We start from the raw sequence: 55,165 nt of genomic DNA, 5'->3' as shown, positions 1-55,165 counted from the left end.
CTGGCGACCGTCGAGGCGGCGGTGAAGGGCGGTGCCACCATCGTACAGCTGCGCGATCCCGACGCCCATGGCCGCGCGCTGGTGGAGCAGGCCCGCGCGCTGAAGGCGCTTCTGGCTCCGCTCGCCATCCCGCTCATCATCAACGACCGGGTGGATGTGGCGGTGGCGGCGGATGCCGATGGCGTGCACCTCGGCCAGGACGATATGACCCCCGCCGACGCCCGCGCCCTTCTGGGGCCGGAGCGCATCCTCGGTCTCTCCGTGGGCAATCCGGCGGAATTCGCCGCCTCCAACATCGGCGTCGTGGATTATCTCGGCGTCGGCCCGGTGAAGGCCACTGGTACCAAGAAGGACGCCGGCGCCGCCATCGGCGCGTCCGGTGTCACGGCGGTGCGGGCGCTCACCCGCCTGCCCATCGTCGGCATCGGCGGCATCGACGGCACGCTCGCCGCCGAGGTCATCCGCGCCGGAGCGGACGGGGTGGCGGTGGTGTCCGCCATCTGCGCCGCCCCCGATCCCGAACTTGCTGCGCGCGCGCTTCTTTCGGCCGTCACGGCCGCGCGCTGACGCATTCCATCCCGCTCCGGGGCTGCCACGGCCTCGGGACGGTTCCCGCCTGCGGCGACGCCACGCGCTTCAGGCTTCACACGAGGAGACCCGACATCATGTCGTCCCCTGCCCTGAAGACTGCCCCGGCCGCGGGTATCGAAATCGCCGGCGCGCTCGGCCCCCGCTTCGACGAAATCCTGACCCCCGAGGCGCTGGCCTTCGTTGCCGACCTGCATCGCGCCTTCAACCCCACCCGCAAGGCCCTGCTGGCCCGCCGCGCCGAGCGGCAGGTGAAGTTCGACGCCGGCGAGCTGCCCGACTTCCTGCCCGAGACGAAGGCTGTCCGTGACGGCGACTGGACCATCGCCGACCTGCCCGCCGACCTTCTCGACCGCCGCGTCGAGATCACCGGGCCGGTGGACCGCAAGATGATCGTCAACGCGCTGAACTCCGGCGCCAAGGTGTTCATGGCGGACTTCGAGGATGCCTCCTCCCCGGTGTGGGAGAACATGATCGAGGGCCAGATCAATTTGAAGGACCGCTGGGCCGGCGCCATCGACTTCGTCGACGCCAACAACGGCAAGTCCTACAAGCTCGGCGCCAATCCGGCCGTGCTCATCATCCGCCCGCGCGGCTGGCACCTGCCGGAAGCCCATGTGCTGGTGGACGGCGAGGAAGTCTCCGGATCGCTGTTCGACTTCGGCCTCTACGTCTTCCACAACGCCAAGGCGGCGCTGGCGCAGGGCTCCGGCCCCTATTTCTATCTGCCGAAGACCGAGAGCCATCTCGAAGCCCGGCTATGGAACGAGGTGTTCGTCGCCGCCCAGAAGGCGCTCGGCCTGCCGGTGGGCACCATCAAGGCCACCGTCCTCATCGAGACGCTGCCCGCGGTGTTCGAGATGGACGAGATCCTGTTCGAGATGAAGGACCACATCGCCGGCCTCAATCTCGGCCGCTGGGACTACATCTTCTCCTTCATCAAGCGCCTCGGGAAGAACGACCGCTTCCTCACCCCCGACCGCAGCCGCATGGTGATGAGCGAGGCCTTCCTGAAGGCCTACGGCATCCTCCTCGTGCGCACCTGCCACCGCCGCAACGCCTTCGCCATGGGCGGCATGGCCGCGCAGATCCCGGTGAAGGGCGATGCGGAAGCCAATGCCGCGGCCTTCGCCAAGGTGAAGGCGGACAAGGAGCGCGAGGCCAATTCCGGCTGCGACGGCACCTGGGTGGCCCATCCGGACCTCGTGCCGGTGGCCATGGAAGTGTTCAACCGTCTGATGCCCGCCGCCAACCAGCGCGACGCCAAGCCCAGCGACGTTCCGGTGGGCCGCGACGACCTGCTGGAAGTGCATCAGGGCACCCGCTCGGAAGCCGGCCTGCGCGAGAACATCCGCGTCGGCGTGCAGTATATCGAGGCGTGGCTGCGCGGCCGCGGCGCGGTGCCGCTCTACAACCTCATGGAGGATGCGGCCACCGCCGAGATCAGCCGCGCCCAGGTGTGGCAGTGGATCCACCTCGGCGCGACGCTGGACGATGGCCGGCCGGTGACGCCCGAGCTGTTCCGCGACCTGCTGGACGACGAGATGTCGAACCTGCGCTCGGTGCTCGGCCCGGACGTCTACGACGCCGGCCGCTTCCCCGAGGCCATCAAGCTGTTCTCCGACATGACGCTGGCCGACAGCTTCGAGGAATTCCTCACGCTGCCCGCCTACCGCCTGATCGCGTGATCGGCTGAGGGTGCCCTCCGCGCCCAGAGGCTTAAGCAGGCCTCCCCACCTACCCCAACGTCATGCCCGGCCTTGTGCCGGGCATCCACGTCGGGCCGACGGGACGATCACCGCCGTCATCGCCCGCCTCGTGCGGGCGATCCACTTCGCGGCCAGAGGCGTGCCGGGAGAGACGTACAGCCGGACGAGCTGCGGGGTGGATCCCCCGGACGAGCCGGGGGATGACCGCCCACGCAATGGTTCTGTCTCCGCTGGCCGCCCCTGCGGCCGCATGTCCCTTTTCGGCGCCCATCGCAGCGCAGCGTCGCGCAAGCCGCCGCACCGCGCCTTCCCGCGCAAAACCCGTCCCGCATCGCAGCAACGATTCCTGCCACGCGGGAAACGGCAGGGCTTGCGCCGGAAGTCCACATGATTAAACAATCCCCCCATTGACTTGCGTGCGGGGAAACAACCGCGGCGTTCCTTGAGCTTCCTCTGAAGCTTAGGGGCGAAGCCACCCGCTTATGTTTCCCTTGGCACGGAGCTGACCCATGGCGGAATCCGCCTCTATTCCCCCCATCCTCCACATCGTCACGCCGCTCGCGCATGTGAGCCCGTTCGACGTGAACATGGCGGCCGACGCCGGCTATCTCACCATCGCGCAATATTCGCGGGTGAAGCTGGAGGAGGTCCGCGACCTGACGCAGGACATGATGTTCTCGCGTGCCCCGCAGGCGGCGCCGCGCACCGGCCTGTTCATCGGCGGCAAGGATGCGGCGCTGGCCTTCGACATGGCGGCCGAGGCGAAGGCCTCCATCTTCCCGCCCTTCGAGATTTCCATCTTCCCCGATCCGGCCGGCTCCTTCACCACCGCTGCCGCCATGATCGCCAAGGTGGAGCAGGCGCTGGTGAAGGTCCGTCCGGACGGCCTCAAGGGCGCGAAGGTGCAGATCTACGGCGCCACCGGCGTGGTCGGCTCGGTGGCGGCGGTGATCGCCGCCAATGCCGGGGCCGATGTGACCCTCGTCAGCCATCGCGAGGTCGCTGCGGTGGAAGAGAAGGCCAAGGACATCAAGACCCGCTTCGGCCTCGACGTCTCCTGCACCGCCGCCGTCACGGATGCGGACAAGGCGGCGCTGGTGCCCTCCGCCGAGGTCATCCTCGCCACCGGAAAGGCGGGCGTGCAGATCCTCAACGAGGCCCACCTTCAGGCCGCGAAGAACCTCATCGTGGCGGCAGACGTGAACGCCGTGCCCCCCGCCGGCATCGCCGGCATCGGCGCCCACGATGCGGCGGCGCAATTGCCCCACGGCATCGGCATCGGCGCGCTCGCCATCGGCAATCTCAAGTATGCGGTCCAGCACACCCTGCTCAAGCGCATGTGCGAGACCACGACCCCGCTCTTCATCGACCTTCCGGTGGTGTTCGAGCTGGCGAGAACCCTGGACGCCTGAGCCATGCGCACGATCCTTTCTTCTCCCCGCCGGCTCCGCGCCTGCTGCGCGGGGACCGCCGCCGTTTGCCCCGCGCGAGAGGTGCGGCCATGACCTCATCCCAGAGCACCCCATCGCAAGCCCTCACCGCTGACCCCGCCCCCCTTCCCGGCGGCATCAGCCTCGCCCATCAGGTCGCGCCCCTCGTGGAGGCGCTGGTGGCCGACGCCACGCAGCTGCGGCTCGCCGTGTCCACCGGTCCGCTCGGCTGCCGCATCGTCGATGCCGGCATTTCCGTGCCCGGCTCGCTGGAGGCGGGACGCCGCATCGCCGAGATCTGCCTCGGCGGCCTTGGCAAGGTGGCCCTCGTGCCCGGCGGGCGCTTCTCGCCCTTCGACACGCTGGTGAGCGTCACCACCACCGATCCCGTCACCGCGTGCCTCGCCAGCCAGTATGCCGGCTGGAGCCTGTCGCACGGCGACTTCTTCGCGCTGGGCTCCGGCCCCGGCCGGGCCATGGCGGCGGTGGAGCCGCTGTTCGCGGAACTGGGCTGCCGCGACCATGGCGATCATGTCGCCCTGGTGCTGGAGACCGGCGTAACTCCGCCCGCCGAGGTGGTGCAGGAAGTGGCGAGCCGCTGCGGCGTCGCGCCCACGGCCGTCACCTTCATCCTCACCCCCACCTCGTCGCTCGCCGGCACGGTGCAGATCGTCGCCCGTGTGCTGGAGGTGGCGCTGCACAAGGCGCACGCGCTCCACTTCCCGCTGGAGCACATCGTCGACGGCATCGGCTCCGCCCCCGTGGCGCCGCCCTCGCCGGATTTCCTCACCGCCATGGGCCGCACCAACGATGCGGTGCTCTATGGCGGCGACGTGCAGCTCTTCGTGCGCGGATCGTCCGAGGCCGCGCAGGACCTCGCCAAGCGCCTGCCGTCGCTGGCCTCCCGCGACTATGGCCGGCCCTTCGCCGAGATTTTCGCGGGCTATGACTGCGACTTCTACAAGGTGGACCCGCTGCTGTTCTCGCCGGCCCGCGTCACCGTGACGGCCATGGAGCAGGGCACGAGCTTCACCGCCGGTGGCTTCGACGCCAACCTCATCGCCCGCTCCTTCGGGGTGTGAGGTGGCCGGCTTCGTGATCTTTGCCGAGCGGGTGGACTGGCACACCCGCTCGCTGGTGGCTGCCCTGAAGGCGCGGGGGGTGAAGCCCCGCATCGTCTCCCTGCGCGCCTGCGGCTTCGCCGTGGGCGAGACGGCACACGGCCTGCTGCTCCCCGGCTTCGGCGACGATCTGCCGGACGCCTGCTTCGTGCGCTCGGTGCCCGCCGGCACGCTGGAGCAGGTCACCCACCGGCTCGGCGTCCTGCACGCCCTCGCCGCTTTGGGGGTGCGGGTGATGAACGATGCCCGCGCCATCGAGCGCTGCGTGGACAAGAGCGCCACCACCTTCCTCCTCGCCCATGCCGGCCTGCCGACCCCGCGCACCCTCGTGCTGGAAGACGCCGCCACCGCCCGCATGCTGGTCGATTCCGCACCCGGCGACAGCGTGCTGAAGCCGCTGTTCGGCGCGCAGGGTCGGGGGCTGGAGCGCATTCGCCCCAAGGGCGCGCTGCCTGAGCCGGAGGCGGTGGGCGGGGTCTATTATCTGCAGGATTTCGTGGCCGCCCCGGCGCAGGGCGGGCCGGACGCGATTCACGAGGATTTCCGCGTGTTCGTGGTGGGCGGCCGGGCCGAGGCGGCCATGGCACGCCGCGCCAAGGGCTGGATCACCAACATCCACCAGGGCGCCACCGGCGCCGAGGTGGCGGCCGAGGGGCTTCTGGCGGATTATGCGGTACGCGCCGCGGCCGCCGTGGGCGCGACCTATGCCGGCGTCGATCTCATCCGCGATGCGGAGGGGCGGCTGAAGGTGCTGGAGGTGAATTCCATGCCCGCCTGGCACGGCCTGTTCGACGCCACCGGCCGCAACATGGCCGAGCCGCTGGCCGCCTGCCTCGTGGGCGAGCGGGTGAGCGCCTGAGCGGCGCCGGAGATCCTCATGCGCGTTCTGGTGCTGGAATATGTGACCGCGGGCGGGATGCGGCGCGAGACGCTGCCGCCGAGCCTCGCCGCCGAGGCCGCGCTGATCCGCGACGCCATGCTGGCCGATCTCGCCGCGCTGCCCTCCCCGCCGGACATCCTCACGACCTGCGACGAGCGCCTGCCCCTGGCGGGTGCGATCCCCGTGGGGCTCGACACCAGCGCCTGGGTGCTGTGGCGCCAGCTGGCGGACGACGCGGATTTGATTTGGCCGGTGGCGCCCGAGACCGGCGGCATCCTCGCCGATCTGGTGCGCATGCTGGCGGCCAGCGGCAAGCCGGTGCTCGCCTCCACCCCCGAGGCCATCCTCATCGCTACCAGCAAGCTGGAAACCGCCCGCCGCCTGGCATTGGCCGGCGTGACGCACATCCCGACCTATCCTCTGGCCGACGCGCCCGAGATTCCCGGCCCCCGCATCACCAAGCCCGACGACGGCGCCGGCTGCGACGCCACCTTCCTCTGGCCCGCCGGCGTACCCGCTGCGCCGGACGAGACGGCGGGCGTGGTGATCCAGCCTTATGTGGCGGGGGAGGCGGCGAGCCTCACCGTTTTGGTCGTAGCCGGCGAAGCCCGCCTGCTCTGCGTGAACCGCCAGCACATCGCCGTGCGCGACGGCCGCCTCGCCCTCTCCGGCCTCACCGTGGGCGCGCATGCAGACGACGGCCGGCTGGCCGAACTGGCCCGGCAGGTGGTCGCCGCCTGCCCCGGTCTCGAGGGCTTCATCGGCATCGACCTCATCCTGACCGAGGCGGGACCGGTGGTGGTGGAGATCAACCCTCGCCTCACCACAGCCTATGCCGGCCTCGGGCGCGCGCTGGGCCGCAACCCCGCCACCCTCCTCCCCGTCTTCCCCGCGACGGGGGGAGCAGCGGCGGTGCCTCCGACGACCGTGGAGCTCGCCCTCGCATGAGCGACCTCCTCATCGGGTGGGACGTGGGCGGCGCCCACCTCAAGCGGGCGGTCCTGGAACCGGATGGCACGCTGGTATCCGTCCACCTGGCGCCCTGCGCCCTGTGGCAGGGACTCGACCGGCTGCGGACGGCGATGGCGGCCATGCCTCCCGCCTCGGGTCACTCGGTGGTGACCATGACCGGGGAACTCGTCGACCTGTGGCCTGACAGGGCAACCGGCGTCATCGATATCGCCACCGAACTGGGGGTGCTACTGGGGCCTGACACCCGCATTTATGCGGGCCGAGCCGGGTTTGTCAGCCTGTCCGAGGCCCATCTGAATACCGCTGACATCGCGTCCGCCAACTGGCACGCCACGGCGGCCGCGCTGGCGGCCATCGCGGGCGACGGCATCCTCGCCGACATCGGGTCGACCACCACCGACCTCATTCCATTTGCCGGCTCGCAACTTTGCTTTCGCGGCTATTCGGATGCTGCCCGGCTGGAAGCGGCGGAGCTGGTCTATTCCGGAGCGGCTCGCACGCCGGTAATGGCGCTGGCGCAGGCGCTGCCCTTTCGCGGGCGAATGGTGCCGCTCATGGCGGAGTATTTCGCCACCACGGCCGACGTGCATCGGCTGACCGGCGAGCTGCCCGATGGAGCCGATCTCCACCCTGCGGCCGATGGCGGCGAAAAGACCTGCGAAGCCAGTGCGCGCAGGCTTTTGCGCATGGTGGGACGGGATCTCGGACCCGCGACGATGGAGGAGGCGAAGGCCCTGGCGGCGGCCGCCGCGGAGGTGCAGATGCACCATCTCCACATGGCCCTGGCGAAAATCGTATCCGCCGGCGGCGTCGCCCCGGACGCGCCGCTGATCGGCGCAGGGGTGGGCCGATTCCTGGTGGGCCGGCTGGCCCAGAGGGTGGGGCGCCCCTACCGCCACGCCGGCCTGCTGCTGGCAGGCGACACCCGCCTCGCGGGGCTTGCCGCCGATTGCGCCCCGGCCGTGGCCGTGGCGCGCCTCGCATTCAATTAGCCGGCTATCGCATCACTTGCTGCCGTCGGGCTTGAACTGGGCGAGATAGGCGATGAGATCGGCGCGCTCCTGCTCGCTCTTGACCCCCGCAAACGCCATTTTCCCCTTCGGCGCCAGATGCTTGGGATTCTCGATATAGTCGTTCAAGGTGGCGTCGTCCCACACCTTTCCGGCAGCGGCGCCGTCCTTGATGTCCTGGGAATAGGCATAGCCCTCGAAATGGGCCCACTTGGCGCCGACGATGCCATTCAGCGGAGGCCCAACCTTCACCTTGGCATCGGGGCCAATGGCATGGCAGGCCATACATTTCTTGAAAACAGTCTCGCCCTTGGCCACGTCCGGATCGGCATAGGCCGAGCCCGTGGCGGCGGCGAGCAGGACGGCGGAAACGAACAGCGCGCGCATCAGGCGTTCCTCTCTGGTTTTAAGTTGATTATTTGCCGGCTTAGGTCAGGACGAGAATCTCACCCTCACCGCCGGCCAGCCGATTGCCCACCAGACGCACCGCGCGCCCGGACAGACGCCCCCCGAACAGTGCCGCCAGTTCCGGCACCCGCCGGGCCAGCAGCTTCAAGGCGATGAAATCCTGCGGCCCCGCCTCCGCAAATCCCGGCGCCAACGCCTCCGGTGCTGTGGACACAAGGATGGAGCCGCGTTTCATGCCACGTCCGGCACCGGGGCCCAGCCGTCCCGCCACGGCAAGTGTGCCGGCTAAGAGACCATCCGCCGCGCCCGCGCCGGCATCGCCGCCCACCAGGATCAGCCCGCCGCGCAACCGCGCCCCGAGGCCTTCCCCGACCGTCCCGCCAATGGAGACCACGCCGCCGCGCATGCCCTGCCGCTCGCCCGGCCTCGGTCCGCCCACATGGTTGCCGGCATTGCCGAAAACCTCGATCCGGCCGCCGGTCAGGCCAGCCGCCAGTGCGTCGCCCGCATCGCCGGTTATGACGAGCCGCCCACCGCTCATGCCCGCCCCAGCGGCGACGCCGACGCTGCCCTCCACGCGCACCTCGCCCGTGGCAAGGCCGGCGCCCACGAAATCGAGCCGCGCGTCGCCGGTGATGACGACGGCTTCGTCCGTTCCGGCAGCGACCTCAAACAGATCGCCGATCCGGGCGACGCCCGCGCCGAAGGGAACGGTGCGAGCGGCCACATCCGCTGCGCTCGCGCCTTCAAACGCCCCGGGAAGAAGGCTCGATGCGTCCACCCGCGCGGTGAGAGGAGCCTTCAATGTCAGGCGGAAGCCACTCATCGTCCCGCCTCCTGCGCCGTGCCGGCAACCGGCGCCATCAGTTGATGCAGCTTGAAATGGAAGGGCCCGAGGTTGCCGCCGTAATTGCCGGCATCCACCGCCACCACCCCGCCGGCGGCCCCGAGACCGCAGACTGCCGTGATGCCCGCGCGCATGCTCTCCGCCACCTCGCCCTCGCTGAGACCGTCGATGACGATCTCGAGCACGCTCTCGACATCAGCCGGCAAAGCCGTCTTGGCGATGCCCCGCAGCGTCGGGCAGTAGGCGTCATTGGAAGAGGCAATCAGGCCAGCATATTTGGAGCCGACCTTGGAGCCAGAGCGCACCACACCGCCCGGGAAGGGCATGATGGCGCCGCGCACTTGCCCCATGGCCGCCACCGCGGCCTCCGCCGCGGCCAGCGCCGCCGGGCGCGAGCGGGCGAGAATAAGGAAGTTGCCGCCGCCCACCGCAGCGGTGGTGGAGCCAACAATCTCGTCGCAGACGAACTCGCCTTCCATCACCGGGATGCGCCAAATCCTGCTGCCGCCGAGGTTTTTTGACATCTGGTGGCCGTCGCCGAAATAGCGCAGCGCTTTTCCGAGCGCGACCGCCGAGCCGCCCTCAAGACCGGAGTAGAGCGCGGAGGTGGGCGAGGTGAGCACGCATTGCCCGGCCCGGAGCGGCACGATCTTCTTCAGGTCCTTGAGGGACATGGCGAAGATGAGCACGGCATAGCCCGGACGCCCGTCCGGCGTCTCGGCGGCGGGAATTTCCCGCTCGATAGCCGCCTCACAACCGCAACCGATGACCGAGGTCGCGAACCCGGTGAGGCTCGCCGCCGCGGTATGTGCCCAGCGCGGCGTATCGGCGGTGATGATGAGCCGGGTTCCCGCCATGGGAAACGCCTCGGCAAAGCTGTCGCGGATCTCGACGCCGTTGATGATGAGGGAGGCTGGTGCGCTCACGGCTTCAGCTCCACGATCTCGGGGCCCTGGCCGCCGCGGATTTCGCTGTCGGCGATCTGGTAATGGCTGGATTTGAGGCCCACCGCCTCGTCAAACCAGCGCTCCAGCCTCTTGTCCATCAAGGGGTCGGACGGGGGATGCACCGCATAGGTGCGCCCTTCGGTGAGGGCAACGATCTCGCCGTTCACCACCACCACCTCACCATCCTTCATCACGAGGCGCGGGTGGGCGAACATGGCCTCGCGGTCGGCTTGGTCCTCGTAAAGCACCACATCCGCCCGGGCGCCGGGGCCGAGATGGCCACGGTCCTTAAGGCCCAGGGTCCGCGCGGGCGCGGCGCGGGTGACGACGGCGATCTCCTCGAGGGTGTACTCGCGGGAGATGCTTTCGAGCCGGGTATGGGCCCGCGCTGCCTTGTGGATCTGCCGCAGGTGATGGTCGCGGAACGGCTTGTCCATCAACAGGCGGATGAGGTGCGGGTAGGAGGTGAAGGGACCGCCATTGGGGTGGTCCGTGGTGAGATAGACCCGCCAGGGATCCTCGATGAGCAGGAACAACTCCAGCCCGATGGCCCATTGCAGCGCGTTGACGAAGGACGTGTCGCGATAGTTGAACGGCACCACCCCGCAAGCCGCGTCCATCTCGATGTCCATGCCGATCCACTTCTTGGGATCGGCGATGGAGTGGTTGCGGTATTGCGACATGAGGTCGGCCGAGGCGGTCACCGTCTGGCCGAACATGATCTGCCCCACGTCCACCGAGATATGCGGCATGGCGTTCACCGCCTCCGCGATCTCGGCCGCGCCGGAGGAGAAGTGCCGGTCGCCCTCGGTGCCGTAGGAATGGAACTGGATGTGGGTGAGGTGGAGGGGGAAGCCCTCCGTCGCGCCCATAGTGGCGAGCGTGGTCTTCACGTTGCCGGGAATGCCGAGGTTGCAGCCATGCAGGTGGATCGGGTGGGGCACGCCCAGCTCCGTCACCGCCCGCTGCAGCGTGTTGAGAATGCGCCGCGGCGTGAGGCCGTAGAAGGGCCCGGCCTCGTCCAGATCGAGATTGCGGCCGTTGAACTTGAAGGCGTTGATGCCGCCGGGATTGACGATCTTGATGGCGCAGCTCTGGGTCGCCTTGAGCATCCAGGCGACGTAATCGTTCACCGCCTGCTGGCCTTCTCCCTGGGCGATCAGCCGCAGCAGGAAGTCGTCGTTGCCGAGCACCAGGAAGCCGCCGGTGTCGATGTTCGGGATGTCCGCCATCTCGAGATGCGCGTGGCGGGCGTTGGCGCCCACCACGGCCGGCTCGAACACCGCCGTGTAGCCCATCTGCGAATAGCGGCAGCCCGTGGCGTGGGTGGTCGGCGCCGCGCGCCCGCCGCCGCAGCCGCAGAAATCGCCGAACGGCTCGGGGAAGAGGGCGCGGTCCTCGTTCATGAGGAGGCGGCCAAGGTTGACCTTGCCGCCCGCGATGTGGCTGTGCAGGTCGATGCCGCCGGCGAGCACGATGCAGCCGGAGGCGTTCACCATCTCCTCGCTGCCGCCCGGCCCCGGATCGGCGACGATGCGGCCGTCCTCGACCACCACGTCACGCACCTGGTCGATGACGCCGTTGGCGGGATCGAAGACCCGCCCGCCGGTGACGCGCGTTCTCATGCGCTCCTCCCGAGATGGGCGAGGATGGCGGAGGCCGCCTCGGCGACACTGGGAAGCTCGGCGGGGCGCAGCCCCTGGAGCGGCAGGCAGACGACGGAATCCATGCGGAAGACATGCCCCGGATGATCGACGCCGGGGGTGCCGACGGGGATGAACACGTCCGGCTCGCGGGCAAACGACGTGTCGGGATGGGCGAGGACGATGATCGGGCCGGCGCTGAAGTCCGGCGGCGGATCGGGCCTGAAAGCGCTCGTGTGGAGCAGAAGGTCTGCGTCCTTCAAGGCGGCAGCCGTGGCGTAGAGGTCGGGCGCATGGCGGGACGTGCCGGCGCCGATCACGGTGCGCAGGGGATAGCCGAAGCGCCACAAAGCGAGCTGGTGGGCGCCGGTCACGTTGTCGCGTCCGCCCAGCGGCAACACCGCGGCGCGGGTGGTCGGCGACAGCAGGTCCACGGCTTCGGCGGCAGCGCCGGCGACAGCGGCCGCATCCGAAGCGGGCAGGGTCGCGGCATTCCAGGTGAAGACGCTGTAGCGCGCTGCGCGCAGCAGGTCCGCGAGTTCGGCCAGCGAGGCGCCGGCCGTGCCCGGCAGCACCTGCAGGGCGCCGATATCGCGGCCCGCCAAAGCCGACGCCAGCATCGCGGCGGCGGTCGCGACCTGTTCGGGCGGCAGGACGATTTCGCTCAGCTCATGGCCGGCGAGAACCTTGCGGGAGGCCTCCGAGAACGGCGCACCGATCATCACCACGCGCCGGCCGGATGGCGCGAACAGGGGCGCGGCGTCGCCGCCCTCGCCGTTGCGCACGGGCATGATGCGCTCGAACAGGCGGCCGAAGCTCTGGGCGGGATCGTCGCCGAACACCACCAGCAGATCGCAGCGGTTCCTCACCTCGGCGAGCGTCGCCGCGATCCAGCCCCGACGGGCGAGGCGATCGAGATTGGCGAAAAGCCCACCCGACGCGGAATGGTCGATGCTCGCGCCCGTCGCCATGGCGATATCGTAGAGCCGCCGGTGCCCTTCGAGATCGGCCCCGAGGCCGGAGAAGACGGAAGAGCGCGCGACCTTCAGATGGCCGGCCGCCGCTGCGGCCGCCTCGGCAAGGCTCGCGGGCGTGCCATTGATGCGGGGAGGAGGCGGAGGCGCATCGCCGCGGGCCAGCAGACGGGCGGCATCGGCGCAGGCCTTGCGCGGCGTCACCACACGGCCGGCGACGGCCACCTCGATGTCGTCGCAGCCCAGGCCGCAAAAGCCGCACACCACGTCGCGCACGATGCGGGAGGCACCGGCTTCGGTCGTTTCACCCGATGACATGAGACTCACCCCTGCGCGGAAGAGAGGCCGCGCGGCAAGGCCGGCAGACAAAGGGCGCGCGGCGGCGCGGAGCCGGCTCCGGAACGTGGGACAATTGGGGAGAGAATAGAACTCAAGCGGTAACTGGCCATGGCTTTGCCTTGGGATTGACGGACCCAATCAAGACGCCGCGGCGGTTGCCCGCTTGTCGTTGCAGTGCGCTTCGGAAAAATCCGTGCGCCATGCGTCTGTTCTTGGCGGGGAAGCTAACACAGCGAAGCGGGGCCGAAAACCCGTCACATGTGCGGCGCCTGCGAGAATGATTTGTGCGACGCGAAATGCTCTACTTGAAACAGGTGATTTCAGCTTCCGCCTGCGCCCGGCGAAGCTCCGCAATCGTGTCGTCGTATTGAGGTGTATTGCGGAAGATGTTCGCCGCCTGCCCCACGCCTTGCCGCATGGAGAGGATCGTCTCCGCCGCGACATAGTGATCATAGGGCAGGATCGAGGCGAGGGTGTCCACGGAGCAGGAACACCGCGCCATGGTCTCCCGGGTCTGGCCGTTGGCCGCCATGCAGCCGAACACGTAATCGACCCGCGCGGAGGTGGGATAGTCGTTGTCGCTGGCCGTCGCCGCCACCGCCGCCCCGCCGAGGGCAAGCAGCACGGCGCCGGCCTCAATGGCTCGTCGGATCATAGGCGATGCTCTCCTCCCACAGGGTGCCGCCCGGCGCGTCGGCCTTGATGGCCATGCGCACGATCTGGCCCGGCACGTCCGGCGACACTTCGAACGAATAGGCGAGGGTATCGAGCCCCCGCATCCGCACCGCATTGGGATCGCCCTTGAACGGCGTCACCGTGACGCGCCACCCCTTCACCGTCTGCCCGCCCACGGTGAGGTCTGCAGCGGCGACCGTAGCCGCGTCGCGCAGCGCGGTGCGGATCGCGGTCTTGAAATAGCGCGGATTGCCCTTGAGCCGGCCGGACAGGTCCCCGAGGTGATTCTCAAGGAACAGCAGCAGCATGGGGTTGGTGGTCACGCCCTCGAACGGGCCGGCGGCGTGGTGGCGCTCGGGCGTGAAGAAATCGACCTTCACGTCACGGGCATCGCCCCCGCTCGCGCTCGCCTCGATCATCAGCACCACGCGATCCTCGAAGCTGGCGCCGAGTTCAGGGTCGGCCACCTTGCGGGCATATCGATAGGTCAGCGTCTGGCCCGGCTTGGTATTGGCCAGCTGCGGATCCTCGAACAGCAGCGTCGCCGCATCGGGAGCGGCCTGCTGGGAGGCGGCCTGCGCCTCGGCCCCGCTCGCCGCCTGGGGCATGACGAGGGCGCCGCCGGAGAACAGGGCCGCCATGAGGACGAGCCAGAGGCCCAACGCGCGACGCAGGCTCACGATGCGGCTCCTTCGGACGCCTTTTCCGGCGCTCCGCCGATGGTGCGATAGAGATAGTCCGGCGCGACCGCGGCAGCCTCCTCCGTCGCCAGCGCCTCGACGCGGGCGTGGAAGGGCGAGAGCGAGCAGGCGGGGTCGGTCGCCGCCGCGTCCCCCGCCAGCGCCATGGCCTGGCAGCGGCAGCCGCCGAAATCCATGTCGCGCCGGTCGCAGCTGCGGCACGGCTCGCGCATCCAGTCGGTGCCGCGGAAGGCGTTGAAGGCCGGCGAAGACCGCCAGATGTCCCCCAGCGCGCGATCGCGAACGGACCAGAATTCGAGGTTCGGGATGCTCTCCGCCGCATGGCAGGGCAGCACCCGGCCCGTGGGGGTGACATTCAGCGTGCGCCGCCCCCAGCCGCCGGAACAGGGCTTGGGATAGCGGGCGTAATAATCCGGGATCACCATGTCGATGACGAGGATGCCCTCAAGGCGCCGCCGCGCCTCCTCGACCAGCGCCACCGAGCGATCCACGTCCGGCCGCGCCGGCATCAGCGCGGCCCGATTCACATAGGCCCAGCCATAATACTGGGTGTGCGCCACCTCCAGCCGGCGGGCCTTCAGCGCCACGGCGAGGGCGATGATGTCCTCCACCTCGTGGATGTTGCCGCGATGGATGACGGCATTGAGCGTCAGCGGCAGACCGAGGTCCGTGACCTTGCGGGCGAATTCCAGCTTTGCCGCATGGCCGCCCTTGTAGCCGCCGATGCGGTCGCCGGTCTCGGCGCTCGCGCCCTGCACGGAAAGCTGCACATGGTCGAGCCCGGCCTCCGACAGCGCGTCGATCATGCCCGAGGCGCGGCCGATGCCGGAGGTGATGAGATTGGTGTAGAGCCCCTCCGCCGCGCAGTGGGCGGTCAGCTCCACGAGGTCCGGGCGCGCGGTCGGTTCGCCGCCGGAGAGGTGGACATGGAGGATGCCCAGCGCCGCCGCCTCGCTCAGCACCCGCTTCCACGTGGCGGTGTCGAGTTCCGCCTCGCGGCGCTCCAGCTCCAGTGGGTTCGAGCAATAGGGGCAGCGCAGCGGGCAGCGGTGGGTCAGCTCGGCGAGGATGCCGATGGGATGGCCGACCGGAGGCGCCGCCGCCGGGCGGGGGGCCTCGCGCACAGCGGCGCGGATATCGCTCGCGATCTCGCTCATATCTCGATCACCCGGCGCGCGATGAGGCCACCGATCATGTCCTTGACGTCATCGGCAATGACTTCGCGCTGCTCATCGTAGCGGGCGGCCAGGGCGTCCACGATCTCCGCGCAGGTGCGCTTCCCGTCCACCAGCTCAAGAACGGCGGCGGCGGTCTCGTCGATGTCGAACGCCCGCTCCGGCGCCAGAAGCACATGACGGGACCGCACCTGATCGTATTTGAGCTTCACGCCGCGGGGCAGGCGCGGAACGTCGGTTTCCTCGGCGCGCATCTCATTCCCCAACGATGGCAACGCCCGGCCGCCACGCGCCCGGCGCGGGCCAGCCCGGCGCCACATAGGCGAGATAGAGCGCGTCGAGCTGCGCCCACAGCACCTCGGTCTTGAAGGTGAGGGCGCGGATCACGGCGCGTTGCTCGGCGGCCGTGCGGGCGTGCTCCTTCACGTATTCGAGGGCGAAGTCCGCATCCTTCGGCGCCTGGTCGAGGCGGCGGCGGAAATAGGCGACGACTTTCTCGTTGATGAAGTCGTAGTGCTCCAGCATCCCCGAGATGCGCTCGGCATGGATGCCCGGCGCGAACAGCTCGGTGAGCGAGGAGGCGACCGCCTCCAGCAGCGTGTTCTCGGCGACGAAGCGCACGTAGGCCTCCACCGCGAACTTGGTGGCCGGCAGCGCGCCTTCCTTGGAGACCACGTAATCGCGGTCGAGGCCGAGGCCGTCAGTCAGCACCAGCCAGCGCTCGATGCCGCCCGAATCCTCGCCGAAGCCGTCATGGTCGGTGATGCGGTGCAGCCATTCCCGACGCAGTTCGCGGTCGTCGCAGCGGGCCATCAGAGCCGCGTCCTTGCGGGGGATGGCGGACTGGTAGCAGTAGCGGTTGAGTGCCCAGGCGCGCACCTGATCCCGGTTCAGCCGGCCGGAATGCAGCAGCTTATGGAAGGGATGGAGGTTGTGATAGCGCGTCGCGCCCACCGCGCGCAGCGCCGCCTCCAGACCGGCGGGCGACAAAGGCTCCTGCGGCGACGGCAGTGGCGGGAAATCGGCGGGAAGGTCGGCAGCTTCGGCCAGCACCCGGACGGCGGCTTGCGCGCTCATAGGGAGAACTCCATTCCGTCCCGGGCGACCGTCCAGCCAGCCGCTTCCACGGCGCGGTGCTCCTCGGAGCCATCGATCAGCGCGGGATTGGTGTTGTTGATATGGATGAACACCCGGCGCGCTACCGGCAGGTCGGCAAGAAGCGCCACCGTGCCGTCCGCGCCGGACATGGACAGGTGCCCCATGCGGGCGCCCGTCTTGGTGCCGATCCCGGCCGTGATCATCTCGTCGTCGCGATAGAGCGTGCCGTCGAAGAACAGCAGGTCGGCGCCTGAGATGCGCCGGCGTAGGGCGTCGGTGACCGCGGCGCAGCCAGGCACGTAGACGAGGCGGCTGCCGGCGGACGTGATGGTCACACCCACGGTGGAGCCGGTCTCCTCGCCGATGACGAGGGAGGCGTCCTCGCGCCAGAGCGGCACCTTGCCGGGCACGGTGAAGAATTCCATGGTCAGCCCCGGAACCGGCGAGAACGGGACTTCGAACGAAACCGGCTCCCGGCGCACCAGCGCCTTGGACACCACGTCGAAGACCTGATTCTGCTCGATGAGCGCGAGCGTGTCGGCCGTGCCGTACACCTCGAACGCCTGCTGCTCCCGCAGCGTCAGCAAACCGGCTATGTGGTCCACGTCACCATTGGTGAGGACGACGGCGCGAATGGGGCTGTCGCGGCCACCCACCCGGGGCTGAAGCGCCCGGGTCGCGGCGATCTGGGCCCGAAGATCGGGCGAAGCGTTCAGGAGCACCCACGAGGCGCCGTCCTCCGAGACGGCGATGCTCGACTGGGTTCGGGGCGTGACCCGTGGATCACCCGTCCATGCCAGTTGGCACACCGGACAGCGGCAGTTCCACTGGGGAACGCCGCCGCCGGCCGCTGAACCGAGAACGATCACCTGCATGACGCGACGGACGCTCCTGCCTAATCGTTCGCGGCTCCCGACCTCGGTCGATCAGAAATCGGCCGGCAGGTAAGCGGTGACTTCCATGCCGACGCAGACTTCGCAAACCTGGGGCTTGTTCCAGCGCATGATGCTTTCCTCCAGTGTTCTCTCACGACCCTCATAAGAAGATCATAAGAAATTGAAGTAGCGAGGTTTTTCGCTACAACGGAGTCAAATATTGGCAGCCGAATCCGTTCCCGCAAGTGAAATCTTTTGCTGCATTGCAATACTTCTAGAGCTCATCAATGCGCTGACGGTGCGGAGAGGTCGAGCATGAAGCCGCGCCCCCGCACGGTCGCCACCTGGGGGCCGCCGGCGCGGCCCACGGGCGCAAGCTTGGTGCGCAGGTAGCCCACATAGACGTCCACCACGTTGAGCGAGGCGCCGCCCTGGCTGGCCCACAGCCGGTCGAAGATCTCGCCGCGGGCGATGGGGCGATTCGGGCTGGCCATGAGCAGGGCCAGAAGGTCGGCCTCGCGCTCGGTGAGCCGCACATGCACCTCGCCGAACTTCGCGGTGCGGGTGGAGGGATCGAGCACCAGCCGCCCCGCCATGACACGGTCGGCGTGGCTCTCGCCCAGGCGATGCAGGAGATGGGTGCGCAGCCGCGCCACAAGCTCGCCGAACACGAACGGCTTGACGATGTAGTCGTCCGCCCCGGCGCCCAGGCCCTCGGCGCGGTCATGCACCTCGTCCTTGGCGCTCAGGAACAGGATGGGGCCGGAATGGCCGGCGCTGCGCAGCGCCCGGCACACGTCGATGCCGGAGCCGTCCGGCAGCATCATGTCGAGCACCACGGCGCAGGGATTGTACTGGCGCGCCGTCTCGAGGGCCTCGTCGGCGCGGCCCACCACGGTCACGTCGAACCCCTCGGCGGAGAGGCCGCGGCTCAGCATGGCGCCGATGTCGCTGTCGTCTTCCACCACCAGGATGTTCATGGTTCCTCCTGTGCCCATCGGGGCTGTCCCGGACCATCGCATGGTCCGCGGGGCAGGGCTGTCGCGCAATGCCGGCAATCCAGCCGCTGGTCAAACCGCCGGGTCGGGCTCGTTCGCCGCGGATGCCGCAGCCTGCGGCAGGGCGATCGCCACCCGGGTGCCGCCCTGCGCCCCGTCCTCCAGTGTGATACGTCCGCCGTGCCGCGTCACCACCCAATCGGCCAGGGCCAGCCCCAGGCCGAATCCCTCGGCACCGCCGAGCCGCGCGCCGCGCGCGAAACGCTCGAACAGGCGCGCCCGCGCCTCAGGCGGGATGCCGCACCCGTCATCGGTGACGCTGACGATCTCGACGCCATGCCCGTCCGCATCCACGCCCCCTTCCACCGCCACGGAGATGCGGGTGAGGGGCCGGCCATGGCGCAAGGCGTTGTCGATGAGCCCTTCCAGCACCTGCCGCAGCCATTCCCGATCAGCATGCACGAGAAGGCCAGGCTCCGGGGCGTGCAGCACCAGCGCCACCCCCTGCCGCCGCGCCACCGGCTCCAGCCCCGCCACCGCATCGGCCAGCAGGGGCGCCAGCGGCGTATCCTGGAACACCAGCTCGATCTCGCCGCTTTCGGAGCGGGCCACCCGCAGCAGATCCTCCACCCGGCGGTGAAGCATGCCGGCGCGCTTGCGGATGGTGGTGAGCACCGTGCGGCTGAGGGCCTCCGGTATGGCCGGCGCCCGCTGGGTCACGTCGCACTCGCCGATGATGACGGTGAGCGGGGTCCGCAATTCATGGCTCACATCGGTGAAGAAGCGGCGGCGGGAGGCGTCGATGGCGGCGAGGCGGGCGTTCGCCTCGGTGAGGTCCACCGTGCGTTCCGCCACCGTCTTCTCAAGCTCCGCCCGGTCCTGCGCCACCTTCCGCTCGCGCCGGGCCAGCAGGGCGGCCATGCGGTTGAACCGGGCCGTCAGCACGCCCAGTTCGTCGCGCTGGCCGATGGCGAGACGGGCGGACAGGTCGCCGCGGCCGATGGCCGCGGCTGCCCTGTCGATCTCCCTCAGCCGGCCGAGCAGCGGCTGTGCCAGCGCGCGATAGAGCACCAGCGCCGCGGCGAACACCGCCAGCGCCATGGCAACGGCGCCGATGCGCAGCCGGTCTGCCAGTGCCAGTGCCTCTTCCCGGGCGGCCGTGACGCCCCGGCGCTCGCTTTCCACCAGCAGGGAAAGCGTCGGCCCGGCCGAGGCGGCAAACGCATTGAGGGAGCCGCGCACCCGGTCGCCCCGGCGCATGGTGTCCGGGTCACGGGTCGCGGCAGTGATCTGCCGGTCGAGGGAAATGAAATCCGCCCTGAGGCGGGCCAGCAGCCGTTCCTGCGGCCTGAGGCCGCTCGACAGCTCGGGCGCCGCCTGCACCGCCTTCACGGTCGAGGCCTCAAGCAGGGCGGAGACGCGGGAGCGGGCATCCTCGAGCCGCCCGGCGCCGGCGGTCGGGCTCTCGGTGGCGGCGATGGCGGCAAGGCCGTAGTCGGAGAGGCGCGCCGAAATCTCGGTCAGCACGTCGAGCCGCTGCTGGGCCGAGACCGCCGCCTCCAGCGCCCCGTCCACGGCGCGCAGGGCGATGAGCACGCTGAGACCCGCGAGCACCGCAAGAATCGCGGTGGCGCCCGCCAGCGCGGCCAGTTTGAAACGGATGGATCGCATTCGCCCCGCCCGGCCGGTCTCCCGCCGGTGTCGCGCCACCACTGGCCCGCTCCGGCGCGGCGGAGCCTGCCACAATGCGGCGCACGGGCAAAAGGAAAAGGGACACACGAAAAAGCCCGCCGCCGCAGGCGTCTGGCGCTGCGGCGGCGGGCTCTGTCGAAGATCAGTGGAGCGGCAGGCTCAGGCCTGGCCGGCCTGGAGACGCTCGGCTTCCGCCTGCAGGCGCTGCTGGTAGAGGGCGGCGAAGTCCACCGGATCGATCATCAGGGGCGGGAAGCCGCCGTTGCGCACCGCGTCGGCGATGATCTGGCGGGCGAACGGGAAGAGCAGGCGGGGGCACTCGATGAGCACCACCGGCTGCAGGCTCTGCTCGGGGATGTTGAGGATGCGGAACACGCCGGCATAGACCAGCTCGAAGGCGAACAGGGTGTTGCCTTCGACGCTCGCGCCGCCGTCGATCTTCAGCTCGACCTCGAACTCGCCGTTTCCGCCGGGCTTGGCGTTGACGTGGATCTGGATGCTGACGTCGGGCTGGGCCGGGGGAGCGGCAAGCGAACGCGGCGCGTTCGGATTCTCGAAGGAGAAATCCTTGATATACTGCGCGAGCACGTTCAGCGACGGCGCCGCATTCGGGTTGGGGCCGCCATTCTGCGAGGCCATGCGCATCTCCATCCGTGGGGTGTTGGGTCGGCCCCGCGGGCACGACCTGAAAGCGCGGCGCTGCTAGCACGCTTTCCGCCGCGGGTGCAAGGATGCGCACGGGTGAGGTCGGCCGCTCCTCAACCGAAGGCATGCCTCACGCGGCGAAGTGGGAGACGGGACCATGGACGAGGACAAGACCGAGCCGCGCAAGCCCCTGAGCGAGGCGGCGAAGCGCGCGCTCGCCGAGGCCGAGGCCCGGCGTGCGGCCATCGACGCCGCGCAGAAGGACCGGCCGAAGGAGATCAACGGCCGCAACGGCCCGGAGCCCGTGCGTTACGGCGACTGGGAAGTCGGCGGCATCGCCACCGACTTCTGAAGGCGCCTCAGCCGACCAGCGCGAGGCCGATAAGGCCGGCGATGCCCACCGCGATGCGCCACCAGCCGAACGGCGCATAGCCGTGCTTCGACACGAAATCGAGCAGCGACTTCACCACCACAACCGCCGCGCAGAATGCCGCCACGAAGCCGATGACGATGAGCAGGCCATCGTCCATCGAGAGGTTGCTGCGGTTCTTGTAGAGGTCGTAGGCGAACGCGCCGAACATGGTGGGCAGGGCGAGGAAAAACGAGAATTCCGCTGCCGCCCGCTTGTCCACGCCCATCAGCATGGCGCCAACGATGGTCGAGCCCGAGCGCGACATGCCGGGGATCATCGCGAGGCACTGGAAGAAGCCGATGATGAGCGCGATGTGCCAGGGCAGGCCCATGGCGTTGTTGTAGCGCGGCTGCGGCACCACCTTGTCGATGAACAACAGGATGACGCCGCCGAAGATGAGCGTGCCGCAGATCAGAGCGGGCGTCTCGAACAGCACGCTCTTGATGAAGCCGTGCGCCGCTGCGCCGATCACCGCCGCCGGCAGGAAGGCGATGAGGACGCCGATGACGAAGCGCCGCGCGCCCGGATTGGTGGGCAATTGCTGGGCGACGCGCAGGAAGCGCTGGAAATAGACCGTGAGGATGGCGAGCACCGCGCCGAGCTGGATCAGCACCTCGAAGGTGTGGCCGTTGCTCTCGAAGCCGAGAAAGTGCCCGGCGAGCAGGATATGCGCCGTGGAGGAGACGGGGATGAATTCCGTCAGCCCTTCCAGCAGGCCGAGAACAAGCGCTTCGAGCATGTCGCCGAGAGTCATGGGAGAGAAAATCCGGGAGGCGGGAGCGAGACGGCCGTCATCCTCTCCGGTTGGCTTCGCGGGTGCAACGTGGCGCGCCGCTGCGGAAGGACGGGGCTGGGGCCATTGACGCGTTTCCGGCCACGCTGTGGCCGCATCGCAACAGAGCGGCAAATAACCGAAGGGCAGGCCGTTGGCGGGCGCGCGACATCGTTCATGATTCGCTCACCACGATTGGAATGCGAAATGCGAGAGCAGCCGGCCGCCAGCCCGCGCTGCAGCAGGGAGGAACCAATCGGAAAGGTTCGGCTTCTAATCATAGGCAACGCCGGGTGCCTCGCCCCCTCCCTTCGACCCCCGGCGAAATCGGCCCATGTATCTGCATCATCATCCCTTTTGCCCCCATTCCCGATTCGTCCGCCTGCTGCTCGCCGAATACGGCCTGGAGCCGGAGCTGGTGGAGGAGCGCGTGTGGGAGCGACGGCCGGGCTTCCTCGCGCTCAATCCGTCGGGGGAGACGCCGGTGATCGTGGAGGAGATGGCGGCCTCGGTGCCGGGCGCCTTCATCATCGCCGAATATCTCGATGAGACCCGGGGCCTCGCCCTCGGCGCCCACCGCCTCCTGCCGGAGGATCCGGCCGGCCGCGTGGAGGTGCGCCGGCTGACCCAGTGGTTCAACGAGAAGATGTACGTCGAATCCACCGAACCCCTGGTGCGGGAGCGCATCCACAAGCGCTACATGACGCGCGAGCAGGGCGGCGGATCGCCGGATGCCACCTCGCTCCGGGTGGCGCGCGCCAATATACGCTATCATCTGAAATACATCGGCTGGCTGGCCAAGGCGCGCAAATGGCTCGCCGGCGAGAAGCTGAGCCAGGCCGACCTTGCCGCCGCCGCGCATCTCTCGGTGGCCGACTATCTGGGCGACGTACCGTGGGACGAGGACGAGCACGCGAGGGACTGGTACGCGCGGATCAAGTCGCGCCCGACCTTCCGCGCCCTGCTCACCGAGAGCATCCCGGGCATGCCCCCCTCCAAGACCTACGCGGACCTCGATTTCTGACGGACGCGGGCGGGCTGGAGCAAATCGTTCGCCGCCTCGCCCGTGAAGAGGGGTTCGATGCGGTCGGCATCAGCCGGCCCGAGGCGGGTCTGCCCGCCGGGGAACGGCTCCGCGCCTGGGTCGCGGAGGGCACCCATGGCGATATGGGCTGGATGGCCGAGACGCTGGACCGCCGCGCTGATCCTTTGACGCTGTGGCCGGACATGCGCAGCGTCATCATGCTCGGCCTCAATTACGGACCCGCCGAAGACCCCCGTGCCGTGCTGGCCCAGAGCGGCGCAGGCGCGATCTCGGTCTATGCGCGGGCCGAGGATTATCACGACATCATCAAGCCGAAGCTGAAGCGTGTCGCACGCGCGCTGCTGGCGGAGGCGGGCAAACGCGGCGTCGCGGCCGACGTGAAGGTGTTCGTGGATACCGCTCCGCTCATGGAAAAGCCGCTCGCCGCCGCCGCGGGCCTCGGCTGGCAGGGGCGGCACACCAATCTCGTCTCGCGGGAATTCGGCTCCTGGCTGTTTCTCGGCGCCATCGCGACCACACTGAAGCTTGAGCCCGACGGGCACGAGAAGGACCATTGCGGCTCCTGCCGCGCGTGCCTCGAAGCCTGCCCGACCGCCGCCTTCCCCTCGCCTTACGTCATCGATGCGCGGCGCTGCATCTCCTACCTCACCATCGAGCACAAGGGCCCGATCCCGGTGGAGTTGCGGCCGCTCATGGGCAACCGCATCTATGGCTGCGACGACTGCCTCGCCGCCTGCCCCTGGAACAAGTTCGCGCAACTGGGCCAGGAGGCGAAGCTGGCCGCGCGGGCGGAGAATGACGCGCCGCCGCTGGCCGAGCTGGTGGCGCTGAACGATGCCGCCTTCCGCGCCCGCTTCCCGAAAAGCCCGATCAAGCGGGTGGGCCGCGACCGCTTCGTGCGCAACGTGCTGATCGCCATCGGCAATTCGGGCGTTGTCGCGCTGCTGCCGCAGGTGGAGGCGCGGCTCGCGGATGACTCCGCTCTGGTCAGAGGTGCTGCGGTGTGGGCGCTCGGGCGGCTGGCGGCCCCCGCGACGACCGCCCGCAGGGCCGCGGAGCGGGTGCCGACGGAGACCGATCCGGCGGTCGTGGCCGAGTGGGCCGCAGCGACATCCGGGGCGTGAGACCCGCCGCCCATTTCCAATCCTAGCGTTTGCCGGTAGGATCAAAAGCTCACGGAACCATGAAGGGGGCGACAAGAGCTGGCGTCACGATCGCGTCGCGCCCACACGCGAAGATCGACGGCGACAGAACAGGCGACATGCACGAGCCCCGCAAGCTTTATGTGAAGTCCTTCGGCTGCCAGATGAACGTCTACGATTCCCATCGTATGGCGGACACACTGGCGCGTGAGGGATACGTGGAGACGCAGGACCCGGCCGAGGCCGACCTTGTGATCCTCAACACCTGCCATATCCGCGAGAAGGCCGCCGAGAAGGTCTATTCCGAGCTCGGGCGCCTTCGGAAGCAGAAGCAGGAAGCCGGCTCCGACACCATGATCGCCGTCGCCGGCTGCGTCGCCCAGGCCGAAGGCGCCGAGATCATGCGCCGCGCCCCGGTGGTGGACGTGGTGGTCGGCCCCCAGAGCTACCACCGTCTGCCCGAGCTGCTGGCCGAGGCCAAGGCCGGCAAGCGGGTGGTGGACACCGAATTTCCCGCCGAGGACAAGTTCGATCACCTGCCCGCGCCCACCCGCGCCGCCACCCGCAAGCGCGGCCCCGCGGCGTTCGTGACGGTGCAGGAGGGATGCGACAAGTTCTGCACCTTCTGCGTGGTACCCTACACCCGCGGCGCCGAGGTCTCCCGCCCGGTCACGAAGATCCTCGACGAGGCCGCCCGCCTCCTCGATCAGGGCGTGCGCGAGATCACCCTCATCGGCCAGAACGTCAACGCCTTCCATGGCGAGGGGCCGGACGGCAAGGTCTGGAGCCTCGCCCGGCTCATGGAGCGCCTGGCGCAGATGGAGGGGCTGGCGCGGCTGCGCTACACCACCTCCCATCCGCGCGACATGGGTGACGACCTGATCGCCGCCCACCGCGACCTGCCGCAGCTGATGCCCTACCTGCACCTGCCGGTGCAGTCCGGCTCCGACCGCATTCTGGCGGCGATGAACCGCAGGCACGGCCGCGACCTGTTCCTCTCGCTCATCGAGAAGATGCGCGGCGTGCGGCCGGACCTTGCCCTGTCGTCCGACTTCATCGTCGGCTTCCCGGGCGAGACGGACCGCGATTTCGAGGACACGCTCGATCTCGTGCGCGAGGTTGGCTTCGCCAGCGCCTATTCCTTCAAATACAGCCCGCGCCCCGGCACGCCCGCCGCCGAGCACGAGGGGCAGGTGCCGGAGGAGGTGATGGCCGCGCGCCTCGAGGAACTGCACAGGCTGCTGGAGGCCTCCAAGACGGCCTTCGACGCCGCCTGCCTAGGCCGCACCTTCGATATTCTGCTGGAGAAGCCCGGCCGCCAGCCGGGCCAGCTCATCGGCCGTTCGCCGTATCTCCAGAGCGTGGTGGTGAACGACCCGCCCGCCAGCATCGGCGAGCTCCTCACCGTCACCATCACCGACGTCGGCCCGAACAGCCTCGCCGGCGCTCCCGCCGAGACGACCCCTTCCCCCGCCCATTCCCGGCCGCTTGCGGCCATGGAGGCCTGAGCTTGCGCAGATCCGGCAGCGACAACCGTGATCGTCCCCTTGCGGCCTCCGGCCAGCAGGCCTCTCCCGGCCCCGCCCGCGCGGCGGTGACGGCCCCCTGGGCCGATCCGGACGAGCCGGCCGCCGCCCATGTGGTGCTGGCCTTCGACGACAACCGGCTCGCCACCCAGCTGTTCGGCCATTACGGCCGCAACCTTGCCCTCATCGAGCGCAAGCTGGGGGTGAAGGCGGATTCGCGCGGCAACCACGTGACGCTGGAAGGCGAGCGCGATGCCTGCGAGCAGGCTAGGGCCGTGCTGGAGCACCTGTACGAGGCGCTGCGCAAGGGGCGCGACATCAGCCAGGGCGACGTGGACGGCGCCATCCGCGAGGTCACCTCGCAGGGCTCCCTGTTCGATTTCGACCCGGCCGAGCAGCGCCAGTCGTTCGACGAAATCCACCTGCGCCGCCGCCCGGTGCGCGCCCGCACCGCCGCGCAGGATGCCTATATCCGCGCGCTGAAGCGGCACACTTTGGTGTTCGGCAACGGCCCCGCCGGCACCGGCAAGACGTGGCTCGCGGTGGCCTACGCCGTCCATCTGCTGGAGCGGCGGATGGTGGACAAGATCATCCTCTCCCGTCCCGCCGTCGAGGCGGGCGAACGCCTCGGCTTCCTGCCGGGCGACATGAAGGAGAAGGTGGACCCCTATCTGCGGCCCATCTACGACGCGCTCTATGACCTGATGGACCGCCCATTCGTCGAGCGGGCCCTACAGTCCGGCGAGATCGAGATCGCCCCGCTCGCCTTCATGCGCGGGCGCACCCTCTCCAATGCCGCGGTGATCCTGGACGAGGCGCAGAACGCCACCTCCATGCAGATGAAGATGTTCCTCACCCGCCTGGGCGAGAACTCCCACATGATCGTCACCGGCGACCCGAGCCAGACCGATTTGCCCGGCGGGCAGATTTCGGGCCTTGCCGAAGCGGTGCGGCTGCTGGAGGGCGTCGAGGGCGTCGGCATCTGCCACTTCAAGGCCGAGGACGTGGTGCGCCACGAACTGGTGCAGCGGATCGTCTCCGCCTACGAGCGCCTGGACGCGGCCAAGATCGAGGCCGCCTCCGCCCGCCTCGCCGGCAAGGCCGGGAGCTGAGCCATGGCCGCGCCCGCCGCCATCCCGCAGGCTCCCGAGATCGACGCGGACATCGACGTCGCGCTGGAGGCCGAGGGCTGGTCCGTCATTCCGGACGCGGAAGCGGTCGCCATCCGCGCCTGCCGGGCGGCGCTGGCCGCCTGCGCCGAGGACGTGCCGGAGCCGTGCGAGGTGGCCATCACCCTCACCGACGACGCGCGCATCCGGGTGCTGAACCGCGACTGGCGGGACATGGACAAGGCGACCAACGTCCTGTCCTTCCCCCAGCCGGACCTGCCCGACGACATCGACGCCCCCCAGCCCCTCGGCGACATCATCGTCGCTTTGGAAACGCTCAGCCGCGAGGCCGAGGCGGAGGGCAAGGCGCCGGCCGACCATCTCGCCCATCTGGTGGTGCACGGAACGTTGCACCTCATGGGCTACGACCATCTCGAAGACAACGAAGCAGAGGAAATGGAGGCGCTTGAGCGCGACATCCTCGCGGGCCTGGGGATCGCCGATCCCTATGGCCTGCCGCAGGACTGAAGCGACGGCGGCTTGATAACGAACATGTCCAACATCGACCAACCGACCGAGACCAGCTCCGCGGAGCCGCAAAGTTTTCTCGATCGATTGCGTGCCCTCCTCGGCACGTTCCGCCCGCACGGCTCCCTGCGCACCGACCTCGTGGAGGTGCTCGCCGCGGCGGAGACACCCGAGGAGGAGGGGGAATTCACCCCATCCGAGCGCAAGATGCTGCGCAACATCCTGCACCTGCGGGACGTGGGCATCGGCGACATCATGGTTCCCCGCGCCGAGATCGTCGCCGTGCGCAAGGATGCCCCGCTGGGCGAACTGCTGAAGCTGTTCGTAACCGTCGGCCATTCCCGGCTCGTCGTCTATGACGACACGCTGGATGACCCGGTCGGCATGGTCCACATCCGCGACCTCATCGCCTTCCTCGCCGGCGACCTCGCCTCCGCGTCCGGCAAGATCGACCTCGGGAAGGTCAATCTCGACGCGACGCTGGAGACTGCCGGCCTCATCCGCCGCATCCTCTACGTGCCGCCGTCCATGCCGGCGGTGGATTTGCTCGTCTCCATGCAGGCGGCGCGCACCCACCTCGCCCTCGTCATCGACGAATATGGCGGCACGGACGGCCTCGTCTCCATCGAGGACGTGGTGGAGGAGATCGTCGGCGAGATCGAGGACGAGCACGACGAGGCGGCCGAAACCCTTCTGACCCGCCAGCCCGACGGCAGCTATCTCGCCGACGCCCGCACCCCGCTGGAGGCGGCGGTGGAAGTGCTCGGCACCGGCTTCGCGTCGGAAGAGGCGATGGAGGAGGTCGACAGCGTGGGCGGCCTCGTGGTGCGCATCGCCTCCCGCGTGCCGAAATCCGGCGAGGTGATCTCGCTGCCGGGCGGCTTCGACGTGGACGTGGTGGATGCCGATCCGCGCCGGCTGAAGAAGCTACGCATCATCCCGCCCCGGGATCTCGACGGCGCCGCCGCCGGGCACGCCTCACCCGACGCCTGACCGTCCGCGTGGCTGTTCCCTCCAAGGCTGCCCCTCGCCGCGGCGCGCCCCCGACTGGCATGTCGTGGCGCGGACGCATCCTGATGCTGCGCTTCCTCACCGGGTGGCGGCGGCGCGGCGTCGCCTGGATCGCCGGGGCGGTCGGCGCCCTCGCCATGCCGCCGTTCGATCTGTGGCCCGTGCTGGCGATCAGCTTCCCGGTGCTGGTGCTGCTGCTCGACGGCTGCCGGGGCGATCTCAAGACCCGTCTGGTTTCGGCGGCGGGGGTCGGCTGGTGGTTCGGCTTCGGCTATTTCCTCGCATCGCTCTGGTGGATCGGCGCCGCCTTCCTGGTGGAGGCGGACGTTTTCGGCTGGCTGCTGCCGTTCGCGGTGGTCGCCATGCCGGCGGGGCTGGCGCTGTTCACGGCGTTCGGAACGGCAGTGGCGCGGCTCCTGTGGTCCAAGGGGGGCCTCAGGCTGTTCGCGCTCACCTTCGGCCTGACGCTGGCGGAATGGCTGCGCGGCCATGTACTCACGGGCTTTCCCTGGAATACCTACGGCTATGCGGTTTCCGACGACCTGCTGCTGATGCAGGCGGCAGCCGTGATCGGGGTGTGGGGCCTCACCTTCTTCTGCGTGCTGTTGCTTTCAACACCGGTGCTGCTCCTGGTGCCGGGCCGGCGCGGCCTTGCGGCCGTCGGCGCGGCGGCTCTGGTCATCGCGGGGACCGCGCTGTGGGGCGGCTACCGCCTCTCGGTGACCCCGCTCGAGACGGTGCCCGGCGTCGCGCTACGGGTGATGCAGCCGAACCTGTCGCAGGACAAGAAGTTCGCCTACGACCGGCGCGAGAAGATCCTGCAAGACTATCTGGCTTTGAGCGCTAAGAAGAGCGCGACCTATCCTGGCGGGCTCGCCGACGTCACCGTTCTGATCTGGCCGGAATCGTCATTTCCTTTCATTTACGAACGGGAACCCTGGGCGGCCGAGGCCATTGCCGCCGTTCTGCCAGCCAACGTGACGCTGGTGACCGGCGCCATCCGCTATGACTTGCCTCCGCCCGGCCAGCGCTCCCCATTCTTCAATTCCATCAGGGTGATGGACCACCGCGGGCGGGTGCTGGAGAACACAGACAAGGTGCATCTCGTGCCGTTCGGGGAATACCTGCCGTTTCAGGCCGAGCTTGAGGCGCTCGGCCTTGAACAACTTACGCGTGTGCGAGGTGGTTTCTCCTCCGGTGCGGAGCTTGCCGCCCTCCAGATCCCGGGCCTGCCGCTGGCGTCTCCCCTCGTATGTTACGAAATTATCTTTCCTGGAAAGGTAGTTCCGGTCGGTCCACGGCCGGCATGGCTGCTCAACCTGACCAATGACGCATGGTTCGGTCTGACGCCCGGTCCCTACCAGCATTTCGCGCAGGCCCGCATGCGTGCGGTGGAGGAAGGGCTTCCACTCGTCCGCGCCGCCAATACGGGCATCTCCGCGATCGTCGATCCGGTGGGGCGTATTGTCGCATCTCACGATCTCGGAAAGGAGGGCCTGGTGGATGGTCCCCTGCCGAAGTCACTGGAAACGGTTTCTGTTGCTGCCAAGCTTGGCGGTATGGCCATCCTTACGCTTCTCGCCATTGCTTTTGCCCTAGCTTCCGCACCGCTTTGTGGTTGCATTACACGCAAAGGTTGATCGACGCGTTCCGATTGTGTCCCTATGTTCGCCGGCAATCAGGGCAGCCTTCGCGCAGCGAAGTATCGAGTAATCTTTTCCGACATAGCCGGAGAGACCATGGCCAAGAAGGCGCCGAACCCTATTGATAAGCACGTTGGCTCGCGTGTCCGCATGAGGCGGATGATGGTGGGGATGAGCCAGGAGAAGCTGGGCGAGCATCTGGGCATCACCTTCCAGCAGATCCAGAAGTACGAGAAGGGCACGAATCGCATTGGTGCGAGCCGGCTCCAGCAGATTTCGATCGTGCTTGGCGTTCCTGTCGCCTTCTTCTTCGAGGGCGCCCCCACGGTCGGCCCCGAAGGCGAGGGCTTCTCCGAGGAACAGTCCCCGGCCTACGTCTCTGACTTCCTCGCCACTTCCGACGGACTGACGTTGACCCGGAACTTCATGCGGATCTCGGACGCCCGCGTCCGGCGCCGCATCGTCGATCTGGTGATCGCCATCGCCGGCGAAGCCGAGGCGTGAAGCGTTCGTTTTGGCGAACGATTTCGCGTTGACGACCTTGACCGCCCGCCGCTGCGTTGCCACAAAGGGCGGCCGCACCGTGGCGCGGGCGTAACAGGGGCCGTCATATGGCGCGTCAATCTTATCTTTTCACCAGCGAATCGGTTTCCGAAGGTCATCCGGACAAGGTCTGTGACCGGATTTCCGACGAAGTGGTCGATACCTTCTTCCGCACTGCGGAAACCGAAGGGTGGGATCCGAGCCAGGTTCGCGTCGCATGCGAGACGCTCGCCACCACCAACAAGGTGGTGATCGCCGGCGAAACCCGCGGCCCGTCCTCGATCACCAGGGATCTCCTCTCCCACGCCGCGCGTCTGGCCATCCGGGACATCGGCTACGAGCAGGCCGGCTTCCACTGGGAAACCGCCGACATCGACGTGCTGCTGCACGCCCAGTCGGCGGACATCGCCCAGGGCGTGGACATCGCCGGCAACAAGGATGAGGGCGCCGGCGACCAGGGCATCATGTTCGGCTACGCCGTGCGCGAAACCCCGGAGCTGATGCCCGCTCCCATCTATTATGCCCACAAGATCCTGAAGGTGCTGGCCGACGCCCGCCATTCCGGCGAGACCCATGCCCTCGGTCCCGACGCCAAGAGCCAGGTCACCGTCCAGTATGAGAACGGCAAGCCGGTGGGCGTCACCCAGATCGTGCTGTCCACGCAGCACCTGGACGAGCACCTCACGTCCCACGACGTGAAGTCCATCGTCGAGCCCTACATCAAGAAGACCCTGCCGGACGGCTGGGTGACGGACGCCACCGTGTGGCACGTCAACCCCACCGGCAAGTTCGTCATCGGCGGTCCCGACGGCGACTGCGGCCTCACCGGCCGCAAGATCATCGTGGACACCTACGGTGGCGCGGCTCCCCACGGCGGCGGTGCCTTTTCCGGCAAGGATCCGACCAAGGTGGACCGCTCGGCGGCCTATGCCGCGCGCTACCTCGCCAAGAATGTGGTCGCCGCGGATCTGGCCGACCGCGCCACCATCCAGCTCGCCTACGCCATCGGCGTGTCCGACCCGCTGGCGGTCTATGTGGACCTGCACGGCACCGGCAAGGTGGACGAGGCGAAGCTTGAAAAGGTGCTGCGCGAAGTGATGAACCTGCGCCCCCGCGGCATCCGCGAGCATCTCGGCCTCACCAAGCCCATCTATGCCCGCACCGCAGCCTACGGTCATTTCGGCCGCGCGCCGGAAGCGGACGGCGGTTTCTCCTGGGAGAAGACCGACCTCGTGGACGCGCTCAAGGCGGCCGTGGCCTGAGCCCGCAGGGGCCGCCACTCCGCGCCTTGATCCATCTGAGTTGACCCGCCGGCCGGATTGCCCTGCAGTCCGGCCGGCGCCTTTTTCAGCATGACCGCCATGAGCCAGCAGCCGAGCGAACACCAAAGCCAATCCGCGAGCCCCGCCGCCGCCGCGGAATTCGAGGCGCGCGGCGCCTTCTATGGCCGGCGCATCGGCAAGACGCTGCGGGGGCTGCAGCAGGACGCCCTTACGCATCTGCTGCCGCGCTACAAGCTCGATCTGGACGGAGCCGCCGAGCCGGCGAGCCTCTTCACCGAGCCCAGGCAGGGATATTGGCTCGAGATCGGCTGCGGCTGCGGTGAGCACCTCATAGACCACGCGGCGCGGCGGCCGGATGTGGGCTTCATCGGCGTCGAGCCCTTCCTCAACGGCCTTGCCCGGATGCTGGTGGACCTCGACGCCCGCAGCCTTTCCAACGTGCGGGTCTTCGACCTCGACGCCGCGTTGCTGCTTGACCGACTGCCCACGGCAAGCCTCGATGGGGCAGACCTGTTCTATCCCGATCCCTGGCCGAAGAAGCGGCATTGGAAGCGGCGCTTCGTGCGCCCCGACAATCTCGACAGGCTCGCCCGCGTCGTCCGCCCCGGCGGCGTGTTCCGCTTCGCCTCCGACGTGCCGCACTACGTGGGCTGGACCCTCTCTCATGTCCGCGCGCACGGTGCCTTCACCTGGACGGCGCAGCGGGCCGACGACTGGCGCAAGCCCTATCCGTTCTGGCCCGGCACGCGCTACGAGGCGAAGGCCATCGCGCAAGGCCGCGTGCCCACCTACCTCACGTTCATCCGGCGCTAGGAAAAGCGTTCACTCGCCCGCGGCGTGGAGTGCGGACAGCCCCTCACGATAGGTGGGATAGCGAAGCCTCACCCCCAACTCTTCCTTGAGCCGGGCATTGCCCACGCGCTTGTTGCCGGACCAGAAGGAAAGGGCCATGGGGCTCATCTCCCGGGCCGCGTCTGCAAAGGGAATGGCGGGCGGCGGGTCCATGCCGAGCAGTTCCGCCGCATAGGCGATGGGATCGCCGGGCGGTGCCGGCAGGTCGTCCGTGACGTTGAGGATGCCGTCGTAACGGTGCGCGATCGCGGCGCGGATGGCGCAGACGATGTCGCCCACATGGATGCGGTTGAACACCTGCCCGGGCTTGTCGATGCGCCGGGCCGTGCCGGCGCGCAGCTGGGCCAGCGCGTTGCGCCCCGGACCGTAGATGCCGGCAAGGCGCAGCACTGCCACGCGGATGCCGTGCCTGCGGCCGAAATCCTGCCAGTCGGCTTCCGCCTTCAGCCGGCGTTCAAGGCGGGCGCTGCCGGCCCGCGGCGGTGTCGCCTCATCCACCCAGCCTCCGTCGTGGTTGCCGTAGATGCCGAGCGTTGTGAGATAGACCACCTGGCGCAGACGGCCGGACGCGAGGATTTCCGCAGCGCAACACAGGATGGGGTCGCCCCGATCGTCCGGTGGAGCGGACGCCAGCAGGATCTGGGCGCCGCCCAGCGCGCTCGCGAGCCCATCGCACAGCGTCGTTCCGTCGAAAGCGAAGCCCTCCACGTCGGCCGGAAAGGTGGAAAGCCGCGCGGCCTCCCGCGAGGTGCCGACGATGCGGCCGAACGCATCGCGATCCTCGGCGACGAGATGCCGGGCGCAATAGCCGAAGCCGATGGCTGCGAGCGAGATCATGGGCGGGTGATGCCGGAGGTGCCGGCATCCGGCAAGGGCGATTGCACCGCCGGATCACCCGGCCGGCCGGCGAGGGCGAGGGCGCACAGGCGGCGCACCGTGGCCTCACTATCGCGCGTAACGCTCTTGCGGTCATGGGCGGCATCAAGCTTCACCGGCGTGCCGAACGTGACCTCCACGTCGATGGCGCCGTGGCGCAGCACGTCCATGAGGTGCGGAGCCAGCTCCATGTCGCCGAACCACGCCGCTATGGGCCGATGGCTGCGGCCCATGGGCAGGCCCTGGAGGCGCACATAGGACACGGCGAGCGGCTGAACCACCACCTCCGTCCCGGCGGCGAAGGCCTCGCGCGCGGCGCCCACGAGAGCGGTGCGGAAGGGCAGCACACGGTTGCCGTCGCTCGAGGTGCCTTCGGCGAACAGCACGACCGGGTCGCCGTCGACAAGACGATCCGCGATCTCCCGGTTGACCGCGCCGGTGGCATGGCGGCGCTGGCGATCGACGAACACGGTGCGCTGGAATTTGGCGAGCAGCCCGATCAGCGGCCAGCCCGATACCTCGCTCTTCGCCACGAAGAACAGGGGCGTCAGCGAACCGACCACCGGAATGTCGAGCCAGGAGGCGTGGTTCGCGAGGATCAGCAGCGGCCGATCAGCGGCCGGCGTGCCGCGCACATGCACGCGCACACCGATGAGCCGCAAAAGGATGCGATGGTAGAGCCGCGGGATGTGGCGGCGGGCATCAAGGCCCAGCTTCAGCGCGATCCACTGGACGGGAATGCCCACCAGCGTCACCGTCCCGACCGTGGCGAGCACCCCGGCGAGGCGCAAGCGATCCAGGAAGCGCGAGAGCGCGGGCTGCTCGGGGCCGAGCGGCGCCAGCCCGGTCGGCGCGGCAGAACCGTCGCCGGAAGCGGGCGCTGCAGCAGGCCCGCCGGACAGGCTCACTGCTTCTCGTCCTCGTCGAGCGGCACCGCATACAGCTCGAGGCGGTGGCCGCGCAGCTTGAAACCGAGATCCCGGGCGATCTGCTCCTGCAGCGCCTCGATCTGTTCGGAGCGGAACTCGATCACCTGGCCGGACCTGAGATCGATCAGGTGGTCATGGTGTTCGTCGGGCATCTGCTCGTAGCGGGCGCGGCCATCGCCGAAATCGTGCCGCTCGATGATGCCGGCATCCTCCAGCATCTTCACGGTGCGGTAGACCGTGGAGATGGAGATGTTGTCGTCGATGGCCACGGCGCGGCGGTGCAGTTCCTCCACGTCGGGATGATCCTGCGCGCCGGACAGCACGCGGGCGATGACGCGGCGCTGCTCGGTCATCCGCATGCCCTTGGCCAGGCAGGCTTCCTCAATGAGGCTGATCTTTCCGCTCAAGCGGACCTCCGCGACGACCCGGGGACTTTCCCTTGCCTTATCGCGCCGCCGCCTGCCCGCTGCAAGGGGGCGGACAAAGGCTTGCCACCACTCGCTTGCCGAAGCTTAAAAGTCGCGACGCAGCAGCAGCGCATCGGCACCGTCCGCATAATAGCCCCGGCGCCGGCCGACCTCGCCATAGCCAAGACGGGCGTAGAGCGTGCGGGCGGCGGCGTTGCCCGCCTCAACCTCCAGGAAGGAGGTCGAGACGCCTTCCGCAGCGAGGCGCGCGAGATGGAAGGAGACCAACGCCCGGCCGATGCCCCGGCGGCGACGGTCGGTGACGACGGCGACGGTCAGGATTTCCGATTCGGGCGGCACGCAATGGGACAGGACGAAGCCCACCGGTGGCTTGCGGGGGCCGAGCGCCGCCACATGGGCGCGCACGGCGCGGTCGGCGAGGAGCCGCTCGAACTCGTCGGCGCCCCAGCCCCGCGCGAAGGCGCGGGCATGGATGGCGGCAAGATGGGGGATGTCCGCGGCCGTGGCGGCCCGCAGCAGCGGCGGGCGCGGCGGAAACAGGCGATCGAGCAGGCGCTTCATCGGCGGGCGATGCGGGCCTTGTCCTGCGGCTTGGCGTCGGGAGGCCGCAGGTAGAGCGGGCGCGGCTCGGCCGCTTCGGGATCGGCGACGGAGCCGAGACGGGCAACCCACGCCACATCGGGGGCGGGCGTATCATCGACCAGCTCAGGAAGCTTTTCCGCCGGCGGCCAGGCATCGGCCACGAGATGGGCCCCGGAGCCGACAATCCGCACCGCTCCAATGGCCACCGAGCGGGCGGCCTCCCGCACGCTGGTGATGCGCGGCGCAATCAGCGTGCGCCCGCCGACGCCGAACATCTGCAGGAAGACATGGCCGTGGCGGGCATCGATGGCCGATACCACCGGAACCGCATCGTCGTGGGCGAGATAGGGCGCGGCGAGTGCGGCCAGCGTCGTCACTCCCACCACCGGCCGATTGGCGGTCAGCCCGAAGCCACGGGCGGCGGACAGGCCCACCCGAAGGCCGGTGAAGCTGCCGGGCCCCACCGTGACGGCAATGCGCGCCAGATGCTCGAAATCGATACCGGCGGAACTCATGACCTGCTCGACCAGCGGGATCAGCGTTTCCGCATGGCCCCGCTCCATCAGCAGCGAATCGCCCGAGACGATGCTGTCCGTCTCGGTGTCGAGCACCGCGGCGGAGCAGGCGGCAAGCGCCGTGTCTATGGCGAGGACATACATGAACGCGGGCACCCCGATCGCCGCCACGATCAACCGAAACCGTGGCGGGGGGAAGCAACCCGGCACGCTCACTTTCGGGAAAGGTTAATGAGGCCGTTCCCGAATACCTCAAATCGGGGTCAGCGCCGTCAGACTGCCCGGACTTCCGCCACTTCCGGCACGAAATGCTTCAACAGATTTTCGATGCCGTTCTTGAGCGTGGCGGTGGAGGAGGGGCAGCCCGAACAGGAGCCCTTCATATTGAGGAACACCACCCCATCCTCGAAGCCGCGGAAGGTGATGTCGCCACCGTCGTTGGCGACGGCCGGGCGCACCCGGGTCTCCAGCAGTTCCTTGATGGTGGCGACAATCTCGCCATCCTTGGCATCGAAGAACTCGTCGCCGTCGCCCACATCCGGCTTCACGCCCTCGGACAGCACCGGGGCGCCGGACATGAAGTGCTCCATGATGGCACCGAGGATGGCCGGCTTGATCTGCGGCCACTCGCTGTCGGTCTTGGTCACCGTCACGAAGTCCGAGCCGAGCATGACACCCGACACGCCGCGCACGTCGAACAGGCGCTGGGCGAGGGGAGAAAGCTCGGCATCCTCGGCCGAACGCAGGTCGAGCACGCCCTCTCCCAGCACCGAACGGCCGGGCAGGAACTTCAGGGTCGCCGGGTTCGGCGTGGTTTCGGTCTGGATGAACATGGCCAATCCTCAAAAGAAACGGTGCGGGGAAAACCCGCCGGTTTCTCTCAAGATAGGGAGGACGCCGCGAAACGGGAAGGGAGGGATCCGGGATCGTCCCGAATTGACACGCCGCGCTTGAGCTTCGCCGAACGGGGCAGAAACGAAAGGTGCGCGAATCACGCGCCGGGCGCTGATGGCGGTTCGTTGCCGCGCGAACCGGGCCGGAGGTCGTCCGGCCCTGCTGCGATGAACGCGCGAGCGCGCTCAGGTGTACCGCTCAGGTGTTCATGGAATCGAAGAAGTCCTGGTTGGTCTTCGTCTGCCGCAGCTTGTCGAGCAGGAACTCGATGGCATCCACGGTGCCCATGGGGTTCAGGATGCGGCGCAGGACGTACATCTTCTTGAGCGTGTCGGCAGGAACCAGCAGCTCTTCCTTGCGGGTGCCGGACCGGGTGATGTCGATGGCCGGGAACACGCGCTTGTCGGAGACCTTGCGGTCGAGGATGACTTCCGAATTGCCGGTGCCCTTGAACTCCTCGAAGATCACCTCGTCCATGCGCGAGCCGGTCTCGATGAGTGCGGTCGCGATGATGGTGAGGGAGCCGCCTTCCTCGATATTGCGCGCCGCGCCGAAGAAGCGCTTGGGCCGCTGGAGGGCGTTGGCGTCCACACCGCCGGTCAGCACCTTGCCGGAGGACGGCACCACGGTGTTGTAGGCGCGGCCAAGGCGAGTGATGGAATCCAGAAGGATCACCACGTCGCGGCCATGCTCGACCAGACGCTTGGCCTTCTCGATCACCATCTCGGCCACCTGCACGTGGCGCACGGCCGGCTCGTCGAAGGTGGAGGAAACCACCTCGCCCTTCACCGAGCGCTGCATGTCGGTGACTTCCTCGGGCCGCTCGTCGATGAGCAGCACGATCAGGAAGCACTCCGGATGATTGGCGGTGATGGACTTGGCGATGTTCTGCAGCAGCACCGTCTTGCCGGTGCGGGGCGGCGCCACGATCAGGCCGCGCTGGCCTTTGCCGATGGGCGCCACGATGTCGATGATGCGCGGCGAGAAGTCTTTCTTGCTGCCGGCGGGCTCATCGTGCTCGAGCTTGAGCCGCTCGTCGGGATAGAGCGGCGTCAGGTTGTCGAAATTGATCTTGTGCCGCGCCTTCTCGGGGTCCTCGAAATTGATCGTGTTGACCTTGAGCAGCGCGAAATAGCGTTCGCCCTCCTTGGGAGAGCGGATCTGCCCCTCCACCGTGTCGCCGGTGCGCAGACCGAAGCGGCGGATCTGGGAGGGGGAGACATAGATGTCGTCGGGACCGGGCAGATAGTTCGCCTCGGGCGAGCGCAGGAAGCCGAAGCCGTCCTGCAGAACCTCGACGACGCCCTCGCCAATGATCTCCGTCTCGGTGGCGGCCAGCTGTTTGAGGATCGCGAACATCAGCTCCTGCTTGCGGAGCGTGCTGGCGTTTTCCACCTCATTCTCCTCGGCGAAGGCGAGGAGCTCGACGGGGGTCTTGGACTTGAGGTCTTGAAGTTTCACTTCCCGCATAAGGGAAAGCCTCGATGGGTATTGGGGGGCCGGGAGCCGATCGGTCAGGATCGGGGTCGGCTGGTGGAGGGAAGGACGGGATCGCAGGTCTTCAGGGGAAGCCGGGGGCACGCAGCTCGCCGCCTGACGCGCCGGCCGGACCAAGACGGCTCCACCAGGACAGCGTCTTCAAGACGACGCCAAGAGCGGATGCCGGACCGAAGGGAAGCGCGTTCGCCTGCGTTTGGGAAAGCACGCGCAAGATAGGCGCGCCGTCAGGGGTGCGCAAGTCCCCCTAAAGGCGAGGGTCGGATCAAAACGGTTTGACCACCACCAGAATGACGATGCCGATCATCAGCAGCGTCGGCACCTCGTTGGCGATGCGGTAGAAGCGTGCCGGCCGGGTGTTCCTGTCCTCGGCGAATTCGCGCACCCAGCGCACGAGGAAACCGTGCATCGCCGACATGGCCAGAACCAGCGCGAACTTGGCGTGGAACCAGCCGGCCTTGTACCAGCCGCCCTCATAGACGAGCCACAGGCCGGCGAGCCAGGTGACGATCATCGCCGGGTTGATGATGGCCTTGAGCAGCCGCCGTTCCATGACCTTGAAGGTCTCCGACTGCACCGAGCCGACCTCGGCCGCACAGTGGTAGACCATCAGGCGCGGCAGATAGAGCATCCCCGCCATCCAGGCGATGACGGCGATGATATGCAGCGCCTTGATCCACTCATAGAGCATTGAACCCAAAGCCTTATCTGTTTCGTTCAGCGGGCGCGGCGCACCAGCTCGACGAATTTTTCCACATGCTCCAGCGGCGTCTCGGGACGGATGCCGTGGCCGAGGTTGAAGATGTGGCGCACTCCGTCAAAATCGGCGCGGATGCGCTCCACCTCCTCCTCCAGCGCCGCGCCGCCGGCGATCAGGCGCAGCGGATCCAGATTGCCCTGCAAGGCCACGTCATCGGAGAGCCTTTGTCGCGCCGCGCGGCGATCGGCCGACCAGTCGAGGCCGATGCCGTCGAGGCCCACATCCGCGATCTGCTCCAGCGCCTCCAGCGTCGCCCCCTTGGGGAAGGCGATGATCCGCACATAGGGATGACGCTCCCGAAGCCCCGCGACGATGCGGCGCAGGGGTTCGGCGCACCAGCGCTCGAACGAGGCCGGGTCCAGCACGCCGGCCCAGGTGTCGAAGATCTGCACCGCGTCGGCGCCGGCCTCGACCTGCCCGGACAGATGGGTGATGGACGCCTCCACCAGCCGGTCGATCAGCTCCTGGAACAGCTCTGGCTCACGCAGGGCGAGAAGGCGGGCGGGAGCCTGATCGTCCGTGCCCTGGCCCGCCACCATGTAGGTCGCCACCGTCCACGGCGCGCCGCAGAAGCCGATCAGCGCCGTCTCGGCGGGGAGCTGGGCCCGCACGTCGGCGATGGCCTCGTAGACCGGCCCCACTTTGGCCGGATCGAGTCGATCCGACAGAGCGGCCAGCGCCGCGCGATCCGCCACGGGCGTCAGGCGGGGCCCTTCGCCGGCCTCGAACCTCAGTCCGGTGCCCAGAGCATGGGGAATGACCAGGATGTCCGAAAAGATGATGGCCGCATCGAAGCCGTAGCGGCGAATGGGCTGGAGCGTCACCTCGGCGGCGAGCTTCGGCATGTAGCACAGGGTCAGGAAGTCGCCGGCGTCGGCGCGCACGGCGCGGTACTCGGGCAGATAGCGGCCGGCCTGGCGCATCATCCAGAGTGGAGGCGGGTCCTGGACCGTGCCGTCGAGAACCGAGAGGAAGCGCGAGCGCGTGGCAGGAGAGCGGTCCATCCCGTCCCTTCAATCAAAGAGAGATATTTTTAAAAGAGAGAGTCTTTGGTGTCTTAACGGTTGATTAACCAGTTGCCGGCTCCTCGACAACCGATCCACAGCGGAACCCATAGCCGACACGCGACTTGCCGCGGATGCGAAGCCGGCGAAAGGCCGGTTAACAAAGGATTAACGCACCCCCTCCGGAAGCCCGTCCACATCGACGCACAGGCCGGGACTGGAATCTCTCCCGCAGGGTGATCGTGTGGATGGATTTCGCACTTATCCAGAGGCCGCCCTTGCAAGGGGCCAAAGTGCGTGCCTTCCTCAACAGCCTTCCACAGGAGCGGTGGACAAAGTGACTCAGTCGAAGCCGGGCGAGGCCTATTTCCACCTTCACCTCGTGTCGGACGCCACGGGCGAAACCCTTATCAACGTTGGCCGGGCGGCCAGTGCGCAATATGCGAACGTGCTGCCCATCGAACACGTCTATCCGCTGGTTCGTTCCATGAAGCAGCTGGAACGGGTGCTGATCGAGGTGGAGTCCAATCCGGGCATCGTCCTCTTCACGCTCGTGGACAAGGACATCCGCAGCCGCCTGCGCCAGCGCTGCGAGGAACTGGGTCTGCCGCACCTCTCGGTGATGGCCCCGGTGGTGCGGCTGTTCCAGTCCTACCTCGGCGGCGAGCCGACCCCGCGGGTGGGCGGCCAGCACGCGCTGGATGCGAGCTATTTCAAGCGGATCGATGCGCTCAACTTCACCGTCATGCACGACGACGGCCATCTGACCGAAGACCTTGAGCATGCGGATGTGGTGCTGCTCGGCGTGTCGCGCACCTCCAAGACGCCGACCTCCATCTATCTCGCCAACCGTGGGATCAAGGCGGCCAACATCCCGCTCGTCCCCAATGTGCCGCTGCCGCCCAACATCGAGAAGCTGAAGAAGCCGCTCGTGGTGGGCCTCGTCGCAAGCCCCGAGCGCATCGTCGAGATCCGCCAGAACCGGCTCCTCGGGTTGAATGCGGTCGAGACGGGCGGGTCGTCCTATACCGATCGCGAGGCCGTCTCCGAGGAGATCGCTTTTTCCCGCCGGCTTTGCGGCCGCAACGGCTGGCCACTCATCGACGTGACCCGCCGGTCCATCGAGGAGACGGCGGCCAACATTCTCAGCCTCTACAGCGACCACCGGCGCCGCTCCATCGCCGAAACCTGAGGCGGCAATAAAGTGAGGCACGGCGCCGGATTGTGCTGCTCTTCAGTTTGCATCGCGGGCAAAGGCGTGAGATCAGCGCAGTGCGTCATTTTTTGACGGCGGTGCAACAGAGGAGAGACGATCGTGTGGCGTGGCGAACAGCCGCTCGTGCTCGCATCCAAGAGCGCGACCCGATTGACCCTTCTGGTGCATGCGGGCGTGCCGGTGGAAACCGTGGCCGCCGATGTGGACGAGCGCGCCCTTCAGGACACCGCTGGTGATACCGATCCGGCCGGCATTGCCCTTCTGCTCGCCCGGGCCAAGGCGCTGTCGGGATCGAGGGCCGCGCCGGGACGGCTGGTGCTGGGCGCCGACCAGACCTTGGCGCTCGGGCCTAAAATCTACCACAAGCCGGTGTCCGTCGAGGCCGCCCGCGCGCAGCTGTTCGAGCTGTCCGGGCAGACCCATGCGCTGCATTCGGCGGTCGCGGTGGCCTGTGACGGCGTGGTGCTGTTCGATACGGTGGTGAGCGCCTTCCTCACCATGCGCCCGCTGACCGAGGAGACGCTGTCTGCCTATCTCGCTGCGGCCGGGCCCCGGGTGCTGACCTCCGTGGGCGCCTATCAGCTCGAATCGGTGGGCGTGCATCTCTTCACGCGTGTGGATGGGGACCACTTCACCATTCTCGGCCTGCCCCTGCTGCAGCTTCTGCCCTTCTTCCGTGAGCAGGGGCTGCTGCCATGACGGTGCGGGCCTGTGTCACCGGCCAGCCCGTCACCTATTCCCGCTCGCCGTTGCTGCACGGCTATTGGCTGAAAGCCTATGGCATCGACGGCGCCTATGAGCGCGAGGCGGTGCCACCCGAGACGGCGGCCGATTTCTACCGGAGCCTTGGCGCGCGCGGCTATGCCGGCTGCAATGTCACGCTGCCCAACAAGGAGATCGCCTTCTCCGTCCTCGACGAGGCGGACGAGAGCGCGGCGGCGCTGGGTGCGGCCAACACCCTCTGGCTGGAGGGTGGCAAGCTCCATGGAGCAAGCACGGACGGCTACGGTTTCATCGCCAATCTCGACGCCTCCGCGCCGGGCTGGGACGGGGCGCGCAACTGCGCCCTCGTGATCGGCGCCGGCGGCGCGTCGCGCGCGGTGGTGCATGCGCTGGTGGGTCGAGGCTTCGACCGCGTTGTCCTCGCCAATCGCACGCTGGAGCGGGCCGAGACAGTCGCATCCCTGTTCGGGCCGACCGTGCGCCCGCTCGCGTTCGATCGCATCGGCGAGGTGATGGGCGAAGCGGACATCCTCGTGAATTGCACCTCGCTGGGCATGAAGGGATCGGAGCCATTGACGCTCGATCTCGGCCGGCTGCGCCAGGAGACGGTGGTGAGCGACATCGTCTACGTGCCGCTCATGACGCCGCTCCTGAAGGCGGCCTCCGCGGCTGGCTTCCGCACGGTCGATGGGTTGGGCATGCTGCTGCACCAGGGCGTGCCCGGCTTCCGTCGCTGGTTCGGCGTCACGCCGGAGGTGACGCCGGACTTGCGCGCCGTGCTGGTGGAAGATCTTCGCGCCAAGGGGCAACTGGAGGCCTGACGCCATGTGGGTCCTCGGCCTCACCGGGTCCATCGGCATGGGCAAGTCGGCCACCGCGCGGATGTTCCGGGCGCTGGGGGTGCCGGTGCACGATGCCGACGCGTCGGTCCATGCGCTCTATCAGGGGGCGGCGGTGGCGCCGGTGGAGGCGGCCTTTCCAGGCGTGGCCAGGGACGGCGTTATCGATCGCGCAGCGCTGGGTGCCCGCGTGCTGGGCGATGCCGAGGCGATGAAGCGGCTGGAGGCCATCGTCCATCCTCTGGTGCGCGAAGCGGAGACGGCCTTCCTCGCCAAGGCCCGGGACAGCGGGGCGCGACTGGTGGTGCTCGACATCCCGCTCCTGTTCGAGACCGGCGGGGACAGGCGGATGGACGCCGTGGCTGTGGTCAGTGCGTCGAAAGCTGTGCAACGCGACCGCGTGCTCGCCCGCGAGGGCATGACGGACGAGAAATTCGCGACCATTCTCGCCAAGCAGATGCCGGACGCCGAGAAGCGCCGCCGGGCCCATTTCGTCATCGACACGGGACGAGGCTTCGCCGCCGCCGAACATCAAGTGACCGGCATCGTGCGCGCTCTGTCGGGGCCGGGTCGGCGGAAGGGGTGAGGGGAAACCATGCGCGAGATCGTGCTCGACACCGAGACCACGGGCCTCGAGGCCTATGGCGGCGACCGGCTGGTGGAGATCGGCTGCGTCGAGATGGTCAACCGCATCCTCACGGGCAACGTCTTCCACGTCTATATCAACCCCCAGCGGGACATGCCGCAGGAGGCGTTCAACGTGCACGGCCTGTCGGCGGAATTTCTGTCCGACAAGCCGATCTTCTCGCAGGTTGCTGATGAATTCTTGGAGTTCATCCAGGAAGATACTTTGGTCATCCATAACGCGGCGTTCGACATCGGCTTCCTGAATGCCGAGCTAGAGCGCCTGGGCCGGCCGCCGATCGCCCGCGACCGTGTGGTGGACACGCTGGCGCTGGCCCGCCGCAAGCATCCCGGTGGCGGCAATCGTCTCGACGACCTGATGAACCGCTACGGCATCGATTCGTCCCGCCGCGTGAAGCATGGCGCGCTGCTCGATGCCGAACTTTTGGCCGAGGTCTACAGCGAGCTGCTGGGGGGTCGGCAGGCGAGCCTCATCGGTCTCGTCGAGGAGACCACCGAGGCCCCCCGCCTCGTGGTCGCGGCCCGCGCGGCGCATCCCCGTCCGGCTCCCCTCCCCTCCCGCATCAGCGCCGCCGAATCCGAGGCCCACGCCGCCTTCGTCGCAGCCCTGGGCGAGAAGGCGATCTGGCTCAAATATGCGGAGGCGCCTCCGGCGGAACAGACCGCGAGCTGACCGCTCGCGCGCGTCGTCCTGCACCCCGGATTCGTGCTGCAATCGAAATTCAACCAAAAGTTGATCGATTGGGAACGTCGCTGGCGGCAAAACCGCTACGGGGTCGACTCAGCGGTCATCCGAATTTTCTCGGCCGCTGGTGACTCTCCGAAGCGATTTGAGCGGGGGGTCGTTTCCTTGCGCCGGCTCAGGGTGATGATTTAGGCCAAAAGCGCCATCACCGCGGCCTTCACCTCCTCCGGCTCTGTGACAGGCAGGGAACAGCGTTCTCCGACACAGACGAAGGCCGCTCCACCCTCCGGCGCGGAGGCAATCCGAGCGCCGGTCACGCTGTCCGCCGGCGCAGCCACCCCTGCGGCGCGTGCCACCACCCGGAGCGGGAACGGCACCCTGAGCGCCGCAACTGCCAACGCCTCCCCATTCGCACCTGTGGTGACGATTTCGGCCAGGCCGAGCCGGGTGGCGATGGCATTCAGCGTCGCGCCATGGGCGAGCACGTTGCGCGCGGCGGCGCCTGAGGCACCGGCAAGGATGCGGTCGGCACGCGTGCGCAGGCTGTCGTTGCCGGTGAGTGCGGCGAGCCGGATCAAGGCATCGGCGGCGACGGCATTGTAGTTCGGCACGGCCTCGTCATGGGTCGCCGAGGGTCGAACGACGAGGCTGTCCCCATCGTCAGCGGTGAGGAAATAGGTGCCCGTCGCCGGGTTCAGATGGTACTCTTCCAGCGCATCGAGGAAGGTTGCCGCCAGCCGGAAGGGCGCCTTGTCCCCCGTGGCTTCGGCCAATGCGATGCCCGCGCGGGCCATGGCGGCGAGGTCCGAGGCAAGGCCCGGCATCACCATCTTGTCGCCGCACCAGGAATGGGCAATGCGGCCGTCCTTCACCATGTGCGCCGTCACCGCGCCGAAGGCGGTGCGGGCGAGGCCGATCCACTTGTCTTCGCCCAGGAAGGCTCCGGCGCGGGCCAGCGCGGCGATCATGAGACCGTTCCAGTCTGCGAGCACCTTGTCGTCGCGCCCCGGTCGCACGCGCCCCGCCCGTCGAGCCAGCAGCTTCTCGCGCAGCGGCCCAAGCCGCGCCTCATCCTCCGGAGAGACGACACCGGCATCGGTGCGGTTGAGGATGTTCCCGGCCTCCCAGTTTCCAGCCTTGGTCACGTCGTAGATACGGGCGAAGACGGCGGCATCCTCCGCCCCCAGCACCTCTTCGATCTCCGCCAGCGACCAGACGTAGAAGCGCCCCTCATGGCCTTCCGAATCCGCATCGAGGCTCGCTGTGAAGGCACCCGAGCGGGCCAGCATCTCCCGCTCCAGCCAGCCGACCGTCTCGCGGGCGCGCTGCAGAAAGAGCGCATCACCGGTGTCCGCATAGGCCAGCGCCAGCAGCTCCAGCAGCAGCGCGTTGTCGTAGAGCATCTTCTCGAAGTGCGGGACGAACCAGATCTCGTCCACCGAATAGCGGGCGAAGCCGCCGCCGAGATGGTCGTAGATGCCCCCCTCGCACATGCGGTTCAGGGTGAGGGCGACCAGTGCCTTCATGGCGTCGTCGCGGTTGCGGGTACCGGCACGCCAGAGCAGTTCGAGCAGGCCTGACTGCGGGAATTTCGGCGCGCCCTTGAGGCCGCCATGCACCGGATCGATCAGCGGCACGAGGCGACGGGCGGCGTCGTCGAGATCGGCGATACCGATGGAAACGCCCTGCGTCGGCTGGGCCGCCTTCTTCAGGCGGCCGAGGATGGCCTGCGCGTTCTTCTCCACTTTCTCGGGGCTCTCGGAGAAGACGGAGGAGACCTGCTGCAGCACCTCGGTGAAGCCGGGTCGGCCATAGCTCGCCTTGGGGGGAAAATAGGTGCCGCCCCAGAACGGGCGGCCGACGGGATCGAGGAACATGGTGAGCGGCCAGCCGCCGCTCTGGCCGAGCTGCTGGAGCGCGGACATGTAGATCTGGTCCACGTCCGGCCGCTCCTCCCGGTCCACCTTGATGTTCACGAACAGCGCATTCATCAGCGCGGCCGTCTCCGGGTTCTCGAAGCTCTCGTGGGCCATCACGTGGCACCAGTGGCAGGCGGCATAGCCCACCGACAGGAGGATGGGCTTGCCGGTGGCGCGCGCCTCCGCGAACGCCTCTTCCCCCCAAGGCCACCAATGCACCGGATTGTCCCTGTGCTGGAGCAGGTAGGGGCTCGTCTCGCGGGAGAGGCGATTGAGGCTCATGTCGGAAATCCTTCGGCGTCGGACCGGCTTTGAAGGCAACGGGATCGCAGGATAAAGGTTCAGGCGAAGAAACGGGGTGCGGGGCGTCTGGTCCGGGGCGCCGTGCAAATCCGCAGCCATCTGCCTGGAGGATCAGGCCATGTCCGGTGAAACCGCCAGCGACACCATCTTTGCCCTGTCGTCCGGCCGGCTGCCGGCCGGGGTCGCCGTGATCCGCATCTCGGGTCCGGAGGCCGGAGTGGCGGCGCTGGCGCTCTCGGGTACCCGGCCTCCGCCGCGCATGGCCCGCTATTCGACCCTCAATCATCCCGCGACGGGCGAGGCCCTGGACCGTGGGCTGGTGCTGTTCTTCCCCGGCCCCGCCAGCGCCACGGGGGAAGACGTGGTGGAGCTGCATCTCCACGGCGGTCGGGCGGTGGTCGCGGCCGTGCTGCGTGCCCTAGGTACCCTGCCCGGCCTGCGTCCCGCGAACGCGGGCGAATTCACCCGACGCGCCCACGCCAACGGCAAGTTGGACCTGGCAGAGGTCGAGGGACTGGCCGATCTCATCGCAGCCGAGACCGAGGCGCAGCGGCGGCAGGCCCTGGCGCTCGCTTCGGGCGCGCTCTCTGCCCGCGTGACCAGCTGGCGGGAGGGGCTCGTCTCCGCTCTCGCCCTCCTGGAGGCGGGCATAGATTTTTCCGACGAAGCCGACGTCGCGGAGGATGTGGCGCGGCAGGCGCTGGACATCATCGGCGGTCTTCAGCGCGAACTGCGCGCGGCCCTGGCCGATGCGGAGCGCGGGGAACGGGTACGGGATGGGCTGGTCGTCGCCATTGCCGGCCCGCCCAATGCCGGAAAGTCCACCCTTCTCAACCGCCTCGCTGGCCGTGAGGCGGCCATCGTCTCCCCTGTTCCCGGCACCACGCGCGATGTGCTGGAGGTGCATCTGGAACTGGCCGGACAGGCCGTGACGCTGCTCGACACTGCCGGCCTGCGAGAGACGGCCGACGCCGTGGAAGCGGAAGGCGTGCGGCGGGCGCTCGCCCGCGCTGAGGCCGCGGACGCGGTGCTCTGGCTGAGCGAGGACGGGAGCGAGCCTCCGGCGGCCTTTTCATCCGCCATTCGGGTGAAGACGAAGATCGATCAGGGGGGCACCGCGCCGGAGGGATTTATCGGCCTGTCCGCGGCGAGCGGAACCGGCATCGAGGAGGTGGTCGGCGCCATCGCGGCGCGGGCCGAGGCTCTGTGCGGCCGTGAGCCGGCGCTCGTGACGCGCGAGCGCCAGCGTCTCGCTCTCGAAATCGCCGCGCGTCATCTGGAGCGGGCGGCCGGCGACTTCGGCGGGCACGAGGAATTGCGGGCAGAGGACGTCCGCCTCGCGGTGCGGGCGCTCGACCAGACCATCGGGCGCGTGGATGTGGAGGATGTGCTGGACGCCCTCTTCAGCACCTTCTGCATCGGCAAATGAGCGCCGGCGCGGCGTGTTTCACGTGAAACATTCCGCTCCGCCTTGACGGCGCCCCAGAACCGGCGTTTCCAGAGGGGTAATATCCCTCTGTCCCGGACCCCCATGAACGGAACGCCCCACCCGCACGCCTTCGATGTCATTGTCGTCGGTGGCGGACATGCCGGATGCGAAGCCGCCGCTGCCGCGGCGCGTGTCGGCGCGCGCACCGCGCTCGTTACCCATGCGCAGGCCACCATCGGTGCCATGTCGTGCAATCCTGCCATCGGCGGTCTCGGCAAGGGCCATCTGGTGCGCGAGATCGATGCGCTCGACGGATTGATGGGGCGGGTGGCGGACCAGGGCGGCATCCAGTTTCGGGTGCTCAACCGCCGGAAGGGGCCAGCGGTGCGCGGCCCCCGCGCGCAGGCGGATCGGAAGCTCTATGCCCGCGCCATGCAGCAGGCGCTCTCCGAGCAGTCGGGCCTTGTCGTGATTGAAGGCGAGGCCGACGACCTGCTCGTGCGCGACGGCCGCGTGACCGGGCTGCGCCTTGCCGACGGACGGGAGCTGACCTGCGGCGCGGTGGTGCTCACCACTGGCACCTTTCTCAACGGGCTGATCCATCTTGGCGAAGAGAGCTATCCCGCCGGGCGCATGGGCGAGAAACCGGCCCTCGGCCTGTCCCCTGCCCTGTCGCGTCTCGGATTCGCACTCGGCCGCCTGAAGACCGGAACGCCGGCCCGGCTCGATGGCCGCACCATCGATTGGGCCAGCCTCGAGATGCAGGCCGGCGATGATCCGCCGGAGCCCTTCTCCGCGCTCACCACGCGCCTCCCCAATCCTCAAGTGGACTGCGGCATCACCCGCACCACGGACGCGACCCACGCGCTGATCCGGGAGAACCTCTCCCGCTCGGCCATGTATTCCGGCCGCATCGGCAGCACAGGGCCGCGCTACTGCCCGTCCATCGAGGACAAGATCGTCCGTTTCGGTGATCGCGACGGCCACCAGATCTTCCTGGAGCCGGAGGGGCTGGACGACCCGACCGTCTATCCCAATGGCCTGTCCACCTCCCTGCCGGCCGATGTGCAGGTCGCCTTCCTGCGCACCATTCCCGGTCTGGAACAGGTGGCGGTGCTGCGGCCTGGGTATGCCATCGAGTACGACCACGTGGACCCGCGCGAGCTTGCGCCCACCCTGGAGACGAAGCGCGTGGCCGGCCTGTTCCTCGCCGGCCAGATCAACGGCACCACGGGATATGAGGAAGCCGCGGCCCAGGGGCTGCTCGCTGGCCTCAATGCGGCGCGGCGGGCAGGCGGTTCGGACGGGATCGTGCTCGACCGGGCCGAAGCCTATCTGGGCGTGATGGTGGACGATCTGGTTACGCGCGGCGTCAGCGAGCCTTACCGCATGTTCACCTCGCGTGCCGAATATCGGCTCACGCTGCGGGCCGACAATGCCGACCAGCGCCTGACCGCCCGTGGCTCGGAACTGGGGCTGGTGGGTGCCGAACGGGTCACGCATTTCCGGAAACGCGCACAGGCGCTGGAGGCGGCGCGGGCGCTCACCCGCAGCCTCGCGCTGACCCCTACTGAAGGGGCGCGGCACGGGCTTTCCGTGAACAGGGACGGCCAGCGCCGAAGCGCCTTCGACCTTCTCGCCTACCCCGACATCGACATGGCGCGGCTCGCGATGATCTGGCCCGAGCTGTCCGCGCTTCCCCCTGCCATCGCGGAGCAGGTGGAGATCGATGCGAAGTATGCGGTCTACCTGGAGCGGCAGGCTGCGGACATCCACACCCTGCGGAAGGACGAGGCGCTCGCCCTGCCGGAAGGGCTGTCCTATGCCGACCTGCCGGGGCTGTCGAACGAGCTGAAGCAGAAGCTGGAGCGAGTGCGCCCGCGGACGGTGGGCCAGGCGGGCCGCATGGAGGGAATGACCCCGGCCGCGCTCGCGCTGATCGCCACCCACGCGCGGCGGGCCGGCGGGCGATCCGCATGACGCCGTCAAGCGGGCTGTGGATCACGGGGATGGAGGCTCGCCGATGAAGGGGGCATCTGCCGCTGGTGACGACGCGGGGCGCGCCGTAGTCGAGCGGATGGTTTCACGTGAAACACTGCGCCGGCTCGACATCATCGCCGACCTGCTGCGCAAGTGGCAGAAGACCATCAATCTGGTTGCGCCGGCTACGCTGCCGGACGTGTGGAGCCGGCATATCGCCGATTCGCTGCAATTGATTAACCATGTTCCGGCGGACGCGGCCCGGTGGGTTGACCTTGGCTCTGGCGGGGGATTCCCCGGGCTCGTGGTCGCGGCGGCTCTGACCGAGCGGCCGGGCGCCGAAATCCATCTTGTCGAGAGCGACACCCGCAAGTCCGCCTTCCTGCGCGAGGCGGCACGGGCGGCGGAGCTTCCGGCACATATCCATGCCCAGCGGATCGAGCAGGTTTCCCAAGCCCTTGCGCCGGGAATGCAGGTGGTTTCGGCGCGTGCGCTGGCGCCTCTACCGAAGCTCCTGGAGCTGGCGGAGCCGTTCCTCGCCGCCGGCGCGCTCGGGGTGTTTCCCAAGGGCCGCGACGCCGAACGCGAATTGACCGAAGCCCGCAAAGGCTGGACACTCGATTGCGATCTTCGCGCCAGCGTCAGCGACCGAGAGGCGCAGGTTCTTCTCGTGAGGAGCGCCAGGCGCAGCAGCAAATAGCCACCCCGCCGGGAAGGCGCGCCGCACAAGGCCGGCGCCGCCCGGTGGACGTTCTCATCCGCGGGGCGCGCCGCGCGGAACCAGATCCAAGGGGACCACGGGCCATGAGCCAGGCTGATTATTCCTCGGGAGCCGATCTTTCCCCGTCGCCGCGCGTGCTGGCGCTCGCCAACCAAAAGGGCGGCGTGGGCAAGACCACCACGGCCATCAATCTCGGCACCGCGCTGGCGGCCATCGGCGAGACCGTGCTGGTGGTGGACCTTGATCCCCAGGGCAACGCCTCCACCGGCCTCGGGATCGACCGCCGGTCGCGCAATGTCTCCACCTACGACGTGCTGGTGGGTGAAGCCACCATGCGTGAGACCGTGATGCCGACCGGGGTTCCGCAGCTTTATGTGGCGCCTTCCACCCTCGACCTGTCCGGGCTGGAACTGGAGATCGCCGCCGAGCGCGACCGCGCCTATCGCCTGCGAGACGCCCTGAAAGCCCTCGCCGCCGATCCGGAGGCGCCGCGCTTCTCCTATGTGCTGGTGGACTGCCCGCCGTCCCTGTCGCTCCTTACCGTCAATGCCATGGCGGCGGCGGACGCCATCGTGGTGCCGTTGCAGTGCGAGTTCTTTGCGCTGGAAGGTCTCTCCCAGCTGATGAAGACGGTGGAGCAGGTTCGAGTGGGGCTCAACCCCAGCCTCACCATCCACGGCATCGTTTTGACCATGTATGACGGCCGCAACAATTTGTCGGAGCAGGTGGTGCAGGACGTGCGTCAGTTCATGGGGGACAAGGTCTATGAGACCATCATCCCCCGGAACGTGCGTGTCTCGGAAGCGCCCTCCTATGGCAAGCCGGTCCTGCTCTATGACCTCAAGTGCCTGGGGTCCCAGGCCTATTTGCGGCTCGCGTCGGAGGTGATCCAGCGCGAACGGGCGGCACGGGCGGCGGCGGCGGCCTGACAGAAGACCAGAGGGACGGGACGAAGATGGCGGATGAACAGCGCTCCCGGCTCGGGCGGGGGCTTGCCGCGCTGATCGGCGAGATGGGGGAGCCGCAGGCGGCGCCGGCGCGCGGCACAGGCCCGCGGGGCGGGCCGCGGCGCATGCCCATCGAGCAGGTGAAGGCGAACCCGCGCAATCCGCGCCGGGCCTTTCTGGAGGAGGGGCTGGAGGATCTTACGGCCTCGATCCGCGAGAAGGGCATCATCCAGCCCATCGTGGTGCGGCCCCTGAAGGGCTCGGACAGCTTCGAGATCGTCGCGGGCGAGCGCCGCTGGCGCGCCGCCCAACGGGCGAGCCTGCATGAGGTTCCGGTGGTGGTGCTGGAGCTCAGTGATCGGGAGGCGCTGGAAGTCGCCATCATCGAGAACGTCCAGCGCGCGGACCTCAATCCGGTGGAAGAGGCGCAGGGCTACGAGGCCCTGATGGACGAGTTTCAATACAACCAGAACGATTTGTCCAAGGTCATCGGCAAGAGCCGCAGTCATATCGCGAACACGCTGCGGCTGCTGAAATTGCCCGCCTCCGTAAAGGGGCATCTGGCGGAGGGGCGGCTCAGCGCCGGCCATGCGCGTGCCCTTCTCGCCGTCTCCGATCCCGAAAAGGTCGCCCGCGAGGTGATCGCCAAAGGTCTCACCGTTCGGGATGTGGAAGCCCTGTCCAAGGCGAAGACGCCCCCTGCCCCGGTGAATGGGCGCGGTCTGCCGGCTCCCGCCCCGGAGCGCAAGAGTGCAGACACCCGCGCGCTGGAGAAGCGGCTGACTGATGCGCTGGGGCTGGCCGTAAGTCTTGAGGGCAAGGGCGATGCGGGCGAACTGCGCATCCGCTATGCGAGCCTCGACCAGCTCGACGAAATCTGCCGCAGGCTCGGCCTCGATTGACGTCTGCCGAATTGGATTAAGAAAAAGGCCGGGCATCTGCCCGGCCTTGCTTCGTTGATATCCCGGGCGCGTCTTCTTGCGACGACGCGGCCAAATCTGAAAAAATCAGGCCGCCGCCTTGCGACGGGTGGTCTTCTTCGCAGGGGCGACGGGCGCCTTCTTGCGGGTCTGGCCGAGGCCCATGTTCTTGGCGAGTTCGGAGCGGGCCGCAGCATAGGCCGGGGCGACCATGGGATAATCCTTCGGCAGGCCCCACTTCTCGCGGTAAGCCTCGGGGGTCATGCCGTAGCTGGTGCGCAGGTGCCGCTTCAGAGACTTGAACTTCTTCCCGTCTTCCAGGCAGATGATGTATTCGGGCGTCACCGACTTCTTGAGCGGCACGGCCGGCTTCTGCTCTTCCACCTGCGGCGCGGCCGGAGTGCCCAGCTGGCCGAGCGCGCGATAGACGGACTCGATGAGACCGGGAAGCTCGGCGGCCGCGACGCTGTTGTTGCTCACGTACGCGGCAACGATGTCCGCGGTGAAGTCGATGAAGCTCGGCGACGGAGTATTGGACGCGGAGTCGCTCACGGGAGTCCCTTTCTGTTCTTCGCTATGGCGAGCGGGCAATGCGGGGAGCGGTTCGAATGCGATCGGGTCAGGATGATCCTCGATCACATGCTCCGCCTGGGCTGACGCCGCATCGGCTGACTAAGTTTCACGGTTAATCTATATCACCTCGTCTTGTAAATACAATCCACACGGAAAAACTCTTCAAAACCGAGCAATAGAGCCGGTTTGCGGCTGTCGAGCCGGGCCCATTCCCGGATCAGCCGGGCCAGATGATCCTTGTCAGATCAGCGAATCGGGGGCTGGACAGATGAAAACAACGGCACCCGGAAGTGTTCCCGGCCTACCGGCGTTGAAGGCAGGGCGTCCATAGCCGGGGAGATACTAGGGCGAGGGCGGCATGCGCTGTTCTTCTGTCAGGCCGGCAACAAGTACATGCTTCGATTTGTACAACTTTCGAGTGCGACGCCGGCCGAGGTTTCCCTGGCGTCGCTGCCTGCCCTGCCCTGCTTTGGCGGAACGCAGGGCCGTCTTGAGCTTGTCGGTAGCGAACGCATGGGAGCCATGTCGTTTACGCTGGCGCACGGGTGCGAACCGCGTTAGGTGGGGCCGTCCCGGCCCGGGCAAGGGCAGTTTTCAGATTTGCGGTGTGATGGCTCCCCGGGAGCTCATCAGCCGCGCCAGGGCTTCCCGCGCGGCGGGGACGAGGATGCCATGCCACGCGCCGTCGCCGGCCCCGAGATCGAGCGTCTGATCCAGCTTCTGGCCCGGCTTCCCGGCCTCGGCCCGCGTTCGGCGCGCCGGGTGGCCCTGCACCTCATCAAGAAGCGCGAGACGCTGATGGCACCGCTGGCGACGGCCCTGGGTGACGCGATCGGCAAGATCGTCACGTGCCACACCTGCGGGAATGTCGATGTCACCGATCCCTGCACGGTCTGCACCGACCCGACGCGGGATGCGCGCACGCTGGTGGTGGTGGCGGATGTGGGGGACCTGTGGGCTTTGGAACGCGCCGGCGTCCTCAATGCCCGTTACCATGTGCTGGGGGGCGTGCTTTCGCCGCTGGATGGGGTGGGGCCCGACGATCTCAATCTCGCCAGCCTGGTCACCCGCGTGCACGACCAGCACGTCACAGAAGTCATTCTGGCGCTCGGCGCCACGGTGGATGGGCAGACAACGGCCCATTACCTGACCGATGTGCTGCGGGACACCGGCGCCCGCGTCACGCGCCTTGCCCAGGGCGTGCCGGTGGGCGGCGAACTCGATTATCTCGACGAGGGAACGCTCTCGGCCGCCATCCGCGCACGCACGCAGATGTGATCTGCGAACCGGCAGTCGTCCCCAGCTTTCACTGCAGCATCCGCTCGAAGTTGATGACGAACAGCTTGGGGTCGGGGCGCTTGTTCACCTGGATGTTGGACAGGGACACCTGCGTGTCATAGCCCTGCGGATCGGTGATGACCCACTGCTTCAGGGCCGAGGTCTTGGCGTCGAAAAGGATCAGCAATCGATAGGTGCCGAACATGGGCACCGTTTCCTGCATGACCACCGTCACGAAGCGATCATCCTGGAAGATGCCGGTCACATGGGGCTCGGTCGAGAGATCGATGCGTTCCGCCAGCAGGAAGCGCAGCGGCGTCTGCGACAGGGGCGTGATGTCCTGGGTGTTGAGATTGCGGTCGCGCACGGCCACCGACTGGCCGTTGGAGATCAGCTCCACCGGGCTCGGCGCATCATATTCGAAGCGCACGCGGCCGGGCTTCTGCATGTAGAAGTCGCCGGTCCGCTTGGAGCCGTCCGGATCAATCTGCGTGAAGGTGCCGGTCATGGCCTGCACCGAATTGAAGTAGTTGGTAATGCGGTCCACCGTGGCCTTCGGGGCACGACCGTCCGCCGGCTGGGCCGCGGCCTGGGCGGCCGGGGCGCCCTTCATCTGGCCCTGGGGCCGCATGAGGTCGCCGGGGGGCGGCACCGTCTGGGCGCCGGCAGGGCCGGCAGCCACAAGTCCCAGCGCCAGCAGAAGGCCGGCGGCGCCAACGCGGCGCGCCTTTGCCGACGCGGCGCGGGTCTCGCGCACGGTGCCGGGGAGGGAGCTTTTGGCGGCGGAGCGGATGAGCATCATGAGCATCTCTGGCGCAGGGCGTGTCGCTGGCAGGAAGGTCATTCCCGACGCTCCGATCCCGCCCCGCGCGGGCTGATCGGATGGACAGGGGTCTAATACGCAACTTG

Annotated in this window: 57 protein-coding genes (1 of these 57 cut by a window edge); 29 read left to right on the top strand and 28 right to left on the bottom strand. The window is 68.3% G+C overall.

All coding sequences use genetic code 11. The annotated features are described in order from the left end of the window. The 7 genes from thiE to ACT54R_RS11310 form a co-directional block, all read left to right on the top strand. Window positions 1-567: the 3' portion of a thiamine phosphate synthase gene (gene thiE / locus ACT54R_RS11340; RefSeq protein WP_476326263.1), read on the top strand. 69 nt of this gene lie to the left of the window's left edge; 567 of the gene's 636 nt are visible here — the last part of the coding sequence; its start codon lies beyond the left edge, outside the window; it ends in the stop codon at window positions 565-567. A 98-nt stretch (window positions 568-665) separates the two neighbouring features. Next, window positions 666-2,276 carry a malate synthase A gene (gene aceB, locus ACT54R_RS11335; RefSeq protein WP_476326261.1) on the top strand — a complete coding sequence of 537 codons (1,611 nt, stop codon included), beginning with the start codon at window positions 666-668 and terminating at the stop codon, window positions 2,274-2,276. A gap of 530 nt (window positions 2,277-2,806) precedes the next feature. Then, on the top strand, window positions 2,807-3,709 hold the full coding sequence (locus ACT54R_RS11330) for an NAD(P)-dependent methylenetetrahydromethanopterin dehydrogenase (RefSeq protein WP_476326259.1): 903 nt from the start codon (window positions 2,807-2,809) through the stop codon (window positions 3,707-3,709). 89 nt (window positions 3,710-3,798) lie between these two features. Continuing rightward, window positions 3,799-4,809, top strand: coding sequence for a methenyltetrahydromethanopterin cyclohydrolase (mch, locus tag ACT54R_RS11325; protein ID WP_476326257.1), 1,011 nt, complete (start codon window positions 3,799-3,801; stop codon window positions 4,807-4,809). Between the two features lies 1 nt (window position 4,810). Further along, a complete protein-coding gene (locus ACT54R_RS11320) occupies window positions 4,811-5,707 on the top strand; it encodes a RimK family alpha-L-glutamate ligase (protein ID WP_476326255.1) in 897 nt (298 codons plus the stop codon). 18 nt (window positions 5,708-5,725) lie between these two features. After that, window positions 5,726-6,676, top strand: coding sequence for an ATP-grasp domain-containing protein (locus tag ACT54R_RS11315; RefSeq protein WP_476326253.1), 951 nt, complete (start codon window positions 5,726-5,728; stop codon window positions 6,674-6,676). Next, window positions 6,673-7,692: a hydantoinase/oxoprolinase family protein gene (locus tag ACT54R_RS11310; RefSeq protein ID WP_476326251.1), complete on the top strand. Its 1,020-nt coding sequence runs from the start codon at window positions 6,673-6,675 to the stop codon at window positions 7,690-7,692. The genes ACT54R_RS11315 and ACT54R_RS11310 overlap by 4 nt, the downstream gene beginning before the upstream one ends. 12 nt (window positions 7,693-7,704) lie before the next feature. Here ACT54R_RS11310 and ACT54R_RS11305 read toward each other — a convergent pair whose 3' ends face one another. From ACT54R_RS11305 to secB, 15 genes are all read right to left on the bottom strand, one after another. Beyond that, window positions 7,705-8,097: a c-type cytochrome gene (locus tag ACT54R_RS11305; protein ID WP_168458708.1), complete on the bottom strand. Its 393-nt coding sequence runs from the start codon at window positions 8,095-8,097 to the stop codon at window positions 7,705-7,707. A 40-nt stretch (window positions 8,098-8,137) separates the two neighbouring features. Continuing rightward, window positions 8,138-8,944: a formylmethanofuran dehydrogenase subunit C gene (locus ACT54R_RS11300; RefSeq protein WP_476326249.1), complete on the bottom strand. Its 807-nt coding sequence runs from the start codon at window positions 8,942-8,944 to the stop codon at window positions 8,138-8,140. Then, window positions 8,941-9,891, bottom strand: coding sequence for a formylmethanofuran--tetrahydromethanopterin N-formyltransferase (gene fhcD / locus ACT54R_RS11295; RefSeq protein WP_476326247.1), 951 nt, complete (start codon window positions 9,889-9,891; stop codon window positions 8,941-8,943). The genes ACT54R_RS11300 and fhcD overlap by 4 nt, the downstream gene beginning before the upstream one ends. Beyond that, window positions 9,888-11,537 carry a formylmethanofuran dehydrogenase subunit A gene (locus tag ACT54R_RS11290; protein ID WP_476326245.1) on the bottom strand — a complete coding sequence of 550 codons (1,650 nt, stop codon included), beginning with the start codon at window positions 11,535-11,537 and terminating at the stop codon, window positions 9,888-9,890. The genes fhcD and ACT54R_RS11290 overlap by 4 nt, the downstream gene beginning before the upstream one ends. Next, the gene (locus tag ACT54R_RS11285) at window positions 11,534-12,847 is read right to left on the bottom strand and encodes a formylmethanofuran dehydrogenase (protein WP_476326243.1); all 1,314 of its coding nucleotides are present in this window, start codon (window positions 12,845-12,847) and stop codon (window positions 11,534-11,536) included. The genes ACT54R_RS11290 and ACT54R_RS11285 overlap by 4 nt, the downstream gene beginning before the upstream one ends. A 322-nt stretch (window positions 12,848-13,169) precedes the next feature. Beyond that, window positions 13,170-13,523: a hypothetical protein gene (locus ACT54R_RS11280; protein WP_476326241.1), complete on the bottom strand. Its 354-nt coding sequence runs from the start codon at window positions 13,521-13,523 to the stop codon at window positions 13,170-13,172. Beyond that, window positions 13,504-14,223: a hypothetical protein gene (locus tag ACT54R_RS11275; RefSeq protein WP_476326239.1), complete on the bottom strand. Its 720-nt coding sequence runs from the start codon at window positions 14,221-14,223 to the stop codon at window positions 13,504-13,506. Before ACT54R_RS11275 ends, ACT54R_RS11280 begins: the two co-directional genes overlap by 20 nt. Next, on the bottom strand, window positions 14,220-15,401 hold the full coding sequence (pqqE, locus tag ACT54R_RS11270; RefSeq protein WP_476326237.1) for a pyrroloquinoline quinone biosynthesis protein PqqE: 1,182 nt from the start codon (window positions 15,399-15,401) through the stop codon (window positions 14,220-14,222). The genes ACT54R_RS11275 and pqqE overlap by 4 nt, the downstream gene beginning before the upstream one ends. Beyond that, on the bottom strand, window positions 15,398-15,673 hold the full coding sequence (gene pqqD / locus ACT54R_RS11265) for a pyrroloquinoline quinone biosynthesis peptide chaperone PqqD (RefSeq protein WP_476326235.1): 276 nt from the start codon (window positions 15,671-15,673) through the stop codon (window positions 15,398-15,400). The genes pqqE and pqqD overlap by 4 nt, the downstream gene beginning before the upstream one ends. Window position 15,674: 1 nt before the next feature. Further along, window positions 15,675-16,496, bottom strand: a complete 822-nt coding sequence (gene pqqC, locus ACT54R_RS11260) for a pyrroloquinoline-quinone synthase PqqC (RefSeq protein ID WP_476326233.1) — start codon at window positions 16,494-16,496, stop codon at window positions 15,675-15,677. Then, the gene (gene pqqB, locus ACT54R_RS11255) at window positions 16,493-17,392 is read right to left on the bottom strand and encodes a pyrroloquinoline quinone biosynthesis protein PqqB (RefSeq protein ID WP_476326231.1); all 900 of its coding nucleotides are present in this window, start codon (window positions 17,390-17,392) and stop codon (window positions 16,493-16,495) included. Before pqqB ends, pqqC begins: the two co-directional genes overlap by 4 nt. 51 nt (window positions 17,393-17,443) lie before the next feature. Continuing rightward, on the bottom strand, window positions 17,444-17,521 hold the full coding sequence (gene pqqA / locus ACT54R_RS11250) for a pyrroloquinoline quinone precursor peptide PqqA (RefSeq protein ID WP_081437156.1): 78 nt from the start codon (window positions 17,519-17,521) through the stop codon (window positions 17,444-17,446). 155 nt (window positions 17,522-17,676) lie between these two features. Beyond that, complete coding sequence (locus ACT54R_RS11245; RefSeq protein ID WP_168458698.1) at window positions 17,677-18,372, bottom strand: response regulator transcription factor; 696 nt, start codon at window positions 18,370-18,372, stop codon at window positions 17,677-17,679. Between the two features lie 90 nt (window positions 18,373-18,462). Then, a complete protein-coding gene (locus tag ACT54R_RS11240; RefSeq protein ID WP_476326229.1) occupies window positions 18,463-20,061 on the bottom strand; it encodes a sensor histidine kinase in 1,599 nt (532 codons plus the stop codon). Window positions 20,062-20,241: 180 nt separating this feature from the next. Beyond that, a complete protein-coding gene (secB, locus tag ACT54R_RS11235) occupies window positions 20,242-20,721 on the bottom strand; it encodes a protein-export chaperone SecB (RefSeq protein WP_168458696.1) in 480 nt (159 codons plus the stop codon). Between the two features lie 163 nt (window positions 20,722-20,884). Between secB and ACT54R_RS11230 the strand changes: the two genes are divergently transcribed. Further along, on the top strand, window positions 20,885-21,079 hold the full coding sequence (locus tag ACT54R_RS11230; RefSeq protein ID WP_476326227.1) for a DUF1674 domain-containing protein: 195 nt from the start codon (window positions 20,885-20,887) through the stop codon (window positions 21,077-21,079). A 7-nt stretch (window positions 21,080-21,086) separates the two neighbouring features. Here ACT54R_RS11230 and ACT54R_RS11225 read toward each other — a convergent pair whose 3' ends face one another. Further along, the gene (locus ACT54R_RS11225; protein WP_476326225.1) at window positions 21,087-21,893 is read right to left on the bottom strand and encodes an undecaprenyl-diphosphate phosphatase; all 807 of its coding nucleotides are present in this window, start codon (window positions 21,891-21,893) and stop codon (window positions 21,087-21,089) included. A gap of 352 nt (window positions 21,894-22,245) precedes the next feature. Here ACT54R_RS11225 and ACT54R_RS11220 point away from each other — a divergent pair, with 352 nt between their 5' ends. From ACT54R_RS11220 to trmB, 10 genes are all read left to right on the top strand, one after another. Further along, window positions 22,246-22,935, top strand: coding sequence for a glutathione S-transferase family protein (locus ACT54R_RS11220; protein WP_168458693.1), 690 nt, complete (start codon window positions 22,246-22,248; stop codon window positions 22,933-22,935). Further along, window positions 22,932-24,080 (top strand): tRNA epoxyqueuosine(34) reductase QueG, encoded by a 1,149-nt coding sequence (gene queG, locus ACT54R_RS11215; protein WP_476326464.1) that lies wholly within the window; start codon window positions 22,932-22,934, stop codon window positions 24,078-24,080. The genes ACT54R_RS11220 and queG overlap by 4 nt, the downstream gene beginning before the upstream one ends. 137 nt (window positions 24,081-24,217) lie before the next feature. After that, window positions 24,218-25,606: a tRNA (N6-isopentenyl adenosine(37)-C2)-methylthiotransferase MiaB gene (gene miaB, locus ACT54R_RS11210; protein ID WP_476326223.1), complete on the top strand. Its 1,389-nt coding sequence runs from the start codon at window positions 24,218-24,220 to the stop codon at window positions 25,604-25,606. Window positions 25,607-25,692: 86 nt separating this feature from the next. Further along, the gene (locus ACT54R_RS11205; RefSeq protein ID WP_168458798.1) at window positions 25,693-26,736 is read left to right on the top strand and encodes a PhoH family protein; all 1,044 of its coding nucleotides are present in this window, start codon (window positions 25,693-25,695) and stop codon (window positions 26,734-26,736) included. A 3-nt stretch (window positions 26,737-26,739) separates the two neighbouring features. Continuing rightward, window positions 26,740-27,261, top strand: a complete 522-nt coding sequence (gene ybeY / locus ACT54R_RS11200) for an rRNA maturation RNase YbeY (protein WP_476326221.1) — start codon at window positions 26,740-26,742, stop codon at window positions 27,259-27,261. Window positions 27,262-27,285: 24 nt separating this feature from the next. Next, window positions 27,286-28,254 (top strand): hemolysin family protein, encoded by a 969-nt coding sequence (locus tag ACT54R_RS11195; RefSeq protein WP_476326219.1) that lies wholly within the window; start codon window positions 27,286-27,288, stop codon window positions 28,252-28,254. A gap of 83 nt (window positions 28,255-28,337) precedes the next feature. Next, the gene (gene lnt / locus ACT54R_RS11190) at window positions 28,338-29,912 is read left to right on the top strand and encodes an apolipoprotein N-acyltransferase (protein ID WP_476326217.1); all 1,575 of its coding nucleotides are present in this window, start codon (window positions 28,338-28,340) and stop codon (window positions 29,910-29,912) included. A gap of 99 nt (window positions 29,913-30,011) precedes the next feature. After that, window positions 30,012-30,419, top strand: coding sequence for a helix-turn-helix transcriptional regulator (locus ACT54R_RS11185; RefSeq protein ID WP_168458689.1), 408 nt, complete (start codon window positions 30,012-30,014; stop codon window positions 30,417-30,419). A gap of 107 nt (window positions 30,420-30,526) precedes the next feature. Next, entirely contained in the window at window positions 30,527-31,720 is a 1,194-nt protein-coding gene (gene metK / locus ACT54R_RS11180) for a methionine adenosyltransferase (RefSeq protein ID WP_476326215.1), read from the top strand. Between the two features lie 99 nt (window positions 31,721-31,819). Continuing rightward, a complete protein-coding gene (gene trmB / locus ACT54R_RS11175) occupies window positions 31,820-32,554 on the top strand; it encodes a tRNA (guanine(46)-N(7))-methyltransferase TrmB (RefSeq protein ID WP_476326462.1) in 735 nt (244 codons plus the stop codon). A gap of 9 nt (window positions 32,555-32,563) precedes the next feature. Here the strand turns inward: trmB and ACT54R_RS11170 are convergent, their stop codons facing one another. From ACT54R_RS11170 to hemE, 9 genes are all read right to left on the bottom strand, one after another. Then, window positions 32,564-33,430 carry an NAD-dependent epimerase/dehydratase family protein gene (locus ACT54R_RS11170; RefSeq protein WP_476326213.1) on the bottom strand — a complete coding sequence of 289 codons (867 nt, stop codon included), beginning with the start codon at window positions 33,428-33,430 and terminating at the stop codon, window positions 32,564-32,566. Then, window positions 33,427-34,377: a lyso-ornithine lipid O-acyltransferase gene (gene olsA / locus ACT54R_RS11165; protein ID WP_476326211.1), complete on the bottom strand. Its 951-nt coding sequence runs from the start codon at window positions 34,375-34,377 to the stop codon at window positions 33,427-33,429. Before olsA ends, ACT54R_RS11170 begins: the two co-directional genes overlap by 4 nt. After that, on the bottom strand, window positions 34,374-34,757 hold the full coding sequence (locus ACT54R_RS11160; RefSeq protein ID WP_476326460.1) for a Fur family transcriptional regulator: 384 nt from the start codon (window positions 34,755-34,757) through the stop codon (window positions 34,374-34,376). The genes olsA and ACT54R_RS11160 overlap by 4 nt, the downstream gene beginning before the upstream one ends. A 153-nt stretch (window positions 34,758-34,910) precedes the next feature. Continuing rightward, window positions 34,911-35,387 carry a GNAT family N-acetyltransferase gene (locus ACT54R_RS11155; RefSeq protein ID WP_168458684.1) on the bottom strand — a complete coding sequence of 159 codons (477 nt, stop codon included), beginning with the start codon at window positions 35,385-35,387 and terminating at the stop codon, window positions 34,911-34,913. Then, window positions 35,384-36,067 carry a tRNA (adenosine(37)-N6)-threonylcarbamoyltransferase complex dimerization subunit type 1 TsaB gene (tsaB, locus tag ACT54R_RS11150; protein ID WP_168458795.1) on the bottom strand — a complete coding sequence of 228 codons (684 nt, stop codon included), beginning with the start codon at window positions 36,065-36,067 and terminating at the stop codon, window positions 35,384-35,386. The genes ACT54R_RS11155 and tsaB overlap by 4 nt, the downstream gene beginning before the upstream one ends. Window positions 36,068-36,195: 128 nt before the next feature. After that, the gene (locus ACT54R_RS11145; RefSeq protein ID WP_168458683.1) at window positions 36,196-36,756 is read right to left on the bottom strand and encodes a NifU family protein; all 561 of its coding nucleotides are present in this window, start codon (window positions 36,754-36,756) and stop codon (window positions 36,196-36,198) included. Window positions 36,757-37,015: 259 nt separating this feature from the next. Then, window positions 37,016-38,287, bottom strand: a complete 1,272-nt coding sequence (gene rho, locus ACT54R_RS11140; RefSeq protein ID WP_168458682.1) for a transcription termination factor Rho — start codon at window positions 38,285-38,287, stop codon at window positions 37,016-37,018. 292 nt (window positions 38,288-38,579) lie between these two features. Further along, the gene (gene hemJ / locus ACT54R_RS11135) at window positions 38,580-39,005 is read right to left on the bottom strand and encodes a protoporphyrinogen oxidase HemJ (RefSeq protein ID WP_168458681.1); all 426 of its coding nucleotides are present in this window, start codon (window positions 39,003-39,005) and stop codon (window positions 38,580-38,582) included. A gap of 26 nt (window positions 39,006-39,031) precedes the next feature. Then, window positions 39,032-40,078 (bottom strand): uroporphyrinogen decarboxylase, encoded by a 1,047-nt coding sequence (gene hemE / locus ACT54R_RS11130; protein ID WP_476326207.1) that lies wholly within the window; start codon window positions 40,076-40,078, stop codon window positions 39,032-39,034. A gap of 337 nt (window positions 40,079-40,415) precedes the next feature. Here hemE and ACT54R_RS11125 point away from each other — a divergent pair, with 337 nt between their 5' ends. From ACT54R_RS11125 to dnaQ, 5 genes are all read left to right on the top strand, one after another. Continuing rightward, complete coding sequence (locus ACT54R_RS11125; protein WP_476326205.1) at window positions 40,416-41,270, top strand: pyruvate, water dikinase regulatory protein; 855 nt, start codon at window positions 40,416-40,418, stop codon at window positions 41,268-41,270. Between the two features lie 123 nt (window positions 41,271-41,393). Then, window positions 41,394-41,993: a Maf family protein gene (locus tag ACT54R_RS11120; protein ID WP_476326204.1), complete on the top strand. Its 600-nt coding sequence runs from the start codon at window positions 41,394-41,396 to the stop codon at window positions 41,991-41,993. Continuing rightward, a complete protein-coding gene (locus tag ACT54R_RS11115; RefSeq protein WP_476326202.1) occupies window positions 41,990-42,838 on the top strand; it encodes a shikimate dehydrogenase in 849 nt (282 codons plus the stop codon). The genes ACT54R_RS11120 and ACT54R_RS11115 overlap by 4 nt, the downstream gene beginning before the upstream one ends. Window positions 42,839-42,842: 4 nt before the next feature. Then, window positions 42,843-43,442, top strand: coding sequence for a dephospho-CoA kinase (gene coaE / locus ACT54R_RS11110; RefSeq protein ID WP_476326200.1), 600 nt, complete (start codon window positions 42,843-42,845; stop codon window positions 43,440-43,442). 9 nt (window positions 43,443-43,451) lie between these two features. Beyond that, window positions 43,452-44,174: a DNA polymerase III subunit epsilon gene (dnaQ, locus tag ACT54R_RS11105; RefSeq protein ID WP_476326198.1), complete on the top strand. Its 723-nt coding sequence runs from the start codon at window positions 43,452-43,454 to the stop codon at window positions 44,172-44,174. 200 nt (window positions 44,175-44,374) lie between these two features. On the opposite strand, the gene ACT54R_RS11100 is transcribed toward dnaQ, so the two are convergent. After that, complete coding sequence (locus tag ACT54R_RS11100; RefSeq protein WP_476326196.1) at window positions 44,375-46,387, bottom strand: thioredoxin domain-containing protein; 2,013 nt, start codon at window positions 46,385-46,387, stop codon at window positions 44,375-44,377. A 139-nt stretch (window positions 46,388-46,526) separates the two neighbouring features. On the opposite strand from ACT54R_RS11100, the gene mnmE reads away from it, so the two are divergent. The 5 genes from mnmE to ACT54R_RS11075 all read left to right on the top strand — a co-directional run bounded on the left by mnmE (window position 46,527) and on the right by ACT54R_RS11075 (window position 52,387). Continuing rightward, window positions 46,527-47,837, top strand: coding sequence for a tRNA uridine-5-carboxymethylaminomethyl(34) synthesis GTPase MnmE (mnmE, locus tag ACT54R_RS11095; protein ID WP_476326194.1), 1,311 nt, complete (start codon window positions 46,527-46,529; stop codon window positions 47,835-47,837). Between the two features lie 102 nt (window positions 47,838-47,939). Then, window positions 47,940-49,817, top strand: a complete 1,878-nt coding sequence (gene mnmG / locus ACT54R_RS11090; protein WP_476326192.1) for a tRNA uridine-5-carboxymethylaminomethyl(34) synthesis enzyme MnmG — start codon at window positions 47,940-47,942, stop codon at window positions 49,815-49,817. A 43-nt stretch (window positions 49,818-49,860) separates the two neighbouring features. Further along, window positions 49,861-50,517: a 16S rRNA (guanine(527)-N(7))-methyltransferase RsmG gene (gene rsmG / locus ACT54R_RS11085; protein WP_476326190.1), complete on the top strand. Its 657-nt coding sequence runs from the start codon at window positions 49,861-49,863 to the stop codon at window positions 50,515-50,517. Window positions 50,518-50,621: 104 nt separating this feature from the next. Then, a complete protein-coding gene (locus tag ACT54R_RS11080; protein WP_168458671.1) occupies window positions 50,622-51,467 on the top strand; it encodes a ParA family protein in 846 nt (281 codons plus the stop codon). Between the two features lie 26 nt (window positions 51,468-51,493). Further along, window positions 51,494-52,387 (top strand): ParB/RepB/Spo0J family partition protein, encoded by an 894-nt coding sequence (locus ACT54R_RS11075; RefSeq protein ID WP_476326188.1) that lies wholly within the window; start codon window positions 51,494-51,496, stop codon window positions 52,385-52,387. A gap of 105 nt (window positions 52,388-52,492) precedes the next feature. On the opposite strand, the gene ACT54R_RS11070 is transcribed toward ACT54R_RS11075, so the two are convergent. Continuing rightward, complete coding sequence (locus ACT54R_RS11070) at window positions 52,493-52,957, bottom strand: Ros/MucR family transcriptional regulator (RefSeq protein WP_168458669.1); 465 nt, start codon at window positions 52,955-52,957, stop codon at window positions 52,493-52,495. A 693-nt stretch (window positions 52,958-53,650) separates the two neighbouring features. On the opposite strand from ACT54R_RS11070, the gene recR reads away from it, so the two are divergent. Next, the gene (recR, locus tag ACT54R_RS11065; RefSeq protein WP_168458668.1) at window positions 53,651-54,256 is read left to right on the top strand and encodes a recombination mediator RecR; all 606 of its coding nucleotides are present in this window, start codon (window positions 53,651-53,653) and stop codon (window positions 54,254-54,256) included. A 28-nt stretch (window positions 54,257-54,284) separates the two neighbouring features. On the opposite strand, the gene ACT54R_RS11060 is transcribed toward recR, so the two are convergent. Next, window positions 54,285-55,100, bottom strand: a complete 816-nt coding sequence (locus tag ACT54R_RS11060) for an outer-membrane lipoprotein carrier protein LolA (RefSeq protein WP_476326186.1) — start codon at window positions 55,098-55,100, stop codon at window positions 54,285-54,287. Window positions 55,101-55,165: the final 65 nt, after the last annotated feature.

Source organism: Xanthobacter sp. DMC47, assembly GCF_056313845.1.
The sequence above is the reverse complement of the archived record's forward strand: the minus strand, read 5'-3'. Positions and strand labels throughout refer to the sequence as shown.

Bases quoted from the DNA above. Each gene is read 5' to 3' on its own strand.
- aceB (WP_476326261.1), top strand. From the start codon at position 666: ATGTCGTCCCCTGCCCTGAAGACTGCCCCGGCCGCGGGTATCGAAATC.
- ACT54R_RS11330 (WP_476326259.1), top strand. From the start codon at position 2,807: ATGGCGGAATCCGCCTCTATTCCCCCCATCCTCCACATCGTCACGCCG.
- mch (WP_476326257.1), top strand. From the start codon at position 3,799: ATGACCTCATCCCAGAGCACCCCATCGCAAGCCCTCACCGCTGACCCC.
- ACT54R_RS11315 (WP_476326253.1), top strand. From the start codon at position 5,726: ATGCGCGTTCTGGTGCTGGAATATGTGACCGCGGGCGGGATGCGGCGC.
- ACT54R_RS11310 (WP_476326251.1), top strand. From the start codon at position 6,673: ATGAGCGACCTCCTCATCGGGTGGGACGTGGGCGGCGCCCACCTCAAG.
- ACT54R_RS11305 (WP_168458708.1), bottom strand. From the start codon at position 8,097: ATGCGCGCGCTGTTCGTTTCCGCCGTCCTGCTCGCCGCCGCCACGGGC.
- ACT54R_RS11300 (WP_476326249.1), bottom strand. From the start codon at position 8,944: ATGAGTGGCTTCCGCCTGACATTGAAGGCTCCTCTCACCGCGCGGGTG.
- ACT54R_RS11290 (WP_476326245.1), bottom strand. From the start codon at position 11,537: ATGAGAACGCGCGTCACCGGCGGGCGGGTCTTCGATCCCGCCAACGGC.
- ACT54R_RS11285 (WP_476326243.1), bottom strand. From the start codon at position 12,847: ATGTCATCGGGTGAAACGACCGAAGCCGGTGCCTCCCGCATCGTGCGC.
- ACT54R_RS11280 (WP_476326241.1), bottom strand. From the start codon at position 13,523: ATGATCCGACGAGCCATTGAGGCCGGCGCCGTGCTGCTTGCCCTCGGC.
- pqqE (WP_476326237.1), bottom strand. From the start codon at position 15,401: ATGAGCGAGATCGCGAGCGATATCCGCGCCGCTGTGCGCGAGGCCCCC.
- pqqD (WP_476326235.1), bottom strand. From the start codon at position 15,673: ATGCGCGCCGAGGAAACCGACGTTCCGCGCCTGCCCCGCGGCGTGAAG.
- pqqC (WP_476326233.1), bottom strand. From the start codon at position 16,496: ATGAGCGCGCAAGCCGCCGTCCGGGTGCTGGCCGAAGCTGCCGACCTT.
- pqqB (WP_476326231.1), bottom strand. From the start codon at position 17,392: ATGCAGGTGATCGTTCTCGGTTCAGCGGCCGGCGGCGGCGTTCCCCAG.
- pqqA (WP_081437156.1), bottom strand. From the start codon at position 17,521: ATGCGCTGGAACAAGCCCCAGGTTTGCGAAGTCTGCGTCGGCATGGAA.
- ACT54R_RS11245 (WP_168458698.1), bottom strand. From the start codon at position 18,372: ATGAACATCCTGGTGGTGGAAGACGACAGCGACATCGGCGCCATGCTG.
- ACT54R_RS11240 (WP_476326229.1), bottom strand. From the start codon at position 20,061: ATGCGATCCATCCGTTTCAAACTGGCCGCGCTGGCGGGCGCCACCGCG.
- secB (WP_168458696.1), bottom strand. From the start codon at position 20,721: ATGGCCTCGCAGAATGGCGGCCCCAACCCGAATGCGGCGCCGTCGCTG.
- ACT54R_RS11230 (WP_476326227.1), top strand. From the start codon at position 20,885: ATGGACGAGGACAAGACCGAGCCGCGCAAGCCCCTGAGCGAGGCGGCG.
- ACT54R_RS11225 (WP_476326225.1), bottom strand. From the start codon at position 21,893: ATGACTCTCGGCGACATGCTCGAAGCGCTTGTTCTCGGCCTGCTGGAA.
- ACT54R_RS11220 (WP_168458693.1), top strand. From the start codon at position 22,246: ATGTATCTGCATCATCATCCCTTTTGCCCCCATTCCCGATTCGTCCGC.
- miaB (WP_476326223.1), top strand. From the start codon at position 24,218: ATGCACGAGCCCCGCAAGCTTTATGTGAAGTCCTTCGGCTGCCAGATG.
- ybeY (WP_476326221.1), top strand. From the start codon at position 26,740: ATGGCCGCGCCCGCCGCCATCCCGCAGGCTCCCGAGATCGACGCGGAC.
- ACT54R_RS11195 (WP_476326219.1), top strand. From the start codon at position 27,286: ATGTCCAACATCGACCAACCGACCGAGACCAGCTCCGCGGAGCCGCAA.
- lnt (WP_476326217.1), top strand. From the start codon at position 28,338: ATGCTGCGCTTCCTCACCGGGTGGCGGCGGCGCGGCGTCGCCTGGATC.
- ACT54R_RS11185 (WP_168458689.1), top strand. From the start codon at position 30,012: ATGGCCAAGAAGGCGCCGAACCCTATTGATAAGCACGTTGGCTCGCGT.
- metK (WP_476326215.1), top strand. From the start codon at position 30,527: ATGGCGCGTCAATCTTATCTTTTCACCAGCGAATCGGTTTCCGAAGGT.
- trmB (WP_476326462.1), top strand. From the start codon at position 31,820: ATGAGCCAGCAGCCGAGCGAACACCAAAGCCAATCCGCGAGCCCCGCC.
- ACT54R_RS11170 (WP_476326213.1), bottom strand. From the start codon at position 33,430: ATGATCTCGCTCGCAGCCATCGGCTTCGGCTATTGCGCCCGGCATCTC.
- ACT54R_RS11160 (WP_476326460.1), bottom strand. From the start codon at position 34,757: ATGCGGATGACCGAGCAGCGCCGCGTCATCGCCCGCGTGCTGTCCGGC.
- ACT54R_RS11155 (WP_168458684.1), bottom strand. From the start codon at position 35,387: ATGAAGCGCCTGCTCGATCGCCTGTTTCCGCCGCGCCCGCCGCTGCTG.
- tsaB (WP_168458795.1), bottom strand. From the start codon at position 36,067: ATGTATGTCCTCGCCATAGACACGGCGCTTGCCGCCTGCTCCGCCGCG.
- ACT54R_RS11145 (WP_168458683.1), bottom strand. From the start codon at position 36,756: ATGTTCATCCAGACCGAAACCACGCCGAACCCGGCGACCCTGAAGTTC.
- rho (WP_168458682.1), bottom strand. From the start codon at position 38,287: ATGCGGGAAGTGAAACTTCAAGACCTCAAGTCCAAGACCCCCGTCGAG.
- hemJ (WP_168458681.1), bottom strand. From the start codon at position 39,005: ATGCTCTATGAGTGGATCAAGGCGCTGCATATCATCGCCGTCATCGCC.
- hemE (WP_476326207.1), bottom strand. From the start codon at position 40,078: ATGGACCGCTCTCCTGCCACGCGCTCGCGCTTCCTCTCGGTTCTCGAC.
- ACT54R_RS11115 (WP_476326202.1), top strand. From the start codon at position 41,990: ATGACGGTGCGGGCCTGTGTCACCGGCCAGCCCGTCACCTATTCCCGC.
- coaE (WP_476326200.1), top strand. From the start codon at position 42,843: ATGTGGGTCCTCGGCCTCACCGGGTCCATCGGCATGGGCAAGTCGGCC.
- dnaQ (WP_476326198.1), top strand. From the start codon at position 43,452: ATGCGCGAGATCGTGCTCGACACCGAGACCACGGGCCTCGAGGCCTAT.
- ACT54R_RS11100 (WP_476326196.1), bottom strand. From the start codon at position 46,387: ATGAGCCTCAATCGCCTCTCCCGCGAGACGAGCCCCTACCTGCTCCAG.
- mnmE (WP_476326194.1), top strand. From the start codon at position 46,527: ATGTCCGGTGAAACCGCCAGCGACACCATCTTTGCCCTGTCGTCCGGC.
- mnmG (WP_476326192.1), top strand. From the start codon at position 47,940: ATGAACGGAACGCCCCACCCGCACGCCTTCGATGTCATTGTCGTCGGT.
- rsmG (WP_476326190.1), top strand. From the start codon at position 49,861: ATGAAGGGGGCATCTGCCGCTGGTGACGACGCGGGGCGCGCCGTAGTC.
- ACT54R_RS11080 (WP_168458671.1), top strand. From the start codon at position 50,622: ATGAGCCAGGCTGATTATTCCTCGGGAGCCGATCTTTCCCCGTCGCCG.
- ACT54R_RS11075 (WP_476326188.1), top strand. From the start codon at position 51,494: ATGGCGGATGAACAGCGCTCCCGGCTCGGGCGGGGGCTTGCCGCGCTG.
- recR (WP_168458668.1), top strand. From the start codon at position 53,651: ATGCCACGCGCCGTCGCCGGCCCCGAGATCGAGCGTCTGATCCAGCTT.
- ACT54R_RS11060 (WP_476326186.1), bottom strand. From the start codon at position 55,100: ATGACCTTCCTGCCAGCGACACGCCCTGCGCCAGAGATGCTCATGATG.